At 67.4% G+C, this 41,649-nt stretch carries 36 protein-coding genes and 1 pseudogene; 23 read left to right on the top strand and 14 right to left on the bottom strand.

Annotated elements, in window-relative coordinates:
- Positions 1-142: 142 nt before the first annotated feature.
- Positions 143-1,036, bottom strand: coding sequence for a LysR family transcriptional regulator (locus NFU04_RS08995; protein WP_251309122.1), 894 nt, complete (start codon positions 1,034-1,036; stop codon positions 143-145).
- 333 nt (positions 1,037-1,369) lie between these two features.
- Between NFU04_RS08995 and leuC the strand changes: the two genes are divergently transcribed.
- From leuC to NFU04_RS08910, 17 genes are all read left to right on the top strand, one after another.
- Positions 1,370-2,815: a 3-isopropylmalate dehydratase large subunit gene (leuC, locus tag NFU04_RS08990; RefSeq protein WP_251309121.1), complete on the top strand. Its 1,446-nt coding sequence runs from the start codon at positions 1,370-1,372 to the stop codon at positions 2,813-2,815.
- 3 nt (positions 2,816-2,818) lie between these two features.
- Positions 2,819-3,466, top strand: coding sequence for a 3-isopropylmalate dehydratase small subunit (leuD, locus tag NFU04_RS08985; protein WP_251309120.1), 648 nt, complete (start codon positions 2,819-2,821; stop codon positions 3,464-3,466).
- A gap of 36 nt (positions 3,467-3,502) precedes the next feature.
- Positions 3,503-4,582 (top strand): 3-isopropylmalate dehydrogenase, encoded by a 1,080-nt coding sequence (gene leuB / locus NFU04_RS08980; RefSeq protein WP_251309119.1) that lies wholly within the window; start codon positions 3,503-3,505, stop codon positions 4,580-4,582.
- A 90-nt stretch (positions 4,583-4,672) separates the two neighbouring features.
- Positions 4,673-5,788, top strand: coding sequence for an aspartate-semialdehyde dehydrogenase (gene asd, locus NFU04_RS08975; RefSeq protein ID WP_251309118.1), 1,116 nt, complete (start codon positions 4,673-4,675; stop codon positions 5,786-5,788).
- A 161-nt stretch (positions 5,789-5,949) separates the two neighbouring features.
- Positions 5,950-8,358 (top strand): FimV/HubP family polar landmark protein, encoded by a 2,409-nt coding sequence (locus NFU04_RS08970; RefSeq protein WP_251309117.1) that lies wholly within the window; start codon positions 5,950-5,952, stop codon positions 8,356-8,358.
- A gap of 7 nt (positions 8,359-8,365) precedes the next feature.
- Entirely contained in the window at positions 8,366-9,289 is a 924-nt protein-coding gene (gene truA, locus NFU04_RS08965) for a tRNA pseudouridine(38-40) synthase TruA (protein ID WP_251309116.1), read from the top strand.
- 4 nt (positions 9,290-9,293) lie between these two features.
- Positions 9,294-9,938 (top strand): phosphoribosylanthranilate isomerase, encoded by a 645-nt coding sequence (locus NFU04_RS08960; RefSeq protein ID WP_251309115.1) that lies wholly within the window; start codon positions 9,294-9,296, stop codon positions 9,936-9,938.
- Positions 9,939-9,948: 10 nt separating this feature from the next.
- Positions 9,949-11,163 carry a tryptophan synthase subunit beta gene (trpB, locus tag NFU04_RS08955; RefSeq protein ID WP_251309114.1) on the top strand — a complete coding sequence of 405 codons (1,215 nt, stop codon included), beginning with the start codon at positions 9,949-9,951 and terminating at the stop codon, positions 11,161-11,163.
- 10 nt (positions 11,164-11,173) lie between these two features.
- Positions 11,174-11,977 carry a tryptophan synthase subunit alpha gene (gene trpA, locus NFU04_RS08950; RefSeq protein WP_251309113.1) on the top strand — a complete coding sequence of 268 codons (804 nt, stop codon included), beginning with the start codon at positions 11,174-11,176 and terminating at the stop codon, positions 11,975-11,977.
- A 74-nt stretch (positions 11,978-12,051) separates the two neighbouring features.
- Positions 12,052-13,002, top strand: coding sequence for an acetyl-CoA carboxylase, carboxyltransferase subunit beta (gene accD, locus NFU04_RS08945; RefSeq protein WP_251309112.1), 951 nt, complete (start codon positions 12,052-12,054; stop codon positions 13,000-13,002).
- A gap of 3 nt (positions 13,003-13,005) precedes the next feature.
- On the top strand, positions 13,006-14,283 hold the full coding sequence (folC, locus tag NFU04_RS08940; RefSeq protein ID WP_251309111.1) for a bifunctional tetrahydrofolate synthase/dihydrofolate synthase: 1,278 nt from the start codon (positions 13,006-13,008) through the stop codon (positions 14,281-14,283).
- Positions 14,284-14,349: 66 nt separating this feature from the next.
- Complete coding sequence (locus NFU04_RS08935) at positions 14,350-14,985, top strand: SPOR domain-containing protein (RefSeq protein WP_251309110.1); 636 nt, start codon at positions 14,350-14,352, stop codon at positions 14,983-14,985.
- A 106-nt stretch (positions 14,986-15,091) separates the two neighbouring features.
- Positions 15,092-15,655 carry a CvpA family protein gene (locus NFU04_RS08930; RefSeq protein ID WP_251309109.1) on the top strand — a complete coding sequence of 188 codons (564 nt, stop codon included), beginning with the start codon at positions 15,092-15,094 and terminating at the stop codon, positions 15,653-15,655.
- 81 nt (positions 15,656-15,736) lie between these two features.
- Positions 15,737-17,260, top strand: a complete 1,524-nt coding sequence (gene purF / locus NFU04_RS08925; RefSeq protein WP_251309108.1) for an amidophosphoribosyltransferase — start codon at positions 15,737-15,739, stop codon at positions 17,258-17,260.
- A gap of 9 nt (positions 17,261-17,269) precedes the next feature.
- Complete coding sequence (locus NFU04_RS08920) at positions 17,270-18,451, top strand: O-succinylhomoserine sulfhydrylase (protein ID WP_251309107.1); 1,182 nt, start codon at positions 17,270-17,272, stop codon at positions 18,449-18,451.
- A gap of 186 nt (positions 18,452-18,637) precedes the next feature.
- Positions 18,638-19,183: a cytochrome b gene (locus tag NFU04_RS08915; protein ID WP_251309106.1), complete on the top strand. Its 546-nt coding sequence runs from the start codon at positions 18,638-18,640 to the stop codon at positions 19,181-19,183.
- Positions 19,184-19,247: 64 nt separating this feature from the next.
- The gene (locus NFU04_RS08910) at positions 19,248-19,829 is read left to right on the top strand and encodes a YceI family protein (RefSeq protein WP_251309105.1); all 582 of its coding nucleotides are present in this window, start codon (positions 19,248-19,250) and stop codon (positions 19,827-19,829) included.
- A 68-nt stretch (positions 19,830-19,897) separates the two neighbouring features.
- On the opposite strand, the gene NFU04_RS08905 is transcribed toward NFU04_RS08910, so the two are convergent.
- Positions 19,898-20,689 carry a 2OG-Fe dioxygenase family protein gene (locus NFU04_RS08905; protein WP_251309104.1) on the bottom strand — a complete coding sequence of 264 codons (792 nt, stop codon included), beginning with the start codon at positions 20,687-20,689 and terminating at the stop codon, positions 19,898-19,900.
- A 245-nt stretch (positions 20,690-20,934) separates the two neighbouring features.
- On the opposite strand from NFU04_RS08905, the gene NFU04_RS08900 reads away from it, so the two are divergent.
- The 3 genes from NFU04_RS08900 (at position 20,935) to NFU04_RS08890 (ending at position 25,725) form a co-directional block, all read left to right on the top strand.
- On the top strand, positions 20,935-22,878 hold the full coding sequence (locus NFU04_RS08900; protein ID WP_251309103.1) for a putative bifunctional diguanylate cyclase/phosphodiesterase: 1,944 nt from the start codon (positions 20,935-20,937) through the stop codon (positions 22,876-22,878).
- Between the two features lie 129 nt (positions 22,879-23,007).
- Positions 23,008-24,294: an MATE family efflux transporter gene (locus NFU04_RS08895; RefSeq protein WP_251309126.1), complete on the top strand. Its 1,287-nt coding sequence runs from the start codon at positions 23,008-23,010 to the stop codon at positions 24,292-24,294.
- A gap of 171 nt (positions 24,295-24,465) precedes the next feature.
- On the top strand, positions 24,466-25,725 hold the full coding sequence (locus NFU04_RS08890) for a D-amino acid dehydrogenase (protein ID WP_251309102.1): 1,260 nt from the start codon (positions 24,466-24,468) through the stop codon (positions 25,723-25,725).
- A 64-nt stretch (positions 25,726-25,789) separates the two neighbouring features.
- Here NFU04_RS08890 and NFU04_RS08885 read toward each other — a convergent pair whose 3' ends face one another.
- The 4 genes from NFU04_RS08885 to phhA all read right to left on the bottom strand — a co-directional run bounded on the left by NFU04_RS08885 (position 25,790) and on the right by phhA (position 29,931).
- Positions 25,790-27,292: an NCS2 family permease gene (locus NFU04_RS08885; RefSeq protein ID WP_251309101.1), complete on the bottom strand. Its 1,503-nt coding sequence runs from the start codon at positions 27,290-27,292 to the stop codon at positions 25,790-25,792.
- A gap of 275 nt (positions 27,293-27,567) precedes the next feature.
- Positions 27,568-28,755, bottom strand: a complete 1,188-nt coding sequence (locus tag NFU04_RS08880) for an amino acid aminotransferase (protein WP_251309100.1) — start codon at positions 28,753-28,755, stop codon at positions 27,568-27,570.
- Complete coding sequence (locus NFU04_RS08875) at positions 28,756-29,094, bottom strand: 4a-hydroxytetrahydrobiopterin dehydratase (RefSeq protein WP_251309099.1); 339 nt, start codon at positions 29,092-29,094, stop codon at positions 28,756-28,758.
- Positions 29,095-29,124: 30 nt separating this feature from the next.
- Entirely contained in the window at positions 29,125-29,931 is an 807-nt protein-coding gene (gene phhA / locus NFU04_RS08870; protein ID WP_251309098.1) for a phenylalanine 4-monooxygenase, read from the bottom strand.
- Between the two features lie 256 nt (positions 29,932-30,187).
- Between phhA and NFU04_RS08865 the strand changes: the two genes are divergently transcribed.
- Positions 30,188-31,747: a sigma-54-dependent transcriptional regulator gene (locus NFU04_RS08865; protein WP_251309097.1), complete on the top strand. Its 1,560-nt coding sequence runs from the start codon at positions 30,188-30,190 to the stop codon at positions 31,745-31,747.
- Between the two features lie 21 nt (positions 31,748-31,768).
- Positions 31,769-32,470 (top strand): hypothetical protein, encoded by a 702-nt coding sequence (locus NFU04_RS08860; RefSeq protein ID WP_251309096.1) that lies wholly within the window; start codon positions 31,769-31,771, stop codon positions 32,468-32,470.
- Here NFU04_RS08860 and NFU04_RS08855 read toward each other — a convergent pair.
- Positions 32,370-34,337, bottom strand: a complete 1,968-nt coding sequence (locus NFU04_RS08855; RefSeq protein WP_251309095.1) for a RecQ family ATP-dependent DNA helicase — start codon at positions 34,335-34,337, stop codon at positions 32,370-32,372. The two genes, NFU04_RS08860 and NFU04_RS08855, sit on opposite strands and share 101 nt — an antisense overlap.
- Before the next feature lie 123 nt (positions 34,338-34,460).
- On the opposite strand from NFU04_RS08855, the gene NFU04_RS08850 reads away from it, so the two are divergent.
- Positions 34,461-34,865, top strand: coding sequence for a group II truncated hemoglobin (locus tag NFU04_RS08850; RefSeq protein WP_251309094.1), 405 nt, complete (start codon positions 34,461-34,463; stop codon positions 34,863-34,865).
- Between the two features lie 26 nt (positions 34,866-34,891).
- Here the strand turns inward: NFU04_RS08850 and NFU04_RS08845 are convergent, their stop codons facing one another.
- The 7 genes and pseudogenes from NFU04_RS08845 to NFU04_RS16500 form a co-directional block, all read right to left on the bottom strand.
- Positions 34,892-35,806, bottom strand: a complete 915-nt coding sequence (locus NFU04_RS08845) for a LysR substrate-binding domain-containing protein (protein ID WP_251309093.1) — start codon at positions 35,804-35,806, stop codon at positions 34,892-34,894.
- An 82-nt stretch (positions 35,807-35,888) separates the two neighbouring features.
- Complete coding sequence (locus NFU04_RS08840) at positions 35,889-37,985, bottom strand: CocE/NonD family hydrolase (protein WP_251309092.1); 2,097 nt, start codon at positions 37,983-37,985, stop codon at positions 35,889-35,891.
- Positions 37,909-39,474, bottom strand: coding sequence for a BCCT family transporter (locus NFU04_RS08835; RefSeq protein WP_251309091.1), 1,566 nt, complete (start codon positions 39,472-39,474; stop codon positions 37,909-37,911). Before NFU04_RS08835 ends, NFU04_RS08840 begins: the two co-directional genes overlap by 77 nt.
- 450 nt (positions 39,475-39,924) lie before the next feature.
- The gene (locus NFU04_RS08830) at positions 39,925-40,851 is read right to left on the bottom strand and encodes a GGDEF domain-containing protein (protein ID WP_251309090.1); all 927 of its coding nucleotides are present in this window, start codon (positions 40,849-40,851) and stop codon (positions 39,925-39,927) included.
- A gap of 63 nt (positions 40,852-40,914) precedes the next feature.
- On the bottom strand, positions 40,915-41,268 hold the full coding sequence (locus NFU04_RS08825) for a class I SAM-dependent methyltransferase (RefSeq protein ID WP_285835135.1): 354 nt from the start codon (positions 41,266-41,268) through the stop codon (positions 40,915-40,917).
- A gap of 12 nt (positions 41,269-41,280) precedes the next feature.
- Positions 41,281-41,466: a class I SAM-dependent methyltransferase gene (locus tag NFU04_RS08820; protein ID WP_251309088.1), complete on the bottom strand. Its 186-nt coding sequence runs from the start codon at positions 41,464-41,466 to the stop codon at positions 41,281-41,283.
- A 63-nt stretch (positions 41,467-41,529) separates the two neighbouring features.
- Positions 41,530-41,649, bottom strand: a pseudogene (locus tag NFU04_RS16500) (cyclopropane-fatty-acyl-phospholipid synthase); the annotation flags it as partial.

Below are 41,649 nucleotides of genomic sequence, written 5' to 3'. Positions count from 1 at the left end.
GGTGGAGCGGGGGCGGTGTAGCCGGTTGGGACACGGAGGCTCTCTTGGTCAGGGGGGGGTTGGCCGGGCAGGCAACGACTGGCTCGGGACGGCCCGCCGGCGGCGAGGCGGGCGTCGGCGCAAAGATTAGCATCCTAGCGGCCTATTGCCAGCGCCTGGCCTCGGGGCTGCGCGCCGCTTCCAGCATCGCCAGCATGGAGCGGGCGGCGTTGGAGAGGGTGCGGCTCTTGTGCATCAGGTAGCCCAGGGGGCGCTGGATGGGCCGGTGGTCGATGGGCAGTACCTCGATCTCGTCGTCGATCAGGCTCTCCGGCAGCACGCTCCAGCCCAGGCCGATGGCGACCATCATCTTGAGGGTCTCCAGGTAGTTGGTGGAGAGCGCCACCTGCACCTTGAGCCCCTCCCGGGCGAAGGTGTCGACGACGATGCCGCGGGTAAAGGTCAGGTGCCCCGGCAGCACCGCATCGAAGGTGGAGAGGGCCGGCAGTGCCAGGCGTTGGCGGCCGGCCAGGGGGTGGTCGCGGCCACAGACGAAGCGCAGTTGATCGACCCACACCGGTACCACGGTGAGGTCGGGGGCGGGGGAGGGCGCCAGGGTCACCACCGCCAGCTCCAGTTCGCCGTCGAGCACGTCCTGGTAGGCCTGCTCCGAGTCGAGGAAGCGCATGTCCAGGCGCACCTCGGGATGGGCCTGGGTATAGGCCTTGAGGATCGGCGGCAGGCGGTGCAGGCCGATATGGTGGCTGGTGGCCATGGTCAGGCTGCCGCCCACGTCGCCGCTGAGGTTGCCGATGGCGCGGCGGCTGTCGTCCACCATCACCAGGATCTGGCGGGCCCGGGGTAGCAGCAGCCGTCCCGCCTCGGTGAGGCTGACCCGCCGGCCGATGCGGTCGAAGAGGCGCGCGCCGACCTGGTCCTCGAGGCCGGCGATGCGCTTGCTGACCGCCGGCTGGGTGAGGTGCAGGTGTTCGCCGGCCAGGGAGAAGGAGCCGTGATCGGCCACGGCGAGAAAGGCCTGAAGGCTCTGGGTATCCATTGCAAGGCTCCGAACGGTGTGAACAGGGCTACCGAGGTTGGTATGGCGAGGGGCGCTGGGGACAGGGCGGAGCGGGGGTTTTTTGCCAGGGATGGCAAAAGTAGCGCCCAGGGAGGGGTTCACAGCGCCCCGCGATGGCCTGTCCCCAGGGTAGCCCCGGGTCGCCAGCGGAAAGTGTGCCGCCTGCGATAGCCTTGAGATGTTCTGTACCCATTATATTCCATGTTGGAATTCAAAGGATAAAAAACATGAATTGATTTTATGGATGGCGCCCCCTAGTCTCGAGCCATCAGAGAAGCGCGGGCAACGAGCCCGCCCCTGGAGGAGACCCCCATGGCAGGCCAGACGCTCTACGACAAGCTGTGGTCACAGCACCTGGTAAAGGAACGTGACGACGGTACCGCCCTGATCTATATCGACCGCCACCTGCTCCACGAGGTGACCTCGCCCCAGGCCTTCGAGGGCCTGCGCCTGGCGGGCCGTAAGCCCTGGCGCCTGGACGCCAACCTGGCCACCCCGGACCATAACGTGCCCACCACCGTGGTGGAGCGGGCCCGGGGCAATGCCGGCATCCAGGACCCGGTGTCGCTGATCCAGGTGCAGACCCTGGACGACAACTGCGAGGCCTTCGGCATCGAGGAGTTCAAGATCAACGACGCCCGTCAGGGCATCGTCCATGTGGTGGGCCCGGAGCAGGGCGCCACCCTGCCGGGCATGACCGTGGTGTGCGGCGACTCCCACACCGCCACCCATGGCGCCTTCGCGGCCCTGGCCCATGGCATCGGTACCTCCGAGGTAGAGCACGTGCTGGCCACCCAGTGCCTGCTGGCCCAGAAGATGAAGAACATGCTGGTGCGGGTCGAGGGCGAGCTGGGCCTCGGCGTCACCGCCAAGGACATCGTGCTGGCGGTGATCGGCGAGATCGGCACCGCCGGCGGCACCGGCTACGCCATCGAGTTCGCCGGCAGCGCCATCCGCGGCCTCTCCATGGAAGGTCGCATGACGGTCTGCAACATGGCCATCGAGGCCGGCGCTCGGGTCGGCCTGATCGCGGTGGACGACACCACCATCGACTACCTCAAGGATCGCCCCTACGCGCCCAGCGCCGCCCAGTGGGAGGCCGCCGTGGCCGACTGGCGCGGCCTGGTCTCCGACGAGGATGCGGCCTTCGACAAGGTGGTGGAGCTGGATGCCGCCGCCATCGAGCCCCAGGTGACCTGGGGCACCAGCCCGGAGATGGTCACCGGGGTCTCCGGCGAGGTGCCCGACCCCGAGGCCCAGGCGGATGCCACCCTGAAGAGCGGCTACCAGCGCGCCCTGGAGTACATGGGTCTGGCCGCCAAGCAGAAGATCACCGATATCAAGCTCGACAAGGTGTTTATCGGCTCCTGCACCAACTCGCGCATCGAGGACCTGCGCGAGGCGGCCAAGGTGGCCAAGGGCAAGAAGGTCGCCGACTCCGTCCAGCTGGCCATGGTGGTGCCGGGCTCCGGCCTGGTGAAGCGCCAGGCCGAGGCCGAAGGGCTCGACAAGATCTTCGTCGAGGCGGGCTTCGAGTGGCGCGAGCCGGGTTGCTCCATGTGCCTGGCCATGAACGCCGACAAGCTGGGCGCCGGCGAGCACTGCGCCTCCACCTCGAACCGCAACTTCGAGGGGCGCCAGGGCTACGGCGGGCGCACCCACCTGGTGAGCCCGGCGATGGCCGCCGCCGCCGCCATCGCCGGTCATTTCGTCGATGTGCGCGCCCTCGAATCGAACCGCGCCGCCCAGGAGGCCTGAGTCATGCAGAAATTCGAACGTCAGCAGGGGCTGGTGGCGCCCCTCGATCGGGCCAACGTGGACACCGATCTGATCATCCCCAAGCAGTTCCTCAAGTCGATTCAGCGCAGCGGCTTCGGCGTCAACCTCTTCGACGAACTGCGCTACCTGGACGAAGGCCAGCCGGGCCAGGATTGCTCGCAGCGTCCCCTCAACCCCGATTTCGTGCTCAACCAGGCGCGTTACCAGGGCGCCAGCGTGCTGCTGGCGCGGCGCAACTTCGGCTGCGGCAGTTCCCGGGAGCACGCCCCCTGGGCCCTGGCCGACTTCGGCTTCCGGGTGGTGATCGCGCCGAGCTTCGCCGATATCTTCTACAACAACGCCTTCAAGAACGGCATCCTGCTGATCACCCTGGAGGAGGAGGCCGTCGACCAGCTGTTCGAGGAAGTGGAAACCAGCGAGGGCTATCGCCTCGACGTGGACCTGGAGCAGCAGCGCATCACCACGCCGGGCGGCGAGATCCTCGAGTTCGCGGTGGATGCCTTCCGCAAGCACTGCCTGCTCGAGGGGCTCGATGATATCGGCATCACCCTGCAGGACGAGGACGCCATCCGCGCCTTCGAGCAGAAGCATCGCGCCGCCCGCCCCTGGCTGTTTCGCCAGGCCGGCTGAGCCCCGTATTCATCGATTCAAGGGAAGAGACACCTGATGAGCCGCAAGATTCTCGTTCTGCCGGGCGACGGCATCGGTCCGGAAATCACCCGCGAGGCGGTCAAGGTCCTTAAGGCCTGCCAGGCCAAGGGCCTGGACGTGACCCTGGAGGAGGGCCTGGTGGGGGGCGCCGGCTATGACGCCCACGGCGAGCCGCTGCCCGCCGCGACCCTCGACAAGGCCAAGGCCGCCGACGCCATCCTGCTGGGCGCCGTGGGCGGTCCCCAGTGGGACACCCTGGAGGACCTCGCCAAGCGTCCCGAGAAGGGTCTGCTGGGCCTGCGCAAGAACCTGGGGCTGTTCGGCAACCTGCGCCCGGCGCTGCTCTACCCGCAGCTGGCCGAGGCCTCGACCCTCAAGCCCGAGGTGGTCTCCGGCCTGGATATCCTGATCGTCCGCGAGCTCACCGGCGGCATCTACTTCGGCCAGCCCCGGGGCATCGAGGAACGCGACGGCGAGCGGGTCGGCTTCAACACCTATGTCTACTCGGAGTCGGAGATCGAGCGCATCGGTCGCCTGGCCTTCGAGATGGCCCAGAAGCGCGGCAAGAAACTGTGCAGCGTCGACAAGGCCAACGTGCTGGAGGTGACCATCTTGTGGCGCGAGGTCATGGAGCGCCTGGCGCCGGAGTACCCGGACGTGGAACTCTCGCACATGTACGTGGATAACGCCGCCATGCAGCTGGTGCGTGCGCCCAAGCAGTTCGACGTCATCGTCACCGGCAACATGTTCGGCGATATCCTCTCGGATGCCGCCGCCATGCTCACCGGCTCCATCGGCATGCTGCCCTCGGCGTCCCTCAACGAGAGCGGCCAGGGCATGTACGAGCCCTGCCACGGCAGTGCCCCGGATATCGCCGGTCAGAATATCGCCAATCCGCTGGCCACCATCCTCTCGGTGGCGATGATGCTGCGCTACTCTCTGGGGGAGACCGCCCTGGCCGAGCGGATCGAGACCGCCGTGGGCCAGGTGCTCGACCAGGGCCTGCGTACCGCCGATATCGCCTACCCGGGCACCCGCCAGGTTTCCACCACCGAGATGGGCGACGCCGTACTGGCCGCCTTCGAGGCGCTCTAAACGCGCCCTCGGTATTTCCGCGCCCGTGGCACCCGCGGGCGCTACCTCCTCCGAGCGGGGAGGCACACTTATTTTCAGGAGGACATTCACATGTTGAAAGTCGGTTTTGTCGGTTGGCGTGGCATGGTCGGTTCCGTGCTGATGCAGCGCATGGTGGAAGACGGAGACTTCAAGGGCATCGAGCCGATCTTCTTCACCACCTCCCAGGTCGGGCAGCCGGGGCCGGACGTCGGCGTGGAAGTGCCCCCCCTCAAGGATGCCTTCGACCAGGAGGCCCTCAAGGCCCTGGACGTGGTCATCACCTGTCAGGGTGGCGACTACACCCAGGCGGTCTATCAGGACCTGCGTCAGGCCGGCTGGAAGGGCTACTGGATCGATGCCGCCAGCACCCTGCGCATGGCCGACGAGGCGACCATCGTCCTCGATCCGGTCAACCGCCATGTGATCGATGCCCAGCTGGCCCGTGGCGCCAAGACCTTCGTCGGCGGCAACTGCACCGTGTCGCTGATGCTGATGGGCCTGGGCGGGCTCTTCGAGGCCGATATGGTCGAGTGGATGACCTCCATGACCTACCAGGCCGCCTCCGGCTCCGGCGCCAAGCATATGCGCGAGCTGCTCAACCAGATGGGCGGCCTGCGCGACAGCGTGGCCTCCGAGCTGAGCGATCCGGCCAGCGCCATCCTGGATATCGACCGCAAGGTCACCGCGGCCATGCGCGGCGGCGACTTCCCCACCGAGAACTTCACCGCGCCCCTGGCCGGCAGCCTCTTGCCGTGGATCGACTCCAAGCTCGACAACGGCCAGAGTCGCGAAGAGTGGAAGGGCAGCGTCGAGACCAACAAGATCCTCGGCCTCGACAACAACCCGATTCCCATCGACGGCCTCTGCGTGCGCATCGGCGCCATGCGCTCCCATAGCCAGGCCTTCACCATCAAGCTGAAGCAGGATGTGCCCCTGGACGAGATCGAGGAGCGCATCGCCAAGCACAACGACTGGGTCAAGGTGGTGCCCAACGACAAGGAGACGACCATCGCCGACCTGACCCCGGCGGCGGCCACCGGCACCCTCACCGTCCCGGTGGGGCGCCTGCGCAAGCTGGCCATGGGCGGTGAGTACCTGTCCGCCTTCAGCGTCGGCGACCAGCTGCTGTGGGGCGCCGCCGAGCCCCTCAAGCGGATGCTCAAGATCCTGCGCGAACAGCGCTAAGCGTCGCCTGGCAGCGTCGAAAACGCCTCCTTCGGGAGGCGTTTTGCATTATGGCTCCCTTGTACAGTAGGCGTTGAAACGCAGCGGGAGGGCGCCAAGGAGGCCTGTATCAGAGGTGTTACACTGACAGGCAGTGACGCTTCAGCCATAGGTGGGCCGCCATGAAACGCAAGCTAACGGGTGTCGTGCTGCTCGGTCTCTCCCTGGCCACTCCCCAGGCCCTGGCCCTGGGGGTCGGGGCCCTGGAAGTGCACTCCCCTCTGGGGGCGCCGCTGGAGGCCACCATTCCCCTCTACGACACCCGGGGGCTCGACCCGGCGGGCTTCCAGGCGCGCCTCGCCGACGCCCAGACCTATGCCCGGGCCGGCCTGCCCCGCGTCGAGCCGCTCGGGGATCTCGACTTCCGGGTCGAGCGCCGCGGTGAACGCCTGGTCTTGGTGCTCGACTCGCGACGGCCGATCAATGAGCCCTACCTGGACCTGCTGATCGACCTGACATGGCCGGGCGGTCAGCAACTGCGCCAGATCACCCTCTTGCTGGATCCCCCGGACTATCGTCCCCTGATCGAGCCCGCCGCGCCCCGGGTGCCGGTCACGCCCGCGTCCTCGGCGCCCGCCGTGGCGCCTGCGCCTGCTGCCACGCCGGTCGCTCCTTCTCCGGCGGTGCAGGCCCAGGGCGATCCAGCCTTCGTGCGCTCCGGGGACACCCTCTGGGCGGTGGCCGGCCGACTGCGTCCGGATCGCGACGTCGGTATGCAGCAGATGATGCTGGCCCTGGTGGCGGCCAACCCCGAGGTCTTCCCCAACGGCAATATCAACCAGATGCGCGCCGGCTTCACCCTGAGCGTGCCGAGCCGCGAGGCCCTGGTGGCGATCTCTCCGGCCGAGGCGGAGCGGCTGGTGCAGGCCCATCATCGGGCCTGGGCCAATCGCGGCGGCGGGGCGCCGGCGCCGGTGGCCATGCCCGCGCTGGACGAGGCGGCGGCCCCTCGGGAGGCGGCGCCTCCCGAGAGTGATGAGGGCGAGGCGCAAGCCGAGGCCGAACCCGCCCCCGAGGCGGCGGCTGACGAGACGCCGGCGGCCTCCGCCGAGTCGACAGCGCCCGCCGCGCCGGAGGCGGAGGGCGAGGCCGTGGCGCCAAGCGCCGGCGACGATCAGGCCGCGCCGCGCCTGGTGCTGCTGAGCGATGCCGAGCTGGCCGCGGAGCAGTCGGCGGGCCAGGCCGACCAGGAGGGCGCCGGCGAGCCGGCCTTCGGAGAGTCCGTCGCCGAGGACGCCAAGGCATCGGCCCTGGCCGCGGCGGATGGGCTGGCCGAAGAGGAGGGCCTGGTCGAGGAGGGCGCGCTTGCCCCAGCGGAGAGTGGCGAGCCGCGGCGGACCCCGTCATCCGCGGCGGGGGAGGGCGAGCCCCGTGCCGCGGTGGCCTTGGCCGAGCTACGCGAGGAGCGGGATGCGCTGCGTGGCGAGATCACCGCCCTGCGCGACGAGATGGCCGCCCTGCGCGATCAGCTGGCGGCCCTGGCCGCCGACAGCGGGGCCGATGGGGCCGGCCTCGGCGGCGTCGTGCCCCCCGATAGCGCGACGCCTGATGAGGGCGCGCCGGCACAGAACCCTCCCTGGTGGGGCGCGCTCTGGGCCGGGGCCCGGAATCATGTCCTGGCCCTGGGCGGCGCCGCCCTGGCGCTGCTGCTGGCGCTCTGGGCGCTGCTGCGCCGGCGTCGCGAGGAGGACGAGGGGCAGAGCTTCGCCGAGCGCTATGCGGCGAGCCCGGTGCCGGAGCGCGATCCGGCGCGGCCCGTGCCCGGCTCGGCCCAGCCCGAGCCTCGCGCCATTCCCGAAGCCCAGGCGATCAGCGAGGCGGATATCTTTATCGCCTATGGTCGCTATGACCAGGCTCGGGAGCTGCTCGAGGCGGGCCTGGCCCGAGAGCCCGACCGCGACGACCTGCGCTTGAAGCTGATGACGGTGCTGGTGGAGCAGCATGACTGGGCGGCGGCGCGCCGCGAAGGCGAGCTGCTCGAGGCCCACGGCGACCCCGCCCTGGCCCCCGAGCTAGCCCGGCTGCAGGCGCGTATCGCCACGCAAGGGGGCGAACGGGAAGGCGACTCCGTCGAACCCGAGGGGGAGGCGGCTCAGGACGAGTCGTTGGGACGGCGCATCGAGCCTCCCCGGGAGCACCAAGGCGAGCCGGACGCCGCGGAGGCCGAGGCGCCCCGGAGCGAGTCGCCGGAACGCATCATCGACTATCGCCCGCCGCGGATCGACCCCGTCGAGCCGCGGGGCGAGACCCCCCGGCAGCCCGAGGTGGAGTATACGCCCGGCGACGAGCCGCCCAACGGCGAGATTCCCCACGATTGGGAGGTGGAGGAGCTGGCCTTACCGGCCTCGGATCTGGATAATAAGGCCTCCGCCGCTGCCCCGGCAGCGCAGCGGCTCCTGGCCGAGGCCCAGGCCTTGCTCGAGACGGGCGAGCGCGAACGGGCCGCCGAGCTGCTGGCCCGCGTCGTGGCCGACGGCGATGACCAACGACGGGAGCAGGCGCGGGCCCTGATCGCCCAGCACAACCTCTGATGAGCCGATGCCCCTGTTCGAGCCCCTAGACGAGACCCGCCCCCTGACCGGACGCCTGGCCCTGGGCGTGGAATACGATGGCAGCACCTACTGCGGCTGGCAGCGCCTCAAGCATGCCGCCTCGGTGCAGGCCTCCCTGGAGGACGCCCTGTCCAGGGTCGCCGCGGCCCCGGTCAAGGTGCTGTGCAGCGGCCGCACCGACAGCGGGGTGCATGCCACTCGCCAGGTGGTGCATTTCGACCCGCCGGCGGCCCGTTCCCAGAAGGCCTGGGTGTTCGGCGCCAATGCCAACCTGCCGCGGGATATCGCCGTGCGCTGGGTGCATCCGGTCCCCGACGACTTCCATGCCCGCTTCAAGGCCCTGGCGCGGCGCTACCGCTACGTGATCCTCAATCAGCCCAGCCGTCCGGTGCTGGAGCGTGCCAATGTCACCTGGTGTCGCGACCCCCTGGATGCCGAGGCGATGCACCGCGCCGCCCAGGTGCTGGTGGGCGAGCATGACTTCTCGAGTTTTCGCGCTGCCGGCTGCCAGTCGAAGAGCCCCTGGCGGCACCTGCACTTTATCGAGGTGCATCGCCATGGCCCCCTGGTGGTGATCGACGTCCAGGGCAACGCCTTCCTGCACCATATGATTCGCAATATCGCCGGCGCCCTGGTGGCGGTGGGTCGCGGCGAACAGGCCGAGACCTACCTGGCCGAGTTGCTGACCCTGAAGGATCGCGCCCAGGGCGCCGTGACCGCCCCGGCCTGTGGCCTGCACTTCGTCGACTCCCTCTATGACGAGGCCTATGGACTGCCCGCCGAGCCGCTGGGGCCCAATCTGCTGGCCTTCCTGGGCGAGTGGACCGGCGAGCGTCCCCTGCCGGACTGCCCCATGGTCGAGTACCGCCGCGGCCGTCCGCTCGTCTCCCTCATCGCCAGCGAGGAGTAAGCCCATGCTGCAACGTACCCGGGTCAAGATCTGCGGGCTGACCCGCGAGGCGGACGTCGACGCCGCCGTGGCCGCCGGCGCCGATGCCCTGGGCTTCGTGATGTGGCCGGGCAGCAAGCGCGGCATCGACCTCGAGCGCCTGGCCGCCCTGAGCGCCCGGGTGCCGGCCTTCGTCACCCGGGTGGGGCTCTTCGTCGACCAGGAGCCCGCGCTGATCGGCCGCTGCGCCGAGCATCTGGACCTGCTGCAGCTCCACGGCCAGGAATCGCCCGAGTTCTGCGCGAGCCTACCGCGGCCCTGGATCAAGGCGCTGCGCATGCGCGAGGGCCTCGATCTGCACGCCGCCGCGGCGGATTACGCCGGCGCCCGGGCCCTGCTGCTGGACGCCTACAAGCCCGGCGTGCCGGGGGGCACCGGGGAGACCTTCGACTGGTCGCGGATCCCCGCAAGCCTGGCAAAACCTGTTATTCTCGCGGGAGGCTTGAGCGCCGACAATGTCGGCCAGGCGATCGCCGCGGTGCAGCCCTTCGCCGTCGATGTCTCCGGCGGGGTGGAGCGCGCCCCCGGGGTCAAGGACCCCGCCAAGATCGCAGCCTTCCTGCGCCAGGTACTCCTGAGCCATCCCATCCAAGCCCAAGCGACCCTGTGAGGTGTCTTTCGTGACCAAGTTCAGCGACCTGACCCGACTGCCCGATGCCCGCGGCCATTACGGCCCCTATGGCGGCCGGTTCGTATCGGAAACGTTGAGCTTCGCCCTGGAGGAGTTGGAGAGCATCTACGCGAGCCTTCGCGACGACCCCGACTTCCAGGCCGAATTCGACCGTGACCTGGCCCATTACGTGGGCCGTCCCTCGCCGCTCTATCACGCCGAGCGATGGTCACGGGAACTGGGTGGCGCGCAGATCTGGCTCAAGCGGGAAGACCTCAATCACACCGGCGCTCACAAGGTGAACAACACCATCGGCCAGGCCCTGCTGGCCAAGAAGAGCGGCAAGCCGCGGGTCATCGCCGAGACCGGCGCCGGCCAGCACGGCGTGGCCACCGCCACGGTGGCGGCGCGCCTGGGCCTCGAATGCGAGGTCTATATGGGCGCCGAGGACGTCGAGCGCCAGAAGCTCAACGTCTATCGCATGCAGCTGTTGGGGGCCAGGGTGATTCCGGTGGAGTCCGGCACCCGCACCCTCAAGGACGCCATGAACGAGGCGCTGCGCGACTGGGTCACCAACGTCGACAACACCTTCTATATCATCGGCACCGTGGCCGGCCCGCACCCCTATCCGATGCTGGTGCGCGACTTCAACGCCGTGGTGGGTCGCGAGGCGCGCCGCCAGTCCCAGGAGCAGATCGGCCGCCTGCCGGATGCCCTGGTGGCCTGCGTCGGCGGCGGCTCCAACGCCATGGGCCTCTTCTACCCCTTCGTCGAGGACGACGAGGTGAAGATGTACGGGGTCGAGGCGGGGGGCGACGGCATCGAGACCGGTCGCCACGCCGCACCCCTGGCCTCCAATGCGCCCCGCGGCGTGCTGCATGGCAACCGCACCTACCTGATGTCCGACGAGGCGGGGCAGGTCAGCGACACCCACTCCATCTCCGCCGGCCTGGACTACCCGGGGGTCGGCCCCGAGCACGCCCTGTGGAAGGACGTGGGTCGGGTCGAGTACGTGACCGCCAACGACGACGCCGTGCTCGAGGCGTTCCGCGAGCTGACCCGGGTCGAGGGCATCATGCCCGCGCTGGAATCCGCCCATGCCCTGGCCCATGCCAAGGCGCTGGCGCCGACGATGCGCCCCGATCAGCATATCGTGGTCAACCTCTCCGGCCGCGGTGACAAGGACATCATGACCGTCGCCAAGCTCGACGGCATCGTACTCTAAGGACGTCCCGATGAATCGTATCGATCAACGTTTCGCCGACCTCAAGGCGCAGGGCCGCAAGGCCCTGATTCCCTACCTGACCGCCGGGGATCCGGGGCCCGAGCACACCGTGGGCTTCATGCATGCCCTGGTGGAGGCGGGGGCCGACGTCATCGAGCTCGGCGTGCCTTTCTCCGACCCCATGGCCGATGGCCCGGTGATCCAGAAGGCCTGCGAGCGTGCCCTGGCCAAGGGCGTGCGGCTGAGCCACCTGTTCGAGATGGTCGGCGAGTTCCGTCGCCAGGACGCCACCACGCCGGTGGTGCTGATGGGGTATCTCAACCCCATCGAGCGCCTGGGCTACCAGGCCTTCGCCGATGCCGCGGCGGAGGCCGGCGTCGACGGCGTGCTGATCGTCGACATGCCGCCGGAAGAGGCCGATGAACTGGGGCCGATTCTCAAGGCTCGCGGCCTGGCGATGATCTTCCTGGTGGCCCCTACCACCTCCGCGGCTCGGGCCGCTACAATATGCGCCCATGGCGAGGGCTATCTCTACTATGTCTCCCTCAAGGGGGTGACGGGGTCGGCCAATGTGGATGCCGGCGACGTGGCCAGCCACCTGGCGCCCTTGCGTGGCCTGACCGAGCTGCCGCTGTGCGTCGGCTTCGGCATCCGCGATGGCGCCTCGGCGGCCGCGGTGGGTGGGGTCTCCGACGGCGTGATCGTCGGCAGCGCCCTGGTCAACCGGATCGCCGAAGGGGCCGAGGCCCCGGAGGGCATCGCCCCGGTATTGAAGACGGTGCTCGGCGAGATGCGTCAGGCCCTGGATGCCTGAGTCGCCGCGGCACTCGTATTGACTCACTGCAGGCCCGGCGATTGCCGGGCCGCCTATGATGGAACTCTTCTGTTATGAGCTGGCTTGACAAGATCGTGCCGTCCATGGGGCGCATTCAGCGCAAGGATCGCCGTGCGAGCGTTCCCGATGGCCTGTGGCGCAAGTGCCCCAAGTGCGAGGCGGTGCTCTACCTCCCCGAGCTCGAGAAGCATCACAACGTCTGCCCCAAGTGTGATCACCACCTGCGCCTGACGGCCCGCAAGCGGCTGCAGTGGTTCCTCGACAAGGAGGGCCGCGAGGAGATCAGCGCCGACCTGGAGCCGACGGATCGCCTCAAGTTCCGTGACTCCAAGAAGTACAAGGACCGCCTGGCCGCGGCCCAGAAGGGCACCGGCGAGAAGGACGCCCTGGTGGCCATGCGTGGCAGCCTGGATGGCCTGCCGGTGGTGGCGGTGGCCTTCGAGTTCACCTTTATGGGGGGCTCCATGGGCGCCGTGGTGGGCGAGAAGTTCGTGCGCGCCGCCAGCGTGGCCCTGGAGGCGGGCATCCCGCTGGTCTGCTTCTCCGCCTCCGGCGGGGCGCGGATGCAGGAAGCGCTGTTCTCGCTGATGCAGATGGCCAAGACCTCGGCGGCCCTGGAGAGGCTCAAGCAGGCCGGCGTGCCCTATATCTCGGTGCTCACCGACCCGGTCTACGGCGGCGTCTCGGCATCGCTGGCGATGCTCGGCGACCTCAACGTGGCCGAACCCAATGCGCTGATCGGCTTCGCCGGCCCGCGGGTGATCGAACAGACGGTGCGCGAGAAGCTGCCGGAAGGCTTCCAGCGCAGCGAATTCCTCCTCGAGCATGGCGCGGTGGACATGATCGTTCACCGCAACGAGATGCGCACCCGCCTGGGCGGCGTGCTGCGCAAGCTGACCGCCCAGCCGTCGCTGGCCCAGGCCGAGGCGGCTCCCGCCGTCGAGGAGGCCCCGCTGGCCGCTGATCCCGAGGGCTCCGATGACGACGCCAAGGATGCTCGCTAAGCGATGAGTGAGACGCCCTCGACCCTCGATGCCTGGCTCGAACGCCTGGAACGTCAGCATCCGGTCAGCATCGACCTGGGCCTGGAGCGGGTGGCTCGGGTCGCGCGCCGGCTGGGCCTCGACGCCGGCCCCATCGCCGAGCGGGTGATCACCGTCGCCGGCACCAATGGCAAGGGCTCCACCGTGGCCATGCTGGAGGCCCTGGGGCGCGCCCATGGGCTGAGCACCGCCAGCTACACCTCGCCACACCTGCTGCGCTATAACGAGCGGCTGCGCTTCGATGGCGAGGAGGCCGACGATGCCACCCTGATCGCCGGCTTCGCGGCGGTGGAGGCGGCGCGTCTCGAGGGCGAAGCGGTGAGCCTGACCTATTTCGAGGCGGGCACCCTGGCGGCGCTCTGGGCCATCGCCCGGCATCGCCCGGCGCTTGCCATCCTCGAGGTGGGGCTCGGCGGGCGCCTGGATGCGGTCAACGTGATCGACCCGGACGTGGCGGTGGTCACCACCGTGGCCCAGGACCACGCCGCCTTCCTGGGCGATGACCTGGAGGGCATCGGCCGCGAGAAGGCCGGTATCCTGCGCGCGGGGCGTCCGGCGGTGCTGGGCAGCACCGACCTGCCGGCCAGCGTCGCCGAGGTGGCCGATACGCTGGGGGCGGTGCGCCATACCCTGGGCGAGGACTACCGCCGCGAGGCCGCCGCGGAGGGCTGGGCCTGGCAGGGCCTGAACGCCGAAGGCGACGCCCTGCATCTGGCGGCGCTGCCCGACCCGGGCCTGCCCCTGGACAACGCCGCCACGGCGCTCCAGGCCCTGGCGCTGGCGGGAGTGACCCTCGACGCCGCGGCCTGTCGTCGGGCGCTGGCCGGGGTGACCCTGGCCGGGCGCATGCAGTGGCGTGGTCAGTGGTGCCTGGACGTGGGGCACAATCCCCATGCCGCGGCGTATCTGGCGGCGCGCCTCGCCGAGCGCACCCTGGCCCCGGGGGCCAGGCGCTATGCCCTGCTGGGCATGCTCGGCGACAAGGATGCCGAGGGGGTGGTGACGGCCCTGGCGCCGGTGATCGATGGCTGGGTGTGTGCCACCCTGGACGGGGAACGGGCCCGCAGGGCCGCCGCCCTGGCCGAGGTGGTGCGCGGCGCCGGCGGCGAGGTGGTCGCCGAGCTCGACTCGCCGCGGGTCGCCGCCGACTGGTTGGCTGCGCGCCTGGACGAGGCCGATGAGGTGCTGGTCTGCGGCTCCTTCTTTACCGTGGCCGACGTCCTGGCCGGCTGGCAGTCATGATCGTCGCCCTGGTCGAGGGGCTGGTCGGCCGGGCCATCACAAGGATCCAGGATCGGGGAGGTCCCGATGAAGTATGGAATGCGTGAGCGCCTGAGCGGCGCCGTGATCCTGATCGCCCTGGGGGCGATCTTCGTGCCCATGCTGTTCGATGAGCCCGCCCCCCGGGAGGAGCGCCCGCAGCCGGTGCTGACCATCGAGCAGCCCATCGAGGTGGATCGCACCCCGGTGGCGGAGCCGACGCCGCCGGCAAGCCTCGAAGAGACGCTCGAGGCCGAGGGCGGCGGCGATGAGTCGAATGCACCGGGCGGCTCGACGGCGTTGCCCGAGGCGTCCGAGCCCGAGGTGGTTCGCCAGGCGCCCGCCGAGCCGGCATCTCCGCCGGCTCCCGAGCCCGAGCCCAGCGAGCCGGCGACCGATCCCATCGCCGAGCTGGCCCGGGCCGCCCAGGGTGGCGGCGACGCTCGTCCGGTGGCGGGCGACTGGGCGGTGCAGGCGGGCAGCTTCGGCGAGCCGGCCAATGCCGAGCGCCTGGAGCGTCGGCTCAGTGAACAGGGCTTTCGCGCCTATCGTCGCCCCCGGGATAATGGCCTGACCACCGTCTACGTGGGGCCCTTCGAGAGCTCCGAGGCGGGGGAGCGGGCCCGGGGCGAGCTCAAGGATCGGGCCAATATCCAGGGCCTGCTGATCCGAGTGAGGGAGTGACATGATGAGCCGATGCTACGCTTCCCAGGGCCTGCTGATCCGGGTAAGGGAGTAAGCCGATGCGCCGATACCGAAGGGGGCGAATGGCTCGAGTGGAGGGATCACCATGGCGCTGACCTGGCTCGACTGGGCCTTCCTGGCGGTGCTGGCCGTGACCATGCTCACCGGCTTTATGCGCGGCCTGGTGCGCGAGGCCCTGGGCCTGGGGGCCTGGATCCTGGCGTTGCTGGTGGCGCGTTTCCTGGCCGAGCCGGTGGCGGGGCTGTTGAGCGGGCTGATCGACAGCGCCGATGGTCGCCTGGTGCTGGCCTTTATCCTGGTGATCCTCGGGGTGGTGATCGCCAGTGGCATCGTCATTCGCCTGCTGCATGCCGCCGTCGAGTGGGTCGGCATGGGCTTCTTCAATCGGCTCATGGGGGCGGCCTTCGGCACCCTCAAGGGGGGCGCCATCCTGGTGCTGGTGACCATCCTGATCTCCCTGACGCCCCTGGCCCAGCTCGAGGCCTGGCAGCAGGCCGAGCTGCGCCCCACCTTCGAGGTCCTGCGCGACTGGGCGGTCACCCAGTTCGAGGCCTGGGAGTTCAATGAGCCGGAGCGCCTCGAGCAGTGGCGCGAACTCTCCCTGCCGGACATGCGCGGCGGGGCGCTGGAGCCGACCGAGACCCTCTGAGGGCGGCGGCAGAATTTACCGCCGCGGCGTCGGCCGCGACGGGTCAATGCAAGCGAGTCAATGCAAGCGAGGTAAGGCGGTATGTGCGGTATCGTGGGCCTTATGGCCAATCAGGCAGTCAATCAGGGACTCTATGATGCCCTGACGGTCCTCCAGCACCGAGGGCAGGATGCCGCCGGTATGATGACCTGGCATGAGGGCCGCTTCCTGCTGCGCAAGAGCAACGGCCTGGTGCGGGACGTCTTCCATACCCGCCATATGGCGCGCCTCAAGGGCAACCTGGGCATCGGCCATGTGCGCTATCCCACCGCCGGTTCCTCCAGCGAGGCGGAGTCGCAGCCCTTCTACGTCAACTCCCCCTACGGCATCACCCTGGCCCATAACGGCAACCTGACCAACTCCGACCAGCTCAAGCAGGAGCTCTTTTCCACCGACCTGCGCCATATCAACACCAGTTCCGACTCCGAGGTACTGCTCAATGTCTTCGCCCACGAGCTGGGCAAGCAGGGCCTCTACCTGTCGCCGGAGGATGTCTTCGACGCGGTGCGTCGCGTGCATCGCCGCTGCAAGGGCGGCTACGCGGCGGTGGCGATCATCAACGGCGTCGGCATGGTGGCCTTCCGCGACCCCCACGGCATCCGCCCGGTGGTCTACGGGGCTCGCCAGGAAGACGGCGAGCGTCAGGAGGTGATGATCGCCTCCGAGTCGGTGGCCCTCGATGTGGGCGGCTTCGAGCTGCATCGTGACCTGGCGCCGGGGGAGGCGATCTTCGTCGACATGGCCGGCCAGATTCACACCCAGCAGTGCGCCGACGCCCCGACCCTGGCCCCCTGTATCTTCGAGCACGTCTATCTGGCGCGCCCCGACTCCATCCTCGATGGCGCCTATGTGTACGGCACCCGCATGCAGATGGGCCGCAAGCTGGGCGATCGCATCCTGAGCGACTGGCCGGAGCACGATATCGACGTGGTGATCCCGATCCCCGATACCTCGCGCACCTCGGCCCTGGAGCTGGCTCAGCACCTGGGGGTCACCTTCCGCGAAGGCTTCATGAAGAACCGCTATATCGGCCGCACCTTTATCATGCCGGGGCAGACCCAGCGCAAGAAGTCGGTGCGCCAGAAGCTCAACGCCATCGATATCGAATTCCGCGGCAAGAACGTCTTGCTGGTGGATGACTCCATCGTGCGCGGCACCACCTGCAAGCAGATCATCCAGATGGCCCGGGAAGCCGGCGCCAACAAGGTCTACTTCGCCTCCGCCGCGCCGCCCGTGCGCTATCCCAATGTCTATGGCATCGATATGCCGGCGGCCAACGAGCTGATCGCCCATGGGCGCAGCGAGGCCGAGGTGGGCGAGCTGATCGGTGCCGACCGGATCTTCTATCAGGACCTCGAGGACCTGAAGAGCGCCTGCCGCGAGGTCAATCCGGCCATGCAGGAGTTCGACTGCTCGGTGTTCGACGGCAACTACGTGACCGGCGATATCGACGACGCCTACCTGGCGGCCCTGGAGGCCTCGCGCAACGACAGCGCCAAGCAGCAGAGCGCCGGCGATCATGCCCTGGTGGGGATGCATAACCAGGACGACGATATCGACGATTAAGGGGGTTCCATGGATCAGACATCGGATTGGTCGCTGGACACCCTGGCGATCCGCGCCGGCCACCGGCGTACCGCGGAGCAGGAGCATGGGGAGCCGATCTTCCCCACCTCCAGCTTCGTCTATGGCAGCGCCGCCGAGGCGGCGCGCAAGTTCGGCGGCGAGGAGCCGGGTAACGTCTACTCCCGCTTCACCAATCCCACGGTGCGTACCTTCGAGGAGCGCCTGGCGGCCCTGGAGGGCGGCGAGCGCTGCGTGGCCACCGCCTCCGGCATGGCGGCCATCCTCTCCACCGCCCTGGCGCTGCTCAAGGCCGGGGACGAGATCGTGGCGTCGCGCTCGCTGTTCGGCTCCACCGTCAGCCTGTTCGACAAGTACCTGGGCAAGTTCGGCATCACCACCCGCTATGTGGAACTGGCCGACCTGGATGCCTGGGAGGCCGCCATCACCCCGGCCACCAAGCTGCTGTTCGCCGAGACGCCGTCCAACCCGCTCTCCGAGCTGGTGGATATCGCCGCCCTCGCCGAGATCGCCCATCGTCACGGGGCTTGGCTGGCCATCGATAACTGCTTCCTGACCCCGGCGTTGCAGAAGCCCCTGGCGCTCGGCGCCGACCTGGTGATCCACTCCGCCACCAAGTACCTGGATGGCCAGGGGCGTGCCATCGGCGGCGCCGTGGTGGGGCGCAATCAGGAGCTGGAGGAGCTGTTCGGGGTGGTGCGTACCTGCGGCCCCTGCATGAGCCCCTTCAACGCCTGGATCTTCACCAAGGGGCTGGAGACCCTGGGGCTGCGCATGCGCGCCCACTGCGACCAGGCCCTGGCCCTGGCCCAGTGGCTGGAGGCCCATCCCGCGGTGACCCGGGTTCATTACAGCGGCCTGGAGAGCCATCCCCAGCATGCCCTGGCGAGCCGCCAGCAGCAGGGCTATGGCGCCGTCCTGGGGGTCGAGGTCAAGGGCGGGCGCGAGGGCGCCTGGTCGGTGATCGATGCCACCCGGCTGCTCTCCATCACCGGCAACCTGGGTGACGTCAAGACCACCATCACCCATCCCGCCACCACCACCCATGGGCGCCTGAGCGATGCCCAGCGGGAGGCCGCCGGCATCAGCCAGGGGCTGATCCGCATCGCCGTGGGGCTGGAGTCGCTGGAGGATATCAAGGCGGACCTGGCCCGCGGCCTGGATGCCCTCTAGGTCGCCTCGAGTCCTGGTCACGACGCTCGCCCCGCCTCGCGGGGCGAGCGTCGTTTCGGGGCCTGGAGCAAAAGTTCCCCGGCCACTGTTTCCTGTTGGGAAATAATCCCTTTACTTCGCCGGGGATGCATCCCTTCCGTGGAGTGATTAAGCTACGCCTTATCATGTTTCAAGAGGACGGCGAGGATGTGGCGCAATCACCGCAGCGGCTGGGGCTGGATCACTATCGCCCTGCACTGGATCAGTGCCGTGGCCATCATCGGGCTCTTCGTACTGGGCTGGTGGATGGTCGATCTCGGCTACTACGACGCCTGGTACAACCTGGCGCCCTGGTGGCATCGTTCCCTGGGCATGCTGGTGCTGGGGCTGACCCTGGCGCGGCTGGTCTGGCGGCTGGTGCAGCCGGCGCCCCGGGTGCCCGGCAGGCGCCTCGAGCGACTGGCCGCTCATCTCGGGCATATCGGCCTCTACGGCCTGATGCTGGCGGTAATGGTCAGTGGCTATCTGATCTCCACCGCCAAGGGGCGCGGCATCGACGTCTTCGGCTGGTTCGAGGTGCCGGCGTTGATCAGCGGGCTGCCCGATCAGGCGTCCATCGCCGGCTCGGTGCACTGGTACAGCGCCGTGGCGTTGATGAGCCTGGCCGGCCTGCATGCCCTGGCCGCCCTCAAGCACCATTTTCTCGGCCGCCACGACGTGCTCCGGCGCATGCTGGTCGCCCGTTCCCACTGACCCCGTCGTTATCCGCTTCCCGGGGTGTCCCCGGGAGTCGACGCCGACCCACAAGGAGTGATTTATGCTGAAGAAGACCGCCCTGGCCACCCTGGCCGCCGCCGCTCTCATCCCGCTGAGCCAGGCTCAGGCCGCCGACTATGTGATCGACACCGAGGGCCAGCACGCCTTCGTGCAGTTCAAGATCAGTCACCTGGGGTTCTCCTATCTCCTGGGCAGCTTCGAGACCTTCGAAGGCGGCTTCAGCTATGACCCGGAGAACCCGGAGGCCTCCAGCGTCGAGATGCAGGTGCAGATCGACAGCCTCAACACCAACCATGCCGAGCGCGATCGTCATATCCTCAGCGACGACTTCCTCGGCGCCGACGCCTTCCCCACCGCGACCTTCGTCTCCACCGGCTTCGAGCCCAGTGGCGAGGGCGAGGGCGTGCTGAGCGGCGAGCTGACCCTCAAGGGCGAGACCCAGGCCATCGAGATGCCGGTGACCCTGCTGGGCGAGGGCGACGATCCCTGGGGCAACTACCGGGCCGGTTTCGAGGGCAGCACCACCCTGACCCTCGGCGATTACGGCATCGACATGAGTGCCCTCCCCGAGGCGATGCACGAGCTCGAGCTCTATGTCACCTTCGAGGGCATTCGCCAGTAATCACCGGGTTCTCACGAGAACGCCGGCTCCGCGAGGAGCCGGCGTTTTTTTATGTTTATGGCGATGGATTAGCGGGGATCGAGCACGGCATCGGGGAAATAGCGCTTGAGCATCTTGTTCTGGAACGGATCCACGAAGCGACTGTTGATGATCACGATAAAGCGCTCGAAGGGGGCGTCGGGAGTCACCTGGTGCAGGGCATCGGCGCTATGGAAGAGCCGGTCGTCGCGCAGGTGGAGCACCTCCCCCGGGGCCAGGGTGTGCTCCATCACTACCCGGTTGCCCGCCTTGTCGGCATAGGCGCGGCTGGTGCCGCCGGCGACATTGTCGCGGTTGAGTACCAGGATGCTCAGGAAGCGGCAACCGTCGGCATGGATGCCCTGGCCCTGGAGGGGATCATGGGTGCCCTTGCCGCGCACGCCGGTGATCTGCATCAGGATCGGCTCCTTGGGGCCGATCCCCCACAGCCGCGCCCAGTGACGCACGAAGTCGTGCACATCGGCCCGCTCCAGGAACTCCTCCTCCAGGCTCGGGTAGTAACGCAGCTTGTCGGCCATGCTCTCGGCATCATTGAAACGGCCCCCCTGGGCCATGGGGCAGTCCCCCATCACCTCCACCGCACCGTCGTCGGCCACCGAGAGCCAGGCCATGCGCTTCCAGCGACGATTGACGTAGGGATCGCGGGGCAGGGTCGCGAGGAAGCCGCCCCAGGCATCCAGGTCGAGTCGCGACGAGATATCGGTGACGCACCAGTCCTGCTGCGCCAGGGTGTGAGCCACCTCCGGATCCCAGTAGGGGGCCGGCGCCTTGGTGATCAGAGTCGAGAGATCATAGCCGTGCTTGAGGCTTTCCTGTTTCATGGGTCTATCCTCTTGGGGAATGTCGCCGGCATGGCGACGGAAAACGTGAATCATTGCCGTGGCAATAGATCAAGCCTGTAAATAGAGCGTAAGAAATGTCAAAAAATGTATATCATGGGCGGGATTGCGTTGGCGGCTCGCCGGGCAGGCATGCCTCGGCCTGCTAGGGTAAGTGGAAGGAAACTGTCGCCTCCCGGCGCATGCGTTAAGATGACGCCCTTCAATGACGAGAATGGATAAGACACGTGCCGGCAAAGTCCCGTTCTTCCCACGCCACCGCGAGCGGCAGGCGATCCCTCGACACCCTGCTGTTGATCGGGATTCTGCTGGGGTTCACGGTCCTGGCCATTGCTAGCTGGCCGGCGTCGCTCCTCAGCGTGCTGGCCGCTTGTGGCGCCCTGGGGGCGGCTCTCCTGTTGTATCGTCGAGGGAAGCGACGCCGTTTCGGGGAGGTCTCGCGGGAGCTGGTGGACGTGCAGCGTCGCCATAGCGAGAGTGAGCAGCGCTTTCGCGCCCTGCTGGAGAGCCTGCCCAAGGTGGCGGTGCAGGGGTATGACCGCAATCGGCGCGTGATCTACTGGAACGCCGCCAGCACCCAGCTCTACGGGTACCTTCCGGAGGAGGCCCAGGGGCAACTGCTGGAGGACCTGATCATCCCCGAGGCGATGCGCGAGGGCGTGATCCAGGCCCACCATGACTGGGTGGAGCAGGGCCGCGAGATTCCCGCCGCGGAGCTGGAGCTGCGCCATAAGTCCGGTGGCCCGGTGGCGGTCTTCTCCCACCATGTGATGCTCGGTGAACAGACCGAGGATCCCCTGATGTTCTGCGTCGACGTGGATCTCTCGGTACAGAAGCAGGCCCATCGCGACCTGGAGTTCGTCACCCGTTTCGATACCCTGACCCTGTTGCCCAATCGGCGGGCCTTCGAGACCGAGCTGGAGGCCCAGTTGGAGGGGTGTCGCCGTCAGGCCCATAACCTGGCGGTGCTGTTTATCGATCTGGATGGCTTCGCCGAGATCAACGATGCCCAGGGGTATGCCCAGGGCGATATGCTGCTGCGTCAGGTGGCCCGTCGGCTGCGCAACTGTCAGCGCAGCTCCGACCTGCTGTCGCGTTTCGGCAGCGACGAGTTCGTGATGGCCTTCGGGCAGCTGCGCGACGACAACGACGCCATGCGCCTGGTCGACAAGGTGCTTCACGCCTTCCTGCTGCCTTTCCAGATCGGGGAGCGGGAGGTGCATATCACCGCCAGCCTGGGTATCGGCCTCTTTCCCGATAACGGCACCACCGCCCTGGAGTTGATCCATAACGCCGACGTGGCCAAGAATCGCGCCAAGCTCTCCGCCACCCAGCACTACTGGTTCTTCAATCAGAAGCTTCAGGATGAGCTGGTCCACGAGCATCAGATGGTGGAGCGGCTGCAGCAGGCGCTGCGCCTGAACGAGCTGCAACTCTTCTATCAACCCCAGGTCTCGGCGGTGAGCGGCCGGGTCGAGCAGGTCGAGGCGCTGCTGCGCTGGTTTCCCCGGGAGGGGGGCGTGGTATCGCCGGCGGAGTTTATTCCGGTGGCGGAGCGCTCCCAACTGATCGAGCGTATCGGCGACTGGGTGATCGAGGAGGCGTGTCGTCAGCGGGCGGAATGGAAGGCCGAGGGGCTCGGCGACTACCGTATCGATATCAACCTGTCCGGGCGCCAGGTGGCGCACCCCGAGCTCTTCACCCGCCTCGAGGCGGCCCTCGAGCGGCATGGGCTGGAGCCCGAGGATATCGGGATCGAGCTCACCGAGAACGTGCTGATCAAGGCCAATAGCGGCCTCCTCGACAACCTGCGGCGCCTCTATCATCGCGGCATGAAGATCGCCATCGACGATTTCGGCACCGGCTACTCCTCGCTGAGCTATCTCAAGCTCTTTCCGGTGACCTCCCTCAAGGTGGATCGCAGCTTCGTGCACGATGCCCCGGATCAGCCCAGCGATCGGGCGATCATGGCGGCGGCGGTGTTTATCGGCCATCAACTGGGCCTGGAGGTGGTGGCCGAAGGGGTCGAGAACGAGGAGCAACTGGAGCTGGTGAGGGATCTGGGCTGTGATCTGGTGCAGGGCTACTATTGCTTCAAGCCGATGGCCGCCGAGGATACCCGCCGCCTGCTGGGGGCCCTGGTGCTCGACGGGGATGGCCTGACCAACTGAGGCGACCTGCCGCCGGGGGAGGAGAGACGTTACACTAGCCGGCTAACGTTTCATCCCGGAGCCGACGTGTCCGTATCCACCACCGCCTCGCCGAGCCTGGCCCGCCAGCTCTGGCGCCAGACCTGGCCCATGACCCTCGGGGTGCTGGCCCTGCTGGGCTTTCAGCTCACCGACAGTGCCTTTATCGCCCGCCTGGGCACCGCTCCCCTGGCGGCCCAGGCCTACACCTTTCCCCTCAGCTTTCTGATCATCGGCATCCAGGTGGGCCTGGGGATCGCCATCGCCGCTTTGATCTCCCGAGCCCTGGGGGCCGGCGAGGCGCAGCGGGCCCGCCGCCTGGGTAGCCTGGTGCTGCTGCTGGGGGCCGCGGTGCTGGGTGGCCTGGCGCTGTTGCTGTGGCTGATCCAGGCGCCGATCTTCGCCCTGCTGGGGGCGGACGGTGCCACCCTGAGCCTGATTCGCGCCTACTGGGCGCCGCAACTGCTGGCCGCCTGGCTGGGGGCCCTGCTCTATTTCGGCTACAGCCTCTTCCGTGCCCATGGCGATACCCGCCTGCCGGGCAAGCTGATGGTGCTCACCAGCCTGGCCAACCTGGTGCTGGACCCGCTGCTGATCTTCGGCCTGGGGCCCTGGGAGGGCTGGGGCCTGCCCGGTGCCGCCTGGGCCACGGTCCTGGCCTTCGCCCTGGGGTTGATCATCGTCGGGCGGCGCCTGGCGGGTCGGGCCTGGCTCGCCCTGGAGGGGCTCCTCGACGAGGCGCGGCGCTCGGCACGCCCCTTCCTGGGTATCGCCGGGCCGGCCATGCTCGGACAGCTGATGCCGCCCCTGGCGGCCATGCTGGCGATCGCCGTGGTGGCCACCCTGGGTGAGGCGAGCGTGGCCGCCTGGGGCCTGGCCAGCCGCCTGGAGACCCTCTCCCTGGTGGTGGTGCTGGCGCTGACCATGTCGCTGCCGCCCTGGCTGGGGCGCTGCTACGGCGCCGGTGACTGGGCCCAGGTCGACCGCCTGCTGCGCCTGGCGGTGCGCCTGGTGGTGGGCTGGCAGCTGGCCCTGGGGGGCGTGTTGGCGTTGCTGGCCCCCTGGGTGGCGGCGGGCCTCTCCGGCAACCCCGAGGTGCAGCAGGACCTGGCCGTGCTGATGCGCTTCCTGCTGCCCAGCTATGCGCTGCTGGGGCTGTGCATGCTGATGGTCTCGGCGGGCAATGCCCTGGGCTGGCCGCTGCGCTCCATGCTGATGTCGGCGGCGCGGCTCTTCCTCTGCTATCTGCCCTGCCTGTGGCTGGGGGCGCGACTGGGAGACCTGATGGGCCTGGCGGCGGGCGCGGCGCTGGGCAACCTGCTGGCCGGGGCCCTGGCCTGGCAGTGGAGTCGGCGGCTGTTGCGGGCCCGGATAAACAGGGCAGTGAAAACAATTTAAAAACACCGTTCTATTATTGGATTGAGTCGTATCAGTGAGATTCTTTGTTTGAAATCTATGATTAAAACTTAATATTTGGAATATTTTGCTGTCATCGTAGGCCTATACTGCGTCCATTGCGCCGGCAGCCGCCGGCCAACCCGAACAATGGCATGACAAGAGGGGTAGGCGATGAAGGTCCTGATTCTCGGCAGCGGCGTCGTAGGTGTTACCAGCGCATACTATCTGGCTCGTCAGGGGCATGAGGTCACGGTGGTCGACCGCCAGGAGGCGCCGGCCATGGAGACCAGCTATGGCAACGCCGGTCAGGTCTCCTTCGGCTTCTCCTCCCCCTGGGCGGCGCCGGGGATTCCCCAGAAGGCGGTGAAGTGGATGTTCCAGGAGCATGCCCCGCTGAAGATCCAGCCCAAGATGGATCCGGCCATGGCGCGCTTCATGATGCAGATGTTCAACAACTGCACCGCCGACCGCTATGCGGTGAACAAGGAGCGCATGGTGCGGGTCGCGGAATACAGCCGCCACTGCATCGATACCCTGCGCGCCGACACCGGCATCCGCTACGAGGACCGCCAGCGGGGCCTGCTGCAGCTGTTCCGCCACGATTACCAGGTGGAAGCCGTGGCCAAGGACATGAAGGTGCTCGAGCAGTGCGGCGTGCGTCACGACCTGCTCGACGCCGAACAGGTCAAGGCGGTGGAGCCGGCCCTCAACCGGGTGCCCGGCAAGTTCGTCGGCGGCCTGCACCTGCCCGATGATCAGACCGGCGATTGCCACCTCTTCACCAACCGGCTGGCCGACTACTGCCGCGACCAGTTGGGCGTCGAGTTCCGCTTCGGCGTGACCATCGAGCGCATCAAGCGCAGCGCCGGCCGGGTGGAGAGCGTGGTGACCAGCGCCGGCGAGCTCACCGCCGACGCCTATGTGGTCTGCCTGGGCAGCTTCTCGCCGATGCTGGTCAAGGACCTGGATATCCGCCTGCCCATCTACCCGGTCAAGGGCTACAGCCTGACCATCCCGGTGGTGGACGACGGCGGCGCGCCTCAGTCCACGGTGATGGACGAGACCTTCAAGGTGGCGATCTCGCGCTTCGACGACCGCATCCGGGTCGGCGGCACCGCCGAGCTGGCCTCCTACGACCTGAGCCTGCTGGAGAAGCGCCGCGCCACCATCAGCATGGTGGTGAAGGATGTCTTCCCCGAGGGCGGCGACATGGCCCGGGCGGAGTTCTGGACCGGCCTGCGCCCCATGACCCCGGACTCCACGCCGATCATCGGCGCCACCAAGTACGACAACCTGTGGCTCAATACCGGCCACGGCACCCTGGGCTGGACCATGAGCTGCGGCTCCGGCCAGCTGCTCGCCGACCTGATGGGCGGGCGTCGTCCCGGTATCGACCCCATGGGTCTGGACGTGGCGCGCTACGCCGCCTGATCCGTTGCCCCGAAACGCAAGCGGCCCCGCCATTGGCGGGGCCGCTTGCGTTGGGGCCTGGGAATCAATCGCCGGAAGGCAGGGGACGCTCCTGCTTGGCACCCTGCAGGGCGAAGTAGGCGAAGAAGGCCGCCATCACCCCATAGCCCAGGGCGAAGTCCGGGGCGGCATTGAAGGCCAGCTTGGGGGCGTGCATCAGGCCCACGAAGGAGAAGCCCGCCGCCACCAGGGCGAAGGCCGCGGCGCGCCGGAACTGCTGGTCGATCACCGAGACGGTCATGGCGCCGAGCATGATGGCGGTGAACATGGCGCCCTGGCCCAGGGGCACGATGCCGCTGGAGATGCCGGCCACCGTCTCCTCGGCGGCGCGGCCGAAGCGGGTCATCACGTAGTTGGCGAAGTAGGGCAGCATGGCCAGGGCCACCGCCGGGTAGTAGCGGGTGTCATTGGCCTGGAAGGCGGTGGCGATCATCGACATGCCGACGAAGACCAGGATCGGCGCCACCACCGAGACCGGGATGATCGCCGCCAGCACGGCGATCAGGCCGAACATGGTGGCGATGGCATAGACGGCGCCGTTGAGGAGGCTGTAACCGCGGCCGGCGCCCATCCACTTGGCGCCCACGGTGGCGATATAGACGGTGGTGGGGAAGACGCCGCCGAACAGGGCGCCGAGCATGGTGCCCACGCCATCCACCGCCTGGCACTCGCGGACGTCGTACTTGTCGCCGGCGGCCTCCATGGCCTCCACGTTGTTCATGGTCTCGATGGCGTTGTAGAGGGTGATGGGCAGCACCACGGTGAGGATCGCCAGCATGCTGGTGAACAGCAGTCCCAGGCCCTCGAACCAGGCCATATTGGGCAGCAGCGGATAGAAGCCCAGGTGGGTGAAGGCGTCAGAGAACTGGCCCTCCTCGGTGGCGCCGATCAGGTAGGCCAGCGCAGAGCCGATGATGATGGCGAACAGCGAGGTGGGCAGGCGGAAGGGCATGGCCACCCGGGCCACCAGGCCGACGATGATGATGGCCAGCACCAGCAGGCCCACCACCGGGATCTCCAGGGTCTTGAAGAGCATCTCGCCGGCGATAAAGGTCAGGGCGACCCCGGCCACGGCGCCGAGCATGGCGGCCCGGGGCAGGTTACGCTGCACCCAGCGGCCGATCAGGCTGATCACCGCCTCGATGGCGCCACTGATAAAGCAGGCCGCCACGGCCACCTTCCAGGCCAGCTCGGCGTCGCCGGTGAGCTGTTTGGCGGGCAGCAGCACGCCGAACAGGAAGACGAACATCACCGGGGTGGAGATGCCGTAGGAGAGGGCGGTGACGTCGGCGCGGTTCTCCTTGCGGGCCAGGCGCGCGGCGCTATAGGCGTAGTAGAAGTTGCCCACCATCACCGCCACGGCGGCGCCGGGCAGCACCTGGCCGAAGACGATGGAGGCCGGGAAGCCCAGGCCCAGCATGGTGATGGCGATGATCACGAAGTTGGCGATATTGTTCTGGAAGAGGGCGAAGAAGGCATCGGTGTCCTCCTTCTTGTACCAGGGGTAGTGCACGGCGGGAGCGGACATAGTGGCCTCGTGTTATTGGACGTTGTGGCAAGGCAAAGGCTTGATTAGCGGAATCAGTCTGACCCAAAGCTGACCGCCTGGTCAATTTTTGCTTGTGCGAAGCGTCCGACGATGGTAGGCGGCGGATTCTAACCCACTGATATATCAGCGCAAGTCATGCCATTTCTCATGGCGAAAGAGCAAAGAGAAAAGAGGGAGCTAGCGGGCGCGGCTGATAGAAAACACGATGCCCGGGCCAAGGCCCGGGCATCGCGACTGGCGGGAGTGCCGACGGCTTAGTTGACCGCGGCGATGGCCTTGGCCAGGTATTCCAGGTTCTCGGTGGAGAAGCCCGCCACATTGGCGCGGCCGGAGCGCACCATATAGATGCCGAACTCGTCGCGCAGGCGATCCACCTGCTCCGGGGCGAGGCCGGTGTAGGAGAACATGCCGCGCTGCTCGCCGACGCAGGCGTACTTCTCGGCCAGGCCGTGGGGCTTGAGGGCCGCTACGAAGTCCTGACGCAGGCCGTTGATGCGGTCGCGCATCTCGGTGAGCTCGCTGCGCCACTGGGCGGCCAGCTCGGCGGACTCGAGGATCTCGGTGACGATGGCGCCGCCGTGGGAGGGCGGGTTGGAGTAGTTCTCCCGGGCCACGATGGCCATCTGGGAGCGCACGTTCTCCATCTGCTCGTGGGTCTTGGCCACGGCGATCATGGCGCCGGTGCGCTCGCTGTAGATGCCGAAGTTCTTGGAGCAGGAGCTGGTGATCAGCACCTCGTCCAGGTTCTCGGCCAGCAGGCGCACGCCGAAGGCGTCCTCGTCGAGGCCCTCGCCGAAGCCCTGGTAGGCGAAGTCCACCAGCGGCAGCAGCTCGCGCTCCTGGACCACGCTCAGCACCTGGCGCCACTGCTCCTGGGAGAGGTCGAAGCCGGAGGGGTTGTGGCAGCAGGCATGCAGCACCACCACGTCGCCCACCGGGATCTCCTTGAGGGCGGCCAGCATGCCGGCGAAGTCGAGGCGGTTCTCGGCGTCCACATAGGGGTACTTGCCGAGCTTGAGGCCGGCGGCCTCGAAGATGCCCAGGTGGTTCGGCCAGGTGGGATCGCTGACCCAGATCCCCTTGCCGGGCAGCTGGCTCTTGATGAAGTCGGCGGCCAGGCGCAGGGCACCGGTGCCGCCCGGGGACTGGGTGGCGCTGGCGCGGCCGGCGTCCAGCACCGGGGAGTCGGCACCGAAGATCAGCGGCAGGATCACCTTGCCATAGCGGGGGTCGCCATGGGAGCCGATATAGGTCTTGGTGGTCTCGTTCTTCAGCAGCAGCGCCTCGGCCTCCTTGACGGCGCGCATTACCGGGGTGTTGCCCTTGGCATCACGGTAGACCCCGACCCCCAGGTCCACCTTGTTGGGGTTGGTGTCCTTGTTGAAGGCCTCGATCAGCCCGAGGATGGCATCCCCGGGCACCCGCTGAATCTGCTCGAACATTTACGCTGCTACCTCGTCGGTTCTGGCGGCTAGGATGAAATCGTTCTTGTGCAGGCCCTTCAGCTCGTGGGACCACCAGGTCACCGTGACCTTGCCCCACTCGGTGAGCAGGGCCGGATGGTGACCGGCGGCCTCGGCGATCTCCCCCACCCGATTGGTGAAGGCCAGGGCCTGCTGGAAGTTGCGGAAGGTAAAGACCCGCTCCAGCTGCATGATGCCATCGCGCTCGACGATCTGCCACTGGGGCAGCTCGGCCAGATAGGCGTCGCGCTCCTCCGGGGTGACCTGGGGGGCATCCCCGCGGCAGGCCTGGCATGTTTCCTTGGCTAGTTCGCTCATGGCGTGGCTCCTGGTCGGTCGGCTGATGACTCAATGGGTGGCCCGGGACTCGCTCGCCGCCTCCTTGGGAGGAAAACGGGGAGGATAGAGGCCCAGCGCCATGGCCTGATGAACCAGGGCCATGATGTCGCGCCGGGCCAGCTCCTGCAGGGCCTCCAGGCGATCGAGAACATAGTAGAGGGGCTGGAGGATATCGATGCGATAGGGGGTGCGCAGGGCATCCAGGGCATCGAAAGGATGGTGCTCCGGGGCCTCCGAGAGGGCGTATCGGGTCTCCTTGGGGGAGGAGAGGATCCCGCCGCCATAGATGCGCCGGCCCTGGGGCGTCTCCACCAGGCCGAACTCCACCGTCATCCAGTAGAGGCGCGCCAGATAGACCCGCTCGGCGGGGCTCGCCGCCAGGCCCAGGCGGCCATAGGTGGCGGTGAAATCGGCGAAGGCCGGATGGGTGAGCATGGGGCAGTGGCCGAAGAGCTCGTGGAAGATATCCGGCTCCTGCAGGTAGTCCATCTCCTCCGGGGTACGGATAAAGGTGGCCACCGGGAAGCGCCGGTCGGCCAGCAGCGCGAAGAAGGTGTCGAAGGGGATCAGCGCCGGCACCGGGGCGGTGCGCCAGCCGGTGGCGGTCTCCAGCACGCGATCCACCTCGGCCAGTTGGGGGAGGCGCTCCCGGGGCAGGGCGAGGCGCTCCAGGCCGTCCAGGTAGGCCTGGCAGGCGCGTCCGGGAAGCAGCTCGAGCTGGCGCTGGATCAGTGCCTGCCAGGTGGCGTTTTCCACCGCGCTGTAGGTGATATGGCCTCGGGCATCGGGTTGATGGGCCTGATACTGGGTCGTCATGGGGCACCTCCGGCCTGGCCGTGGACGCTCTTGCAGTGTAGACGGCAGCGGTTGAGAGCTGAACCCGAGCCCCAGTGCCCTGCCGTCAACCTACCCTTACGACCCGCGGCGGCGTCATGGCGTTCCTGGTCGCAAAATGGCCCCGAGAGGTGTGGCTTGCCAGGTGCTCCTGCCGGTGTCACGATATCTTTACAAACCGGTCAGGTCAGCGTGACGCCCAAAGCGGCGGCACGACACGTTATTTCACGAGACGGCTATGCGACTGAAGTTTCACTGCCAGAACCGCATCGGCATCCTGCGGGATATCGTCGCCCAGTTCGCCGACTACGGGGTCAATGTGGCCCGGGGCGAGGTGGGCGGCGATCATGGCAACACCATCTACCTCTACCTGCCGCAACTGCTCAACGCCCAACTGGCGACGCTGAAGCCGGTGCTGGAGCAGATTCCCGGGGTCTTCGGGGTCAAGCGGGTCAGCCTGATGCCCAGCGAGCGGCGCCACCTGGAGCTGGATGCGCTCTTGTCGTCGCTCTCCGACCCGGTGATGTCCATCGACATGGAGGGGCATATCGTCGCCGCCAACCGTGCCGCCGGGCAGATGCTGGGGGTACGGGTGGACGAGGTACCGGGGCTCTCCCTGGATCGCTACCTGCCGGACCTCGACCTGCCGGCGCTGATCCGCCGCAACAACGCTCGGGTCAATGGCCTGCGGCTCAAACTCAAGGAGGCCACCTACCTGGCGGATATCTCGCCGCTGCACAGCGACAAGGACGACGATGTGACCTCCCTGGCCGGGGCCGTGGTGACCCTGCATCGGGCCGATCGCATCGGCGAGCGCATCTACCAGGTGCAGCGTCAGGAGTCGCGCGGCTTCGATGCGCTCTTTCAGGCCAGCCCGCGGCTCGCCGCGGTGATCCGCGAGGCGCGGCGCATGGCCCCCCTCGATGCTCCCCTGCTGATCCAGGGGGAGACCGGCACCGGCAAGGAGCTGCTGGCACGGGCCTGTCACCTGGCCAGCCCCCGGGGCCAGGCGCCCTTTATGGCGCTGAACTGCGCCGGCCTGCCGGAGTCCATGGCCGAGACCGAGCTGTTCGGCTATGCCCCCGGCGCCTTCGAGGGGGCACGCCCGGAGGGCAAGCTGGGGCTGCTGGAGCTGACCGCCGGCGGCACCATCTTCCTCGACGAGGTGGGGGAGATGAGCCCGCGGCTACAGGTGAAGCTGCTGCGCTTCCTGCAGGACGGTGGCTTCCGCCGGGTGGGCAGCGACGAGGAGACCTACCTGGACGTGCGGGTGATCTGCGCCACCCAGCAGGACCTGCCGGCGCTGTGCGCCGAGGGGCGCTTCCGGGAGGATCTCTACCATCGCCTCAACGTGCTCTCCCTGACGGTGCCGCCGCTGCGCGACTGCCTGGACGGCATCGAACCCCTGGCGGAGCACTTTCTCGACCGCGCCGCCCGCCAGATCGGCCGCCCCCTGCCACGCCTCTCCGCCGAGGCCCTGGTGCGGCTGGCCGGCTACCACTGGCCGGGCAACGTGCGTCAACTGGAGAACGTGCTCTTCCAGGCGGCCTCGCTCTGCGAGGGCGAGGTGATCGAGGCGGGGCACCTGCGGCTGCCGGCGGTGGGCAAGCGCCAGGGCCTCGATGGCATCGACCTGGAGGGGCCCTTGGCCGAGATCCTCGGCGAGGTGGAGCGCCGGGTGCTGGCGGCCCTCTACCCCCAGTACCCGTCGAGTCGTCAACTGGGCAAGCGCCTGGGGGTCTCGCATACCACCATCGCCAACAAGCTCAAGCGTCATGGGATCGGGGGAGAGGAATAAGCGGGAAGAGGGGGCTCGTCGATGAGGATACCGCTGGGGCTGAAGCTGGTTTTTAGTCTCTGGGTGCTGGTCTGGGCGCCGACCTATGCCTGGCTGCTGGGCTCGCAGAATTTCTTCTGGCTATGCAACCTGGCCAACTTCCTGCTGCTGGTCGGCCTGTGGCGGGAGAGCCGCCTGCTGTGCTCCATGCAGTGGCTGGCGGTGGCCCTGGTGGGCCTGCTGTGGGGCCTGGACGTGGCGGGGGCGGCGTTGTTCGGCGTCCATCCCATCGGCGGCACCGAATACATGTTCGATGTGGGGCAGCCCCTGCTGACCCGGGGCCTCTCCTTCTATCACCTGGGGCTGCCACTGGTGGCGGGGTTCGCGGTCTGGCGCCTGGGCTATGATCGCCGCGCCCTGGCCGGCCAGGCCCTGCTCACCGCGGCGGTGATCCCGCTGACCTATCTCGTCACCGAGGCCGAGCGCAATATCAACTGGGTCGAGGGGCCCTTCGGAATCCCCCAGGAGGCCCTGGCCCCCTATCCTCTATCTGCCGCTGTTGATGATCGGCTGGCCCCTGGTCCTCTATCTGCCCGTGCACCTGGCCACCCTCTGGGCGAGCCGCCGGCGTTAATGGCGCTAATCAGGGCTCGTGGGCCAGCCCCAGTGCTTCCACCGCTTCCCGGACCCGGCCATAGGGGTGCGCCTCCAGGGCGGCGAAGCCGTCCAGGCGGCGCGCCTTGAGGCGGGTCAGCCAGGGGCTGGTGAGGCCGCACAGGAAGCGCGTCAGCAGTGCCGCCGTGGCCGGCAGGCCGGCCTCCGCCAGCGCCGCGACCAGCGGCCGGCAGAGCGCCGCCAGGGCCTCGCCGGAGGGCGGGGCCGGCGTCTTTGGTGCCGGTAGCCTGGCGGGCTGGCCCGCACAGGCGGAGCAGTGGCCGCAGCGCTCGGGGGTTTGGGTGTCGCCGAAGTAGGCCGCCAGGCGCCGACTCAGGCAACTGTCGCTCTCGAACAGCGTCAGCATGGCATCGAGGCGTGCCAGTTCCGCCCGTTCCTTGGCCAGGAAGTGGGCATGGAGGTCGTCGCTCAGGGGGGCGGCTTCGATCGGGCCGGTCACCGCATAGACCTCGGTGAGTCCCTTGCTCTCCAGGCGGATCCAGCCCTGCTCCTGGAAGTACTCCAGGGCCTTGAGGACCCGCTCGCGACGCACGTCGAGGCCGCGTTCGGCGCCCAGGCGGGCCAGGGTCTCCAGGTTCAGGGCGTGCCAGCGGCGCGCCTTGGGGGCGGCCTCCAGCAGCGCCTCGACGAAGGCCCGCCGCTCGCCCTGGAAGCGCTCGACCAGCGCCGCCGGCTCGCTCAGGCATTCGAAGCGGTAGTCGGCGAAGTAGCTGTAGCGGGGGGCGATCACCCCGCGCAGCTCGAGCTGCACCAGCAGGGTCTTCAGCGGCAGGGGGCGGATATCGCTCTCCTGGGCCAGGGCGTTGAGGGTCAGCTCCCACTGGGGGCCGGCAGCGGCGATCTCGTCGAGCACCCGGCGAATGCCCAGGCGGGTGGGGGTATCGCCGTAGACGAAGTTCTCGAGCACGGTAAGGGCGCCGCGATCGCCCAGCATCAGGCACTGGGAGGGGGCACCATCGCGGCCGGCACGGCCGATCTCCTGGCTGTAGTTCTCGATCGACTTGGGTAGGTCGAAGTGCACCACGTTGCGGATATCGGCCTTGTCGATGCCCATGCCGAAGGCGATGGTGGCGACGATGCAGTGCAGCTCGCCGCCCATAAAGGCGGCCTGGATGGCGTCGCGGCGCTGATGATCCAGGCCGGCGTGATAGGCCCGGGCGGGCAGGCCGGCCTTGTTGAGGTAGGCGGCCAGGCGCTCGGCGCCCTGTTGCAGGGTCACATAGACGATGGTTGGCTCGGGGCTGGGACCGCTCAGGCGCGGCGTCAGCCAGCTCGCCAGCTGCCGGGCGCGCTCCGCCTCGGTCGTGGGATGCACGCCGAGATGCAGGTTGGGGCGATAGAAGCCGGTGGTGGTGACGTCCTCGGCGGCGATGCCGAAGGCGTCGCGCATGTCCGCGATGACCCGGGGCGTGGCGGTGGCGGTGAGCAGCAGCACCTGGGGGATGGCGAACTCCCGCTGGTAGGCGGGCAGCTTCAGGTAGTCGGGGCGGAAGTTGTGGCCCCACTCCGAGAGGCAGTGCGCCTCGTCCACCACCAGCAGCGAGATCGGCAGGTCGCGGATAAAGGCGCGGAAGCGTTCGTTCTTGAGGCGCTCCACCGAGACCATCAGGATGCGGATCTCGCCCTGGCGTACCCCCGCCATCACCCGTGCCGCCTCCTCGCGGCTCTGGGTGGAGTCGAGGCTCGCCGCGGCGATGCCGTGGCGGGCGAGGAAGGCGAGCTGGTCCTGCATCAGCGCCAGCAGGGGCGAGACCACCAGGGTCAGGTGAGGCAGGTGCAGGGCGGGCAACTGGTAGCAGAGCGACTTGCCGGCCCCGGTGGGGAAGATCGCCGCCGCCGAGCGACCGGCGACGATGGCCTCGATCACCGGGCGCTGCCCGGGGCGCAGGGCGTCATGGCCGAAGACCCGCTGCAGGGTGGTATCGATGGTGTCCATGGCGGGGGAAGGTCCCTGAGATGACTGTCGGGCCATCTTACCCTGCCTGCGTCGGTGCCGCAGGAGTGGCATAATGGAGGGCCTCATTCACTCTCGAGGCCACTCGCAGCGACAGGAGTCTTGATGTCCACCCGGGCCCCCCTCTATGGCGTCGGCGACGCCACCCTGCAAGCCCTGGGCGGCGAAGCGGCGGTGGCGGAGCTGGTGCGCCGCTTCTATGCGGCCATGGATCGCCTTCCCGAGGCAAGGCGCATTCGCGCCATGCACCCCGATTCCTTGGCCGAGTCCCGGGACAAGCTCACCACCTTCCTGATCGGCTGGATGGGGGGCCCCCGGCGCTATCGGGAGCGCTTCGGCCCGATCGCCATTCCCGCCGCTCATCGGCATCTGGATATCGGTCCCGCGGAGCGCGATGCCTGGCTTGGCTGCATGGCGGTGGCCTTGGCGGAGATGGCGGTAGCCGAGCCGTTGCGTCACTACCTGCTGACGCAGTTGCGTCACCCCGCCGAGATGTGCCGGTCACGCTAGGTGTTTAGTCCCGGAGTGTGGCTGGTTTATCTCGTGGCATTCAGCATCCACTGTCGGAAGCGCTGTGCTGCCGGGGTAAGGTGGCGATGTTTGGGAGTAAGCAGCGAGAGGTTGCCTAGGCTAGGAAGGGCATAAGGCAGGGCTTGGATCAGATTTCCCTGGGTGATGTCGTCGTGCAGCAGCCTGGCCCAGCCGAGGGTAACGCCTTGGCCGGCCAGGGTGGCGTGTATGAGTAGCTGATAGCTGTTGGCTCGCAGGCAATGACCGGGTTCATGCCAGGGCAGGTTGAGCTCACGATACCAGTCTTTCCAGGTCAGCCAGTCGTTGAAGTGGTCCTCGACGATAAGAAGCGTGTGGTTATCGAGTAGATCATCCGCATCGGCGATTGCCCCATGAAGTTCCATGTAACGCGGACTGCAAACGGCGATCACCGCTTCATTGGAGAACACTGCTTCCACCTCTAGGCCAGGGGGATCGACCAGGTCCTTGACGTGGTAATACAGGCCCAGATCGAATTCGGATAGGTCCAGACGGCAGGGGTCTTCCGCCGTGAGGATGCGAATCTCGATGTCTTTATTCTCGCTTTGAAACACCGGCAGCAGACGTGCCAGCCATACCGAGGCGATAGTGGGACTGGTAGCCAGCGTCAACTGGTGACTATTGCCGTGGCGACGTAGGCGGGAGGTCTCGTCGGCAAGCTCGCGGAGTATCCGTCGTACGATGTTATAGAAGTGCACACCGGCTGGCGTGAGGCGCAGGCCATCAGGGTCACGCTCGAACAGTGGCCTTCCCAGGTCGTCCTCCAGGCGCTTGATCTGACGGCTAATGGCGCTCTGCGTAAGGCTGAGCTCGCGCCCCGATTGGGTGAAGCTGCCATGCCGGGCGGCGGCTTCGAAGGCGCGTAAACACTGTAGCGGGGGGAGGGCATCACGGGCAGTCATGGGGTATCTCGGCGACGGGCAAATCAGTCCGTCACCGAGGATAGCATGCCGCACCCTCTCGCTTGAGGGTGACGGCACAGGTTCAGACCGCCTGGCGTGGGACCGTCGTCTGCCAGCGCTTGCGGTGCACTTCTTCGCCTTCATCATGGGCCACCTGCTCGGCTTCGATGAAGAAGTCGGTGTCGTTGCAGGTCAGCCAGTAGCGGCTTTCCACGGCAACGTCGAAGTGTCCAGGCCCTTCCTCGCGGCTCGCCCGGTAGTGCCAGACGATTTCGGCACGCGCCCGTGTGGGATCTTCCGGATGGGCGGTATAGCGTTCCTCACAACGCTGCTCGACATGATAGCCGTGGTCCTCGATCGTCATGGCTCCGAGGTCGTCCTCGACGATCACGGTGACCTCGCCGCTGGCCACATCCTCCTGGATAGTGCGACGTGGCTCCGCCTGACGATGCGTCTTGATGTTGGCGGGCTGGGCCGCTTCCGGTACCTCGAAGGGGTTGGCGGCGACCTCACCCTCGAATACCGGTAGCTCCAGGCGCTGCATGCCGGGCACCAGGGTGAGTGCCGCCCGCTTGGGGGTGGGCCAGAGCAGCGGGAAGTTGGCCGAGGCCACCGCGACGCGCAGGCGGTGGCCGGCCGGCAATCGGTAGCCGATCATGTCGAGCTCCAGCTCGATGTCCATCGGCTCGCCCGGCACGGGGCGCGCTACTGTCTCATGATCGCGCAGCGACAGGTTGAGTACGCCGTAGGTGATGCGAGCCACTTGGCCATCGGGTTGAACGTCGCTCAAGCGTACGGTCAACTGCCCGCAGTCCTGATCACTGGCCAGCCTCAGCTGGACCCTGGGCTTGCCCAGGATGTCAACCGTCTGGCTCATCGGCTCGCTGTCAAAGCACAGGGCAAGGGCATCGTCGCTGCGCTGGTCGCCGGGCAGGTCGGGACCGAACCAGATGGCACAGTATTCTCCCTGGTGGCTGCCGGCGGTAAGCGGCGAATCGATGGTGAGCGACGCGTCCAGGGGAGCGTCACCGCTTGCCAGGCCTCGCTGCGTGAGCGAATACCGGTGGGACCGAACACGCTCCGACGGCCAGGCCTCGGTATGCACCCAGGCGCCCGGTCGTTCCCGGTACATCGGCTTGGGCGGGAGGGAATCCTGAAGATAGAAGGTGCCGGCCGGCTCCTCCATGATGCCGGTATCGATTCCCTTGAGCCAGTGGTCCCACCAGCGCAGCGCCTCTTGCAGAAAGCCGATGGCCGGATCGGGAATCGCGAAGTGCGGGTACTTGTGGATCCACGGGCCAATCAGCCCCTTGCATGGGCTGCGCAGGTGCTCCATCAGCCGGGAGACGCTGTTCTTGTAGGCGTCGCCCCAGCCTCCAATGGCATAGACCGCGGCCTGGATGGCGCCATAGTTCTGGTTGACCGATCCATGCTTCCAGTAGTCGTCACGGGTCTGGTGACTCAGCCAGGTTTCGGCCAGCAGGGGCATGTTGTCGAGGCGTTCCTTCCAGCGTTCGCGCCAGGCATCGCCCACCAGCAAGGGGTCGGGCGGTGCCGCGGAGAAACTGAGCATGGTGGCCGACCAGCCCAGGTTCTCGTGAAGCAGGTTGCCCCCCTTGTAGTGGATGTCGTCGGTGTAGCGGTCATCCGTAGAACACAAGGTGATGATGGCCTTCAGTGGTTCCGGCTGAAGCGCCGCTAGCTGAAGGGAGTTGAAGCCGCCCCAGGAGATCCCCATCATGCCGACCTTGCCGGTACACCAGGGCTGTCGGGTCAGCCACTCGATCACCTCGAGGGCATCGGCTTGCTCCTGCGGCAGATACTCATCGGCCATCAGGCCCTCTGATTCGCCGTTGCCGCGCATATCCACGCGTACGCCGGCATAGCCATGGCCCGCAAAGTAGGGGTGGGTCAGTTCATCGCGTACCAGGGTGCCATCGCGCTTGCGATAGGGCAGATACTCGAGGATCGCCGGCACCGGGTGTTCCTCGGCATCCTCCGGCAGCCAGATCCGGGCCGCCAGCTTGGTGCCATCCGAGAGCGGAATCTCCAGATGCTCGATTTCTCGAACTCGGCGAGGAAAGTCTGTCTTCACGCGCATGTTATTCGGCCTTCTGTCCGGTGTGGGAGGCATGGGTGTCGTGATGAGGCGATGAAGTGTCCAGTAGGCTCGGGTCATTGAGCCAGCGCCACAGGGCGCTACTGGCCAGCATGATGATCATCAAGGCCGGCAGGCCACCGAGGTTGGAGAGCATCTTGACGCCGTCGATTCCCACGAAGCTGGTCATTACCCAGGCGATGATGCCAACCACGCAACCCCAGACGACCTTCATCGGAATGCCCGCACTGAAGTCGGATTCGGCGGTCAGGCCGCGAGTGCACAGGTTGCCGATGGCATCGGTATTGGAGTCGGCTGCCGTGACGTAAGAGATAAAGGCGATAAACAGCAATAGTGGGATCCATAGCTGGGAAAGCGGCAGCTCGCCGAACAGGCGATAGAGCACATGCTCGACGCCGCGATCGGTCAAGACGCTGTTCAGATCCAGCCCACCATGCATTTGGAAATAGAGCGTGGCGCCAGAGAAAATGGTGATCCATACCACGGCAAACAAGGCGGGATAAAGCAGATTGATGCGCAGGAACTCGCGTACGGTGTAGCCCCGTGAGATGCGACCCAGGAACAGTGCGGCTACCGGAGCCCAGGCGAACCAGATCGCCCAGTAGAAGATCGACCACCAGTAGGGCCACCGATCATCGCCTGCGGCGCCAGTGAAAAGGCTCATGGTGAAGAAGTTGTCGAGATAGACGCCAAACGACTCGGCGCCGATCTTGAGCATAAATACGGTGGGGCCGAAGATAAACACAAACACGCCAAGGGCCAGCAGCAGCCAGGCGTTGAGCGCCGAGAAGCGAGCGATGCCTTTCTGCAGGCCGCTGGCGGCCGATAGAACGAAGGTTGTCACGATGATGGAGATAATGATGCCCAGGCGGAGCGGGGTCGTGTCGCCCTCCAGGTACTGGCCGATACCCCCGGCCAAGGTGATGGCCCCTGTCCCCAGCGTCGCTGCCATGCCGGCCACCAGTGAATAGAGGGCGAGGGCATCGATCAGTCCGGCGAAGCGAGTGATACGCTGACCGAATAATGGCTCAAGCATGCTGGAGATTGAGAACTTCTGACGCCGATTGTAGAAGGACAGGGCGAAGATCAGCGCGGGTACCGCATAGATGGCGTAGGGAGTGAAGGCCCAGTGCAGGAACATCGTCGACATGGCGAAGAGGGCCGCCTCGGTCGATCCGGCATCGAAGCCTTGCGATGCGGGCGGCCCCATCAGATGGTAGAGCGGCTCCGCGGTGGTCCAGAACAGCACCCCAACGGCGAGAGTGGTGCATAGGGTGATCGAGAACCAGCGCATACGCGACAGCAGCGGGGTGGCATCCTGACCACCGATGCGCACCTTGCCTAATGGCGAAAAGTACACCACCACTGCCATCATCAGCAGATAGAGGCTGCCGAGGCTAAAGAGCCAAGAGAAACGATCGAGGACGGCGTCGTTTAACTGGCTGGTAAAAGCCAGAAAGCCCTCAAGGTCGATGAAGCTTGCGATTACTGCTGATATCAAAATCAAGAAGGTAGGCCAGAAGACCCAGGTCCTCATGGTAAGCGTCATACACCGTACTCCACTTGTTATCGTTGGTACCCGAATGCGTCCGGGACATGGACGGGTAGCCTACCCTTGTTCCGGGCTCCCCCCGCAAACGCGATTTGCGTATGGGGGCATGATTTCAGGGCATGCGCCTGCTGAGTCGCCGCGGCGTGTTGTGGTCGAGCCCGAGCGGCCCGGTATTCAAGCCACGGCTGCCAGCGCGATTTCCCGCGATGATGGCTGGCCTGGGGGGATAGCGGATTCGCCAGCGGTGGTGCCCTGCCTCGATAGCTTCGATGACATCACGCATCGCCGCCTCCGGCTCGGTGACGGGGATCGCTGCGCGACACGCTGGCGAAGCAGGCGCTCGCTGGCTCGAGGCGTCTGATGCTGGTCGAGGGGGCTTGCCGGGATCATGCATGGCGTCATTCGGAACGCCGGTGGCGACCCGAATGACGAGATATGCCGGTCGCGTTAACGCTCCGGGGCATCGATGGCACGATTGCGCCCCGACTCCTTGGCGACATAGAGATGACAGTCGGCGCGATCGATCAGCGCTTCGCGACTCTCGCCGATGCGATATTCGGCGACGCCCAGGCTGATGGTGAGACGGTGACGGGGCAGGCCGAAGTCGTGGTCGGCGACTCGCTCGCGGAGTCGCTGTGCCACGCTCAGGGCCTGGAGCCTCGGGGTCAGCGGCAGCAGCACGGCAAACTCCTCGCCGCCGAGTCGCGCCAGCATATCTTCACCGCGCAACAACTCCTGGCACAGCTCGGAGAGTCGCCCCAGGACCTCGTCGCCCTTGAGGTGCCCCCAGGTATCGTTGACCCGCTTGAAGTGATCCAGGTCGAAGAGGATCAACGACAGCGGCGTGCCGTGGCGACAGCTCAGCGAGAGTTGGTGATCCAGGCAGCTCATCAGCTTGCGGCGGTTGGGCAGGCCGGTGAGTTCGTCGGTGTCGGAGAGTTCGCGCAGATGCGCCTGGTGGGCGATCTGTTCGCTGATATCGACCATGATGCCGTGCCAGAGGGTGCCATCGCCGTGGGGTTCCGGCTGGGCGCGTACCCCGAACCAGGCCTCGTCGCCCCCGGGGCGGGTCAGGCGCACCTGGGTGGCGATCAGGCTCAGGCTCTTGGCGGAGCGCTCCACGGCCACCATCAGCCGTGGGAAGTCCTCGGGATGGACTCGGTCGAAGGCGTGGCGCCCATCCGTGGCGAGGCGTCGCCGTTGACCGGCATCGCCTAGCACCTGGCGGTCGGCGCCGGCCAGGTAGGGGAAACGGATGGCACCCTCGGCGCTGCGATAGCATTGGAAGATCAGCCCCGGCAGGCGGTCGCCGAGGAGCGCCAACGGCTGCGAGGCCTCCCTGGTCTGCTCCAGGGTGGGGGTATCGAAAGGCATGGGCCTTCCCTGCATGTGATGTTCTTATTATCCGCCGGTCGGTGCCGGCGACTTTATTAGTCGTTAACGAACAAACATCCTACCCGTCGAGATTTGGGGGGGTATCGTCTCTTGGAAGTAGGCGATTTTCCACGGCCCTTGTAGGAAATTGGCTACAATTCGAACCTGGCGCCGGGAGAGTTGCTGCGGGGCATCATAACGCGCCGGGGGCTCCCGGGAGAAGACCATCTGCCAGAGCTGGAGGTGGCGGGCGCGAAAGCCACCGGCGCAGGCGGACAGGTAGTAGCGGAACATCCGTCGGGTGCGCTCGTTGTAGTTGGCGGCGATCTCGTGCCAGCGTTCATCCACATTGGCCAGCCAGGCCATCAGGGGTCGGTCGTCGTCGGCACGGGAGTGGTGAGAGCGCCAGTCTTCCAGGGGAACGGGTGGTTACCGAGGGGCGTCGTAGCGGCCCAGGCGTCCCCGGGAGAAGACCACCTGCCAGAGCTGGAGGTGGCGGGCGCGAAAGCCACCGGCGCAGGCGGACAGGTAGTAGCGGAACATCCGCCGGGTGCGCTCGTTGTAGTTGGCGGCGATCTCGTGCCAGCGTTCATCCACATTGGCCAGCCAGGCCATCTGGGGTCGGTCGTCGTCGGCACGGGAGTGGTGAGAGCGCCAGTCTTCCAGGCGAGCGGTTGGTTACCGAGGGGCGTCGTAGCGGCCCAGGCGTCCCCGGGAGAAGACCACCTGCCAGAGCTGGAGGTGGCGGGCGCGAAAGCCACCGGCGCAGGCGGACAGGTAGTAGCGGAACATCCGCCG

The organism is Halomonas sp. NCCP-2165 (assembly GCF_023708045.1).
In the GTDB taxonomy this organism is placed as follows: domain Bacteria; phylum Pseudomonadota; class Gammaproteobacteria; order Pseudomonadales; family Halomonadaceae; genus Bisbaumannia; species Bisbaumannia pacifica.
This window is presented reverse-complemented; position numbering and strand designations above follow the sequence as displayed.

Bases quoted from the DNA above. Each gene is read 5' to 3' on its own strand.
- NFU04_RS08995 (WP_251309122.1), bottom strand. From the start codon at position 1,036: ATGGATACCCAGAGCCTTCAGGCCTTTCTCGCCGTGGCCGATCACGGC.
- leuC (WP_251309121.1), top strand. From the start codon at position 1,370: ATGGCAGGCCAGACGCTCTACGACAAGCTGTGGTCACAGCACCTGGTA.
- leuD (WP_251309120.1), top strand. From the start codon at position 2,819: ATGCAGAAATTCGAACGTCAGCAGGGGCTGGTGGCGCCCCTCGATCGG.
- leuB (WP_251309119.1), top strand. From the start codon at position 3,503: ATGAGCCGCAAGATTCTCGTTCTGCCGGGCGACGGCATCGGTCCGGAA.
- asd (WP_251309118.1), top strand. From the start codon at position 4,673: ATGTTGAAAGTCGGTTTTGTCGGTTGGCGTGGCATGGTCGGTTCCGTG.
- NFU04_RS08970 (WP_251309117.1), top strand. From the start codon at position 5,950: ATGAAACGCAAGCTAACGGGTGTCGTGCTGCTCGGTCTCTCCCTGGCC.
- truA (WP_251309116.1), top strand. From the start codon at position 8,366: ATGCCCCTGTTCGAGCCCCTAGACGAGACCCGCCCCCTGACCGGACGC.
- NFU04_RS08960 (WP_251309115.1), top strand. From the start codon at position 9,294: ATGCTGCAACGTACCCGGGTCAAGATCTGCGGGCTGACCCGCGAGGCG.
- trpA (WP_251309113.1), top strand. From the start codon at position 11,174: ATGAATCGTATCGATCAACGTTTCGCCGACCTCAAGGCGCAGGGCCGC.
- accD (WP_251309112.1), top strand. From the start codon at position 12,052: ATGAGCTGGCTTGACAAGATCGTGCCGTCCATGGGGCGCATTCAGCGC.
- folC (WP_251309111.1), top strand. From the start codon at position 13,006: ATGAGTGAGACGCCCTCGACCCTCGATGCCTGGCTCGAACGCCTGGAA.
- NFU04_RS08935 (WP_251309110.1), top strand. From the start codon at position 14,350: ATGAAGTATGGAATGCGTGAGCGCCTGAGCGGCGCCGTGATCCTGATC.
- NFU04_RS08930 (WP_251309109.1), top strand. From the start codon at position 15,092: ATGGCGCTGACCTGGCTCGACTGGGCCTTCCTGGCGGTGCTGGCCGTG.
- purF (WP_251309108.1), top strand. From the start codon at position 15,737: ATGTGCGGTATCGTGGGCCTTATGGCCAATCAGGCAGTCAATCAGGGA.
- NFU04_RS08920 (WP_251309107.1), top strand. From the start codon at position 17,270: ATGGATCAGACATCGGATTGGTCGCTGGACACCCTGGCGATCCGCGCC.
- NFU04_RS08915 (WP_251309106.1), top strand. From the start codon at position 18,638: ATGTGGCGCAATCACCGCAGCGGCTGGGGCTGGATCACTATCGCCCTG.
- NFU04_RS08910 (WP_251309105.1), top strand. From the start codon at position 19,248: ATGCTGAAGAAGACCGCCCTGGCCACCCTGGCCGCCGCCGCTCTCATC.
- NFU04_RS08905 (WP_251309104.1), bottom strand. From the start codon at position 20,689: ATGAAACAGGAAAGCCTCAAGCACGGCTATGATCTCTCGACTCTGATC.
- NFU04_RS08895 (WP_251309126.1), top strand. From the start codon at position 23,008: ATGACCCTCGGGGTGCTGGCCCTGCTGGGCTTTCAGCTCACCGACAGT.
- NFU04_RS08890 (WP_251309102.1), top strand. From the start codon at position 24,466: ATGAAGGTCCTGATTCTCGGCAGCGGCGTCGTAGGTGTTACCAGCGCA.
- NFU04_RS08885 (WP_251309101.1), bottom strand. From the start codon at position 27,292: ATGTCCGCTCCCGCCGTGCACTACCCCTGGTACAAGAAGGAGGACACC.
- NFU04_RS08880 (WP_251309100.1), bottom strand. From the start codon at position 28,755: ATGTTCGAGCAGATTCAGCGGGTGCCCGGGGATGCCATCCTCGGGCTG.
- NFU04_RS08875 (WP_251309099.1), bottom strand. From the start codon at position 29,094: ATGAGCGAACTAGCCAAGGAAACATGCCAGGCCTGCCGCGGGGATGCC.
- phhA (WP_251309098.1), bottom strand. From the start codon at position 29,931: ATGACGACCCAGTATCAGGCCCATCAACCCGATGCCCGAGGCCATATC.
- NFU04_RS08865 (WP_251309097.1), top strand. From the start codon at position 30,188: ATGCGACTGAAGTTTCACTGCCAGAACCGCATCGGCATCCTGCGGGAT.
- NFU04_RS08860 (WP_251309096.1), top strand. From the start codon at position 31,769: ATGAGGATACCGCTGGGGCTGAAGCTGGTTTTTAGTCTCTGGGTGCTG.
- NFU04_RS08855 (WP_251309095.1), bottom strand. From the start codon at position 34,337: ATGGACACCATCGATACCACCCTGCAGCGGGTCTTCGGCCATGACGCC.
- NFU04_RS08850 (WP_251309094.1), top strand. From the start codon at position 34,461: ATGTCCACCCGGGCCCCCCTCTATGGCGTCGGCGACGCCACCCTGCAA.
- NFU04_RS08845 (WP_251309093.1), bottom strand. From the start codon at position 35,806: ATGACTGCCCGTGATGCCCTCCCCCCGCTACAGTGTTTACGCGCCTTC.
- NFU04_RS08840 (WP_251309092.1), bottom strand. From the start codon at position 37,985: ATGACCCGAGCCTACTGGACACTTCATCGCCTCATCACGACACCCATG.
- NFU04_RS08835 (WP_251309091.1), bottom strand. From the start codon at position 39,474: ATGACGCTTACCATGAGGACCTGGGTCTTCTGGCCTACCTTCTTGATT.
- NFU04_RS08830 (WP_251309090.1), bottom strand. From the start codon at position 40,851: ATGCCTTTCGATACCCCCACCCTGGAGCAGACCAGGGAGGCCTCGCAG.
- NFU04_RS08820 (WP_251309088.1), bottom strand. From the start codon at position 41,466: ATGGCCTGGCTGGCCAATGTGGATGAACGCTGGCACGAGATCGCCGCC.